The sequence below is a fragment of the Marinomonas sp. BSi20584 genome (assembly GCF_002792415.1).
Lineage (GTDB): Bacteria > Pseudomonadota > Gammaproteobacteria > Pseudomonadales > Marinomonadaceae > Marinomonas > Marinomonas polaris.
On sequence record NZ_KZ454895.1, the window covers coordinates 1 to 57671 of the forward strand.

Below are 57671 nucleotides of genomic sequence, written 5' to 3' on the forward strand. Positions count from 1 at the left end.
CAAGACGATTTTTATCGTAAGGCATAGATTGTTTATTCGGTGGGAGATAGCTCGTCAAACAATGACTCTGAAACTCCATAAAGTCGCGCAACTTCGTCGCGTCGAACTGACTTCATAATGGAAACTGGGGGGCGTAGGGCACCATGAGCGAAGCGTAATGTGCCGCTGAAAGCGAAGCTTTCATTGTGAAGTAGGTCGCGGCTTCAGCCCGACGCGGAATTGACGTTCCATTCAAACACTTTGTATTCCCAACCTTTATTCCGCCCTGCTGGGCGTGTTATTTTTGCCAATCGATGCAAAAGTAACCAAAAAATCTTTTGTCGGGCTGTCGCCCAAACTTCTGATTCACTTTGTTTATTATTAAGTTTGGCAAGACGATTTTTTATCGTAAGGCATAGATTGTTTTTACAGGCTTAAGGAAGAGTATTTTTAACTGCCCCTGCAACTCCATAGGGTCGCGCAATCAGGATTGCGTAGAACTGACTTCATCTGTGATGCAGCTCTTTCGTAGGGCATCATAAGCGCAGCGTAATGTGCCGCTGAAAGCGAAGCTTTCATTGTTTCCACTAAAAACCCCTGCGTAGATAAGTCCTTCCCGCGAAGGCGGGAATCAATCTCTTATGGGCTAGGATAAGAAACTACCTTTTTTTGACTGAATTTTAAAAAGCAATTTATGGGTGTATATGCAGTTTATTTTTACGGTTGCCAAATTTTGGCTCGGTTTGCCAGTTTTGAATAGTCGTGTTTTGCGTATTTGTACTGGCAGCAAATTAAAAAGTCTCCTAATATCAATGAATAAGCATATCGGAAGACGAAATAATATGCTGGAGATAAATGCGTAAACGCGCATGCTCATTTTTTCAGGATTTAATTTCTTCTTCAGAAGCTTTGAAATTAGCTCAATTCGCACTTGCGATAAAAATATTAGTTCATTAAATTTTTTTCATAAAAACGGAGTCAATATGGATGATTTCACACTACCACCATTGACTGATGAGGATGTCATTTTAAACTCTAGGTTAGAACATTTGTATAACCCATGATTTTGGTGGAGGTCGTTTTTTTCAAGTTATTTTTTCAGACCAAAATGAAACTCATGTAAAATTAGCAGCAAGAACTTCTTTCAAGGTTATCTATCTTAAAGATAAAGACAATATTGAAGGATTTGAAATTATTAAAGTGGTCTCTGGTAAAGAAAAAGAACGCGTGAAGTTATCTAAGTTTAACTTGGAACAACTTACTTGTTTCTTAGAGTTCATACAGGAGCTGGACTTCAAAGATATTACTAAACGCCGAATATCATTAGCCGATGACGAATTAAGCATTTTAGATTCGGAAACCAAAGCAAAAGTCGCCACTTTGCTTAGTGGTGAAGATGGGGGAGACTTGGTTTACGATCTATTAGATAAAGGTCTAATTACAAATCAAGATCTTGTTAATACCGGTTACAGAAAGCACCAATTAGAGGTGTTTGAGTCGTTATTATATAAAGATGGCTTGTCAGCATATAAAGAGCAAATAGATACACCAAACACTAAAGATGAAACAGCTTGGCAGCATTTTTTCAGTTCCAATGAATGGATATTTGGTTACGGCCTAGATTATCGATTTCAAGGAATCCTTCAAAAAGAATTTCATGCTTCAACGTCAAATGCTGCAGGTAAAGATGAAGTTATATCAGACTTTCTATTGGGTGATAGGAGATTTACTACTTTTGTGGAGTTGAAACTACCGACTACGAACTTATTCAATAAGTCAAAAAACAGGTCTAATTGTTGGAGTTTATCAAATAACCTTATCGATGCCTACTCACAAATTCTAGAGCAAAAAGCTAGTGGTCAAATTAAAATTGAAACTACCAAAGAGCTTATAGGTGATGACTATGAAGAAATTAAGCAAAAAGCTTATGACTCTAAAACCATATTGATATTGGGATCTTGGTCAGAAATAAAAGATGACTCTACCGGAATTAAGCGGATTAAAGAAAAAACGTTAGAATTGTTTCGTAGAGACTCAAGAAATGTAGAACTAGTTACTTACGATGAACTCTATGATAGAGCGAGATTTATAGTACATAATGAAAAGCATGCAAAGCAAAACCAACAATCGCAATCATAGCGTCTCGTGCGAGACGTGCATGTTGCGAACGTTCAGAAGCCCCATTCGACACAACCGCAATATTTCTTGCAGCGTTAACCTGAAATAAGCAGAGAGAACATGTTTTCAATCATAGATCTTCATCATGACTACTTACTTATCTCAAAAATGAAGATTCCAACAAAAAGAAAAGCACGATTAATTACTGAACTATTAGCCGAGTCAGATAACCCTTGGAGAGTTATAGGTATCACGGAAAAGGCATTTAAAGTGTTTTCTGAGAACGATTTTGATCGAATCCCTCGAATGAGGATTAATCGAGCTCATCTTGTTAACAGGATTGAGACTTTTACCCATCTTTTTGAAAAAATCTATACTGATCCAAATGAATGGTGGAATTATTATTATGATCGAGATAAAACAATATTATCTACTTCATCTGAAAACATGACAAATGATCTTTCTAGCATAATATATTTTGACCGCTTTGACTTTTTTAATGTGAAAGATAATTTATTCAAAACTGTTGGCTTTACATGGTCTTATAGTAAAAAGAAAGAAAAGCAATTTCTTATGTAATTGGCAAAAGAGCTAAATGCATAACAAAGCACTCAAGCCGACTGCGCTAACGCGCAGTCGCTGAGTTTAATCGTTAACCATCTGGGAGAGATATGTCCGAGTATAAGCTTATGAAAGAAATCATAGATCTTTCAGTATCCAAGGTTTGGGATGCCGCGAAGCTCGAATGGTCGTTGGCACAAATATATGAGGCAGATGAGCCTGAACGCTGTTTGTGTGGCCACTTCCCAATCATTGAAATATGTATATTACAAAACAATCATAATCATAACCAAGCTACGCTTGGAAACTGCTGCGTTAAAAAGTTCATAGGACTGCCTTCGGATAAAATATTCCAAGCTGTTAAGCGTGTGCGTAAAGATAATGAGAAATCACTCAATGCCGAAGCTATAATCCATGCATATAGAAACGGCTGGATTAATGAGTGGGAGTACAACTTTTCCATCGATACTATACGGAAGATAAAACTGTCAGTGAAACAGCTTCAAACACGCGTCAAAGTGAATGAAAAAATGCTGTTCAACATGCGTCGTGGCAATCAAAATGGTTAACAAGGTAATAAAAAATCGCCAGCAAAAGGCGCAGGCTTGACTCACTACCGCTCACCTTTATTGCGGCGTTATGTTTTTAGGAAAATTTTGTGGAAATAACAATTAAAACAATTAGGGCCAGATGAAAATTAAACATGTTAGTGACAATTAAGCTCAGATAAAAATTAAACATATTTGTCTGACCATAATGCTCAACGGCGCATCACGCTTCGCTCATGACGCCCTACGTTTTTGTTCTCCATCCAACAAAATCTGTTCACGGGTTTTATGTTAGTGAGCCGATTTCGCCAATCTATGGAATTTCAGTATCAATCTCCCCCTTTTTAGCACCATCCGAAACAATCTATGTCTTCATTTCATAGCTTCTCAAACAATATTTCTCACATCACGATAAAAATTTTCATGACTACCTAACGCCATGAGTTCGAGTGTAAGGGTGCCATCTTCGTAGCTGTAGCCAAGTAATGTAAGTTGTTTCACCATGTTAAATTTATAGACACGAAGGAAGGATAAATCGCCTTTCTTTTGTTGCCCTAGAAGCGGATCTTTAATCAATTCTCTGATCGCGTTATCTAGATCCACTTTTTGGTTTTTATGCAGTTTTTTTACCGCTTTTTTAAAGGTAGTTGTTTGAAGAACTTGAGTAATGTTAGCCAAAGCTATAAGCCTCAAGTTTTCCGGCTTCTTTTTCCGCTTTGGCAATGATGGCTTGTTTTACAAATTCATAAGGTAAATCAGGATTATCTTCCATCATTTCACCGATTTTCGCCCAGTGCTCAATTTGCTTAGGTGTTGTTCGGTTTAAGGCTTTCGCCATGATGGCCGCTTTATCAACCAGCTCTTGGTCAAGTCGAATACTTGCTGTAGACATAATAAAATCTCCTAAGTGTCATACAAGAACTGTAGCAAATCGCCACAAATGCAGCAACACGCATCAACCACATCCCCTCCCGAAAGAACAATTAAGCCCAGATAATAATTAAACATGTTTGTCTGACCATAATGCCTAACGACGCATCACGCTTCGCTCATGACGCCCTACGAAAAACCAGCATCACTGATGAACTCAGTTCGACGCAACGAAGTTGCGCGACTTTATGGAGTTTCAGAGTCATTGTTTGACAATCTATCTCCCACCAAATAAACAATCTATGCCTTACGATATAACGAGCGTAGGTAGCAATCATGCACTTATGAAGAAAATCAGGCATTAAAGATCTTAAAGCGAATTTTTGGTTACTTTTTGGGCGCTTGCAAAAAGTTACCCGCTCAGCAGAGCGGAAATAAAGGTCGGGAATACAAAGCGTTTGAATGGAACCAATAACCCCATCTTCCGTCTTCCCCTTGAAAAGGGGAAGAGACTAAGGCCTCGATGAAACCAATGCCCTCTCCACACATATAGCCGAATGCGCATCATTAGCTGCATAAAGAATCTGGTTTTCTTTCAGTGGATAAGCGCCCCAGTTGGATTTTTGGGCGCCTTTGCCAAGGCGTTTTCCGAGTACCATGGCGACGGCGGCGCGGGCGCCGATGCTGTTTTTCTCTCCGGCGAGTTGCTTTAAGGTGACAGACAAATCTTGCGTGTTGGTGATATCGATGTTGAGTTTGTTACGCAGTTCTTTGTTGTCGTCTTTTATACCAAAGCCGATTTTTTTGATCTTCGAGTTGGTTAGTATTTCCTTGGCCGCAGCGACAGCCGAAGGAAATCGAGTTGGGAATAGGAACGCTTTTGACTCTGTCGCCAGTTGGATGAGCGATGGGCCTGGGCTAACTTGACCTTTCTGGAAAATCGGTTTGCTTTCGGTATCGAATCCGATAGAAGTCTCGTTTTCTAGCTCTTTTATGGCTTGTGCGGCATCAAGTTCGTTTTCAACGATGTAGATGTCGGAAAGACCAAGGCCAATATATAAGGGTAATTCGCTGATCTGTTCCTTGGTAGGACGTTCCATTCTTTGTCTCTTTTCTCTCTTGTTTCTTTAAGCTTTTTTCAGATCAAATAGCACGTCGTGGATTTCCGCTTTTAGCTCTTTATCAATGATTTTATTGCTGTGAATTTTAGCTTGTTCAAGGTATTCAATGGCACTAGCGTTATCGCCAAGCTCTATTTTTAGTTGAGCGGCAGCGAAGCCAATGGAGGATAGATAGTCTTTTGAGTTGATTGCCGCGGCTTTTTCTAAAGCTTTATCGTAGATAACAATCGCCTGTTCTAAATCGTCGGTAAAGTCACCAAGGGTTTCCCACTGCACTGGATGATCTTTGTCTGTGCCGTCGTTGTCGTCACAGATGACTTTCAATTCTGCATAATAAGCATCAAAGCCCGCTTGGTCTTTTTTGTTAGCACAAGTCATGAGTTCTTTGGCTAAAAAAAGCACTTCTTTGTATATTTTAGTGTTCATATTTCACTCTGTTTGAAGCATTCGATTATGTAATAACGAGTATGGTAATTTTAATAGACTATTTATGACAGCTTTTCGCTGGGTTCTTAACAAATAATAGGAGTTATCTAAATGCAAGTTCATGAATGTGTCTCTTTTATATTGCTAAAAGACGATCAGGTGTTGTTAGAGAAACGCGCCAAGGACAAGGAGTATGATCCAAGTCTGATTGCTATTCCTGGCGGTCACATGGAGCTGGGGGAAACACAGGAACAGGCTTTGTTACGAGAGCTAAAAGAAGAGCTAAATATTGTCCCAAAGTCTTATGTTCACTTGTGCTCTCTTTATCATCCAACAGGCGAGCTTCAACTCATTCACTATTACGTTGCTAATCGTTGGGAAGGTGAAATATTGTCTCTAGAGGCAGACGAAGTGAGTTGGCATTCACTTAATTCCAATCCTCTAGATATTGAGGCAGATAAAGTGGCATTGGCAGAGTATCGAAGACTTAAAAATGCAGGCGTTGAATTAGGTTAACAACGCCCTTTGTTGAGCTTATGTACAGCTCAACAATTAGATCAACGACGCAATCAATAGCTCTGCGCTTGCACGGCTTTTTGTCCTCGAATCAAGCTAACTCCCGCCAATACGACGACACCCAATACTAACCAAGATCCCATGATGACGCCGGTCCAGCCATCCGCTTGCCAGAAAGGATCAAGATAAAACCCGCCAAGACTGGCGCCTAGATAATAAAACACTAGGTACAAGGAAGATGCGCTGGCTTTGGCGTGTTTGGCGTTGCGGCTCACAAAACTACTAGTCGTTGAATGACACAAAAAGAAGCCAAAGCTGTTTATCAATAAGCCCACTATGATCGCCAATAATGAATCACCAAGAGTGACTAAAGAACCAAACATGAAAATACAGGTACCTAGTACCATAATGTTTGGCTGACTCCAGCGTTTGGCAAGTTTGCCCGAAATAGCTGAACCCAATGTGCCTGACAAGTAGGTAAGGAAAAGCAAGCCAACATATTTAGCGGTTAAGTTATAAGGTGCGGCTTCCAAAACGAAGGTCACGTAGCTGTATTGGTTGATAAAAATGAAGAAGCTAAAACCACCGATGAAATAACTGGTTAATAAGCGACGATTCTGCAGATGGCTCTTCATGTTCATCAAGATATGACCAACGCGTAGCGGTTTTGCTTCGAAATGTTGTGATTTTGGTAATAGAAAGAAAAAAGCCAATAAACAAATCAGACTAATAACACTCATTACCCCAAAGGTTGCGGAACGCCCTAGCCATTCACCAACAAAACCACCAATCAGACGACCACCAATGCCGCCTAACGTGTTTCCGCTGATGTACAAGCCAACAGCAACCATCAAAGCTTCTGGTGTATATTCGTCGCCCAAATAAGCAACGGCAATAGCAGGCAACCCAGCTAGAAAAAAACCTTGCAGGGCACGCAATGCCAATAATGATTCGTAACTTTGTACTAGGGACAAACAAAAGGTGGTTAAAGTAATACCAACCATGGTCATCACCATAATCCCTTTGCGACCTAAGGCATCTGAAATTGGACCGTAGAAAAGCAAGGATATGCCCAACGTAAGAGTTGTAATAGTAAAGCTACCGCTAGCTTGCAGTGGACTAATAGAAAACTCGTTAGCGATCATGGGTAACAAAGGCTGCGTCACGTACACATTGGCAAAAATCATAAAAGAGCCAATGACTAGAGCCAAGGTTCCTCGCCAAAATACCGAACTACCTACTTCTATCACAGCAAAACTCCACAGACATCAAAAACAAATCAAACAAATATTATTGCGATACTATACGCCTCGCCATTTTATCAATAAAATATATTCATTTTATCCAATCCATAAGGGTTATTGATGGACATTAAGCCGCTACGTTATTTCATTGCCATCGCAAAAACAGAAAGCTTTACCAAAGCAGCCCAGCAGCTTGGCGTTGCTCAACCCGCTGTTAGTATGGCAATCAAAAAACTAGAAGCGGATTTGGGCCTAACCTTAATCCATCGGGCAGATCGAAATATTGGTCTAACTGACGAAGGCAAAAAGCTGCTGATACATGCAGAAAAAATCATTCAAGCTACCGATGATGCCTTATTAGAAATGAGCGAGCTAAAAGGTTTGAGCCAAGGCGAAGTACGAGTGGGAATTCCTAGTATGCTGGGCTCCTATTACTTTCCACCCATTCTGATGGCATTTCGTCATAAGTACCCCACTATTATGCTCAAAGTGATCGAAGGCGGAACCTGGCAGCTGCAAAAAATGCTCGAAAATGGCGAATTAGATCTTAGTGTTATCGTTGCTGAAACGCTCCCCGATGGTTTGGAAACTCAAGCGCTGATCCGAGAAGAAATGCTCGTCACAATAGCAACTGATCACCCTTTCAGCCAACTAGAAAAAATCTCACCAGAGGCATTTTTCGATGAAGAGCTTGTCATGTTTAAAGAAGGTTACTTTCATCGCCGTATCGTCGATAAGCTGGCTAAAGCCTGTAAAAAAACGCCCAAAATTGGTTTTGAAACCAATTTGATTCCATTGATCAAATCCATCACTCAGCAAGGCTTTGGCATCTCTACTTTACTCGCCATGGTTATTGAAGAAGACGATGACCTCATCACTCGTTCTTTTGATCCACCAATCTGGCTAGATCTTGGTATTGCTTGGCGCAAAGACAGTTACTTATCGAAAGCCAACCGAGCTTTTTTGGAATTTGTTAACGAGCATGGTCGATATAAACGCCGACAATAAAAAAATGCCCGCTCTGTTTCTACTATAGGTAAACAGAGCGGGCATTTGGAACTGTGCTTTCTACTTAGTTAAACAAACGCGTTTCAAACAAAGACGAGTTCTTAAAGCGATGTAAGCTTTTCGCCCCAGCCAATACGGCAAGATCTAGAATCGGCTCGATCAGTACAACACTAAGGTAAGCCATACCGAACGTCGCGACAGCCGCTACGTTCTCGGCACCGAAACCTTGTCCATAAAACGCCCAAAAAGCCACCCAAGCGACAATACCGCCTTGGTAAGTTAGGGACAGTTTCAATGCTTGCTTGTAGCTAATATCGACATAAGCCGTATTCTCAACAATCGTACGACGGGCAACAGCAGACATGGCAAACAGAGGTAACAATAAGGTCGTCACGTTCATGCCATATTGAGGCAGGTCAAACTGAGCAAAGAAGACTCCTTGCGTTAGCAAACCTAATATCAAGCCAACAGAAGCTGCGGCTGGGCCAAAGATTAGAAACAGCGTTGAACCTAATATGAGATGCACTTCAGACACTCCGACGGCGTGATGAGGCAAGAGTTCAAAAAAGGCAAAAACAAAAAGTGTGGTCAAAGTACTACGACCGATTAAAGACATAAAGCCGTCTTTTTTTATCATGTCGATAGAAGCTTTAGCAGAAAATCCAAAAGCGGCCAACGCTGTAGCGTAACTCAAAACGATTTTTGCGCCGTCAACGACGCCAGGTTCAATATGCACTATGTGCCTCCAAAATATGCTTCATACTCACCCGTATGATTCAAATTAACGGACTTTCGCATGACAAAGCTTGCCGACAAGAAAAGTCCTAATTAATGAAGGCCGGTCTCCGGACTGATAAGTGTTTTGCAGATCTGTATTTCTAAAACTCTCGTCCCTTCCCATTCAAAGATATTTCTATCAATGGACAGTGGGAGTAAGAAAAATACATCACTTATTTACCGTTGCGGGGGCAGTACAGGGATTGCTTAACAAAGAGCGCACCTGTTTCCCGTTTCACCCATTAGGGCACCTTCACAAGAACTGGTATTCATTATTTTAATGCAAGATTAATAACCGATTACCAGAGATTCGAAGCGTACGGTTTAACTTAAATTTAAGCAACTAAAGCGATGGAAATACTGAACGCTTAACGAACACCCTTCATACAAAGAAGAAAGGCATTCATCTAGGTTTGTTAGTCTGAAAAAGTTTTAAGAAGGTTTACGTCCAGATAAAGAACTGCGAGCATTCATACGCGACTCAATATTCTTCAGCAAAGATGTTCGATGAAAGATAGTTCCGCCAATAATTCCAATAGCACTACCAATAGAAATATCGACCAATCGATGCTCTAGTAAAACGGCAGTACTCATATTAGCGCTAGTAAACTCAGCCATAATGACCGTTAACGGAGTAATAAAAATCACCGCTGCGCCGTAGTTTTTGACGATCAATAATTCCACGACAAATTGAAAGAAGATCATGCTTAACGCTAAAACCCAATAATTCGGCTGCAAAGAAAACAAACACCAAGCGACACCCATACCAATTGCGGTACCAACAATGCGATGAACATTTCGGTGCCAGATCATTCGATAAGTGGCACCTTGTAAAATAGCCGCACATGAAATAGGTACCCAAAGTGCGTTAGGTAAAGCCAGTAACACAGCCAATAAATAAGAGAAAGATATAAAGAAAGCCACTAATGCGCCTTCTAAAATAATCGCATTCACCTGAGTGTCTGTTTCAACTTTTGTTGCTGGTAAATCATTTGCGCCTGTCATTAAGCTATAAATAAACGCCAGACCACAAGATAGCATCCCACCCAAAGCAACCATGCCGATATTCGATGACCATTTACCTAAATCAAAAGGTAAATAAATCGCCAACGCGGAAACGAGAATAAAGAAAAAGCTACCTGGAGGCGGTAAGCGATAATATCGAGTAATAACAATAGCGCCAAAGGACAGCGCCCCAAGAGCAAAAGCTGCAACGTAAGAGTTAAAACTGGACAGAGAACCAATGGTAAAACACACCATAAAGCCAAATGAGCACATGGCTAGCGTCACCATTCGATGTGCAGTACGCGTTTTAGGCAAATACAAAATGACCATTGCCCCTAAGCTAGACAATGTCGCCACTGCGAATTGGTCTGTCGCCGCGCCAATCAAGGCAGGAATACCAACACAGACTGCAGCAAGGACCGCCAGGTGCCAGGGACGCTTAACATCACTCCACGCAAAAAGATCTCTTATTTGAATTAATAAAGCGTTAAACAAGTGCATACCCCGTGAATAATGTTTAGTAGATAAACATTATATCAGCATTATCTTTGCTCAATAATGGAAAAACTAAAGTTACTAGCGACATCAATTCGATAGATCCCCAGGATAAAAAACCAAACTTTTTATCAAATCAAAGTGTTTGAAAAGATAAAAAACCACCTTTATCTAAAGATACGCTCAGACCATACCGTTAAGCCTGCCGCCACACTGCCAAAGTGGTCGCCATCCAAAACAGGAATATCACCAATACGTTGTTGAATAGCCTCACGAATCACCGGGGATTTTGCCGAACCACCTGTCATATAGATCAAATCTGGTTTCTCACCTGCCTGCTCTATCGCAGCAGTCATCAAGTTCAGCATTTTTTCTAAAGGTGAAGCAATTGACTTCGTCAGTTCCTCACGAGTAACAGTAGCAGTTAACTCCGATTCAATATAATCCAATGAAGCAAGATAACTCTGAGCATCAGATAAGGCTATTTTCGCCTCTTCTGCACTACGCACGATATGATAGTTATGTTTTTCTTCTCGCATGCGCAAGAAGCGCTCAATCAACTTTGGCTGTGCAGCATCTAAACGTAGCTGATTTATTTGATTCTTTGTTTCCATACTATTAAAGGTCGCGATGGCAGACACATCATTCGTTGTGACTGCATTCCAATACAGTTGAGTCGGCATTGGCAACCCCGTCTTAAGTAGCGAACCCATACCAAATAACGGCATAAAGTGTTTGCCTGCAATCTGTATGTCTAAATCATTACCACCAATTCGTTCACCAGTGTGAGCTAGAAAATCACTACGACGGTCTTCTTTTTTGAGGTAGTCAGGCCCCATACGAACCATCGCGCAGTCGGTGGTACCACCACCAATATCCACAACCAATACGGTTTTATTCTCAGCCAGTTTCACTTCAAAATCCAAACCAGCAGCAATCGGTTCATACAGAAACTCAATTTCTTTAAAACCTGCACGTTTACCTGCTGTCGTAAGGATCTCAAGCGCTTGACGGTTACTGACTTCTGCATCAAGACCTTGAAAATTGACAGGACGACCAATGACGGTATGAGTAATTTCTGCACCCAAGCTTTTTTCGGCGCGCTGTTTGATGTTCTGCATCATCACAGTCACAACGTCTTCAAAGAAATGAATATGCTCGGAACGCAGTCCAGCGCCACCTAGAAATGACTTAGGCGATTTTACGAAGTAGCCTTCTTCAGGCCATTGAAAGTATTCGTCAAACGCAGCGCGCCCAAAAAATAACGTTTGGTCTTCATCTGCAATATCTTCTTCATAACGCGCACGCTTAGCCCGTGTTAAAGCATTCATACGCAATTCTGCGAAGGCTTGTCTTGAATGAATATCTTGAAGGCCTCTTCCGACCGCTTCGGTAATCAAGTCTCGATCTAAAGCGTATAAAGTAGACGGTAAAAAAGCATGTTCTCCTTCTAAAGCGACCAAACGCACAGCCGAATCTTGCACAATACCTAATGCACAATTTGATGTTCCGTAATCAAATCCACAAATCATCTAATATTTACCTGTTATCGCTAATAGAAAAGGGTCGCGGACGATAACAGAAAGATTCAAAAGTATCAAAACTATCAAGTCACTATATCCCCATAGCAAGCCTATTCTAAATAATAGAGAATGCTCATTCTTTTAAATTTACTTAAATACGGCACACAAGATAGTTAGTGTACCTAATATATTTCATAGGAGAAAAAGGATGCTCTTTTCGTTACAAACTAAAATTACCCTCCAGTCCATAATTGTGGCCATTATCGTCGCTATCGGAGTTGGTGGCGTTTCTCTTTACGCCTTAAAATCAGATAGCGATGCCCGTATAAAATCAGAAGCCGGCTCTCAAGCAAATGCTATTTCGACTTATATAAATAGCTGGTTTGGGGATCGTATCGGCACCATGCAAGCCATCAAACAAAAGATAGAAACTTCTTTACAAGAAAGCCCTAACCTAAATGAAAAAGATATCCAGAATATCTTACAACAAGCCCAAGCTAGCTTAGGGTTTGGTATGACATTTTTGGGTCTAGAAAATGGAGACATGTATCGCCATGATCCATCTCTAAATAGCGCAGATTACGATCCTCGCAATCGTAGCTGGTACATGGATGCCAAAGCTAAAAACAGTGCTTATGTAACAGCACCTTACATATCAGCGGCTACCAAACAACTCTCTATGACGTTTGTCGAACCTATTACGATTAATGGCAAGTTTGTTGGCGCTATCGGTGGTCTAGTCTTTTTAGACAGCGTCTTAGATAGTATTTTAGCGATGAAAGTCGCAGGTAATGGTTATAGCGTGTTATTCGATGGAAATGGCAAAATCATCGCTCACCCAAACACAAAACACATATTAAAAGATGCTATGGATTTGTCTCCAGTATTAACCAGCGATTTTTTCAAAAAAGTTCGTAATCAAGCCATTTTTACCGAGCTTAAATTAGACGGCAAAGATATAGATATGTATGCCAGCAACATAAAAGGCAGCCCTTGGGCTTTAGGGTTGATGATGGACAAAAATGTTCTAAATGCCCCCCTTGTTAGCTTAGGTACTAATATTATTATTGCTGTGTTTATTTTGCTCTCGATTGCTGTATTGATAGCAGTTCAAGTTACCCGATTTTTACTGAAAGACTTGCGCCGGGTGTCTGACAGTATGGCGCAAATCGCCCAAGGTGAAGGCGACTTAACACAACGATTAACTGCAAGCTCTAAAGATGAAATAGCCGTTTTGGTCGACAATTTTAACAAGTTTGTCGTACTACTACACGGAACGGTCTCTCATCTTAAAAAAATTGGTCACGAATTGGCAAGCCAAGCCAGTATTGCTCACGACTCTTCACAAAATAGTTCGCTAAAACTAGAAGAGCAGCAGCATAATATTTCTATGGTTGCTACTGCTATTCATCAAATGTCGCAAGCAACACAAGAAATCGCTAACAACGCAACCAATACCGCAATAAATGCTGATGAGACAGTAGCTGCAGGTAATATAGGTCAAACTCAAGTACTTAAAAGCCAAGAAAGTATCAGAACACTAGCTACTGATATTCAAGAGGTTGCCAATGTTATTAACGATCTAAGCAAAAATGCTGATGGCATCAATACCATCTTAACGACGATTTCGGGAATCGCAGAACAAACTAATTTATTAGCATTAAACGCTGCAATCGAAGCTGCACGGGCAGGTGAACAAGGCCGAGGCTTTGCAGTGGTTGCTGACGAAGTAAGAGTACTTTCACAACGTACTTATAGTTCAATTGAAGAAATTCAAAAAATGATTGAGTCTTTGCAAAAAATCACTAAAGACGCAGTAGGCAAAATTCAATTAAGTCATACTAGAGCAAACAATAGCGTTGAAGACGTCAATCAGGCAAAAGACAGCCTAGACAAAATCCAACAATCGGTTGCAACAATCAATGATCGCGCGGCACAGATTGCGACGGCAACTGAAGAGCAAACCAGTGTGACCGAAGAGGTAAATCAAAACACGACTGATATTCAGCGAGGCTCTAAAGAGCTAGTAACGCTTGCGGTTGAAAGTGCCGCTCGTGCTGAAGAACTAAAATCACTGGCTGATGACCTGACTAAAAACATCAATCACTTTAGAACTTAATTCACTGACATCAATAAAAACGCCCTATCATTAAGTTCATTTCATGATAGGGCGTTTTTTTGTACTTTAACTTTTGTAATTTAACTTTCTGTGTTCTTTAACAAAACATTAAACCAACGGTGAAACGCCGATGATTGCCTGATGTAGGTAAAAAGCAATAGCAAACCAAGTCACCATAGCAAAAGTGAAAGCCGCTAAATCAAACTGAACACCAGCTTCTTGATCACGTATTACACCTGCCTTTCTATCACGACGGCGATAAACGGCAAAGCTAACAATAGACCAAACCAAGAAGCTTCCGAAGAGTATTACATCAGCCAAGCTTCCGTTGCTGATTAAATGAGCAAATGCCCAGATTTTAATAGCGATAATCATTGGGTAACCCACTTTCTTTTTCATCGTCGTGTTCGGCACTAAAGCAGAACCGACAAAGAAAAGAGCAACCAATACTAATAGGCCTGCCAAGTGCCGCGTCCATACTGGAGGAAACCATAACCAAACAGGTTCAAGGCGCGCTTGAGAATACCCCATAACAATCAGGCCAACGGCAATCAAGGTGATCATACCAAAGCGCATCTTCCAACGCATTTCACCATGAATTGCCATACTTTTTTCACGCCAATTCGGTGCGACTAAACGAACCGAATGCACAAAAAAGAAAATTACCAACCCCATCACTAAAATCAACATACTAAGATGTTCCTTCTACACTTTAAAAATCTTTCAACTGTCTATACGCGATTACTGCAATACAATACTCGCAATCCTAAAAGATCCGATCCTCTGGACTATAATTTATAGCGCAGGATTATAGAGGGAAATACTCAAGAGGCCTATTATTCATTACGGTCATCCCATGAATGATTAAATGTCTTAAAAATCCAACTAGTTTATCTCCAATACTAAGGAAAAATCACCGATCGGTTCATCTTCTATAGTGAAATATGAGCAACAGAAAGATGGGCATAGGACAAATCCTAGTAAAAGTCGTCAAAATGTCATAAAAAGCCCTGTAAAATACCTTTATTGAGCTAGAAAAAGCCCCCTCCTTTGCACTAGAATACACCGTTTTGACTAACGGGCAGGTTGCCATGATCAAGACACCTTATTACCTTATTGATAAAGCAGCACTTCTGAAGAACTTAGAGAAGATCGCTTATGTGCGCCAGCAGTCTGGAGCCAAGTCTCTGTTAGCTCTAAAATGCTTTGCAACTTGGTCTGTATTTGACCTAATGCAAGACTACATGGATGGCACCACATCTTCTTCTCTATACGAAGTCAAATTAGGGAAAACCAAGTTTCAAGGCGAAACGCATGCTTATAGCGTGGCCTATTCCGACGATGAAATCGCAGAAGTACTAGATCACTCTGACAAAATCATTTTCAACTCCATTGGTCAATTCAATCGTTTTAAAGAAGCTAGTAAAGACAAGACCCGTGGTTTGCGTGTTAACCCTCAAGTAAGCACCTCTGAATTTTTGATTGCCGATCCAGCACGACCTTTTAGCCGTCTTGGAGAGTGGGATCCAGAAAAAATCGCAACTGTAATTAACTATATATCTGGCTTTATGTTCCACAATAACTGTGAGAACAACAGTTTTGAACGCTTTGATGAGATGCTAAATCTTATCGAAGAACGTTTTGGCCATTTGATCCAACAAGTAAAATGGGTCAGCCTTGGTGGCGGCATTCACTTTACTGGAGAAGGTTACCCAATTGATAAGTTCTGCCAACGCCTAAAAGATTTTGCCCAAAAATACGACATTCAGGTCTACCTAGAACCTGGTGAGGCCAGCATTACAAAAAGCACCACTCTAGAAGTCACAGTATTAGACACACTATTTAATGGCAAAAACTTAGCCGTTGTTGATAGCTCTATTGAAGCTCACATGCTGGACCTACTAATCTACCGTGAAAACGCTAAGATGGCTCCTTGTGATGGCGAACATGAATACATGATTTGCGGAAAATCCTGTTTAGCAGGCGATATTTTCGGCGAATTTAAATTTGATAAAGCACTACAAGTGGGTGATCGCCTGTCTTTCCAAGACGCAGCTGGTTACACCATGGTTAAAAAGAACTGGTTTAACGGTGTCAAAATGCCGTCTATTGCCATACGCCAATTGGATGGCAGCATCGAGCTTGTAAGGGAATTCGGTTACAACGATTTTGAGCAGAATCTGTCTTAATTCTGCTTCGGTTAATATTTTGGAGTAAGCACTACCATGAAAAAAAATGTACTCATTATTGGCGGCGGAGGCGTGGCACGTGTTGTGGCACATAAATGCGCCCAACACAATGACACACTGGGCAATATCGCAATTGCTTCGCGCAGCGTTACGAAATGCGACGATATTGTATCCAGTGTCCTCGACAAAGGCAGCATGAAGGTAGAGGGCCGCATTCAAGCATTCGCCCTAGACGCTCTTGACGTGCCAGCAACGATTAAATTGATTCAAGAAACCGAATCACAAATCGTCATTAACGTAGGTTCAGCTTTCGTTAATATGTCTGTACTTGAAGCTTGCATGGAAACAGGTGCGGCTTATTTAGATACAGCCATCCACGAAGATCCAAGCAAAATTTGTGAAACACCACCTTGGTACGCCAACTACGAGTGGAAACGTCGCGATGCCTGTAAAGAAAAAGGCATCACCGCCATTCTAGGTGTGGGCTTTGATCCAGGTGTCGTAAACGCGTATGCAGCGCTTGCTTATAACGACTATTTAGACTCCGTTGACTCCATCGACATCATCGACGTGAACGCTGGTAGCCATGGCAAATACTTCGCCACTAACTTTGATCCTGAGATCAACTTCCGTGAATTCACCGGACGTGTTTACTCTTGGCAAGACAGCGCATGGCAAGAAAACAAAATGTTTGAAGTTAGCCGTACAGATGACCTTCCAGTGGTTGGCTCACAAACGACTTACATGACAGGCCATGATGAAGTGCATTCACTTTCTCAAAACCTAAACGTTCCAAACGTACGTTTTTGGATGGGATTTGGCGAGCATTACATCAACGTTTTCACCGTTCTTAAAAATCTAGGCTTGCTATCTGAGCAGCCAGTTAAGACAGCCGAAGGCTTAGAAGTTATTCCACTTAAAGTTGTAAAAGCAGTACTTCCTGATCCATCTTCTCTTGCACCTGCTTATACAGGTAAGACTTGCATTGGTGATGTGGTAAAAGGCAAAAAAGACGGCAAAGACAAAGAAGTATTCATCTATAACGTAGCTGACCATAAAGAAGCTTATAACGAAGTAGGTAGCCAAGGAATTTCTTATACTGCTGGTGTACCTCCTGTTGCTGCTGCAATTTTAGTTGCCAATGGTACTTGGGATGCAAAGGAAATGCGCAACGTAGAGCAACTTGATCCTAAACCTTTCTTGGGTTTGCTAAATGAGATGGGGCTTCCAACTCGTATTAAAGACGAAAACGGCGACCGCCCTTTTACACTTTAATAGCTAATTAAGATTAGCGATCCATCACTCGAAATAACCTCGCATTTGCGGGGTTATTTTTTATCTAAGAAAGCCCATTCAATAAAAGCACCCTGATTAGAATAAATACCAGCCCTCAAGACTTACACAATTAAAATAAAATCCTTACAATATCTTAACGCTCTCGATCCCCCTCTTTAGAATCTAGCCAAGGAACATCGTAATGAAAAAGGAACTAAAATTTGCAGCAATAACCGCTGTAATTACACTAACTCTTGCTGGTTGTGCGTCCAATCCAGACTCTGCCTCAAACCTAGCTGCCGATGCAAAACAATCAGAGACAATTACTCAAATAAACAACCTCAAGCAAACTATTGATGCTGCCAATAAGAAAATGGCGCAAGGCATAGAAGAAGAACTAGATTGGTTTGCTACAGAAGAAGTAACAGATGCAAACAAAGCATTAGCTGAAGCGAAAGTGTACTACGCAAAATTTGAATTTAATCCTTCAGAAGCAAATAGCAGCACAGGCTTTTTTAGTTCGACAACCAACATTGCTGCTGCAGAAGAAGGTATCAGCAAATTCAATGAACACATGACAAAAGCAGTTAACATTAAAGCTGCAGCGCTATCGGTGTTAGCAGAAGCATTTGAATATCGTACACAACTTAAAAAAATTGATGCTCAAAAATACTTCCCAAGCACAGTTAAAGAGCTAGAAAATGATCTTAAAAAACTGGTAGACCAAGTCTCAAACGATAAAGTTGAAGCTGCAATTAGCGCCCAACCGACGTTAGTAGCCAAACAACAAGCACTAGAAATAAAAACAGTCACAGCTATCTATCTTACCGACGCTAAAAAAGAACTAGACAGACTCGTCAAAGCGGGAACAGCTCAACATGCCCCAAAATCTTTATCTCAAGCTTCTGCATCACTAACGGCAGCAACCGCATTTATTGCAGCAGAACCAAGATCCATCGATAAAATCAAATTGCAAGCTGAAGCAGCAATGTTTTCAATTAACAGAGCTGAACAAATAGCACTAACCGTTAAACAGCTTAAAGCACTGCAACAAAAAGATTATGAAGACTATGCCATCATCTACGAAAACATACTGCTTGAAATCAGCAATGCTCTTAATGCTGAAGATCGTCGGGATTTAGCTTTCGAAGACCAAGGAAAAGTATTAGTAGCATTCATCGAGTCCAATCTAAAAGATCAAGAAGCGTCTATTCAAGCACAGCAGCAACTACGCAAAGAACTGAAAGATCAAAAATCCTACGTCGAACTTCTAAAAGAAAAAATTAACACCCTAAACGCTAACTTAGCTGATGCAAAAAAATCATTAGCGGACCTATCATCAGAAAAAATAGCAGCAGAGAAAGCGGCGTTAGAAAAGGTAGCTAAAGCGAAACAAGCAACAGCAGAACAAGAAAACCTAAAAGCAGAAGAAGCGAAAGTAGAGACAAAAGCTCCAGCAGAGGTTAAGACAGAAACAGTACAAACAGAAAGTGCAACGGCTCAGTAACCCGTTTTATAAAACATAAAAAAACCAGAGCATGCACTCTGGTTTTTTTTGGCTAGAAAATATTATCTACCTATGAGCAAATGCCATTTTCGTGCAGTCACCTTCGATTTTATCTTTCTCTTCTGCCAGAATTTCGTCGGTAAACTGACTCATAAAGCAGCAGCAGATCCCCTCGCCAATCATGGTACGTGGACCCATTGGATGACCAATGTGTTTGTACACGCCATGTGAGTGTCCATGAGAATGGCTATGACCATGTGAATGATCGTGCGAATGGCTGTGTCCATGAGAGTGATCGTGTGAATGACCATTCCCTTGAGAATGGGAGTGATCCTGATGCTTAAGAACAACAGAGTGACGCTTTTCTGAATGATCTAAAGCTTGGACCAAATTGGTAAAGTGTTTTGTATCGAATTCCGATAAGCCTTGTGTATCGTCTTGCGGATCAACAAATTCTGCGTGGTGATGGTGAACATCCACTTCGCCTGCTGCAAGACGTCGTTTGAAGGAGTTCATTAGGGTTTCTTCACCCGTTTGTAATTCGCCCTGCATAATTTCTTTCACACGGTTTTGGAAGGCATCAATTACACGAGGATGATCATTCAAATAAGGTGTTTGAACGAAAGTTACTTCTGGATTTTCTTGAGCCACCTTGTCCACATAACCTTGAATACGCTTGATCAAACGACCAGTGAACAAGAAATATGGTGCGACAACAATACGCTTAAAGCCAAGTTTCATTAGCTTTTCAAGGCCCACACCAACAGAAGGGTAAGTCACACCAGAATAGACAGTATCCGCCCATCCAAAGCCCATGTTTTCGTTAACGATACGCGTCAACTTAGCCGCTTCGGCATTGGCAGAAGTATCAGATGTACCACGACCAACTACCACCAAAAGGGTGTCATAAAGAGTTTCTGGTGGATTTTCTGGATCAAGACCAAGGGATTCATAAATACGCGCTTGGAACGCTTCGATCATGTCATCTTGTAGGCCTAATTCACGCCCATAAGTGATTTTTAAACCTGGGTGTTTTTCTTCATACGTCGTCAACACAGAAGGAATGTCGTTTTTCGCATGGGTAGCAGCGAACAGCATACCTGGCACAGCGTAGATTTCTTCTACACCTTGACTCACTAAGCTGTCTAATCCCATATGAATATTCGGTGCAGAAAACTCTAAAAAGCCGTATTCCACAGGAAGGTCTGGATAACGCGCTTTAAGTCCTTTCGCCACTAGGCCAAATTCACGCTCAGCGTCTTTATCACGACTGCCGTGACCACAAATCATAATGCCCTTTTTGGCCTGTTCTTTATTACTCATCATTTCTCTCTACTTTAATCATCTCAGCTGGTAGTGAGTGTAGACTCGACCAGCAAGGTTACAATAGATCTTCTGCCCAAGATCACTGACGTTGTTCTTGTTGCTGATCTAAATCAAGCAACAAGGATTGAATTTTTTCACGGTGCTCATCGGCATTTTGCCACATGCCACGCTGTATGGCTTCTAATAAGCGCTCACCCATTTCTTCTAGCGCATGGGGATTATTATCACGCATAAAGGCTTGGTTTTCTGGATCAAGCAACAATCGATCGGTAACTTGCTCGTATTGATAATCGGCCACCAGATCGGTGGTCGCATCGTAAGCAAATAAATAATCCACGGTAGCGGTCATTTCAAACGCGCCTTTGTAGCCATGGGTTTGCATAGCTTCGATCCATTTAGGATTCAGCACTCGTGAGCGCACCACACGATTCAACTCTTCTTTTAAGGTCCTAATTTTTGGCGAGCTCGGGTTAGAGTGATCACTATGATAAACGCTCGGCGCTTGACCACTAAACTCGGTGACAGCGTTGGTCATGCCTCCTTGGAATTGATAATAATCGTCTGAATCGAGAATATCGTGCTCGCGGTTATCTTGGTTTTGCACCACCGCATCCAGTTGAGACAAGCGCTCAACAAAGGCGTCTTTCGCTTCGACACCTTCGCCTTGGCTCTTAACGCCATCGTTATCAGTGTCATCGCTATAAGAACCATAAGCATAACCGCCCCAGTTTACATACGCTTCGGCAAGATCCGCTTTGGTGTCCCAACAACGCTCATCAATAAGACCTTGCAACCCCGCACCATAAGCCCCAGGTTTACTTCCGAATACACGATAAGTCGCTTGACGATTCGCCTCAACTTCACTCATGCCTTGAGCAAGTAGTTTGCTTTTTCGCGCTTCCACATTGGCACGAATCACATTGCCTGTACCGGGTTCTTGGTAGCTTGCGATGGCTTGCACGGCCGCATCATAGAGTCGCATTACGTTGGCAAAAGCATCACGAAAGAAGCCGGAGACTCGCAAAGTCACATCCACTCGTGGACGGCCTAATTGCATACAAGACAAGATTTCAAAGTCCGTCACACGGTTTGATCCTGGCGCCCAAATCGGACGAATACCCATCAGCGCAAAAGCTTGAGCAATATCATCGCCGCCCGTTCGCATGGTAGCGGTTCCCCAAACGGACAAGCCTAGATCTGTCGGGTAATCACCATGTTCTTGTAAGTGTCGTTGAATCAGCGCTTCGGCCGACATCTGACCAATCGCCCAGGCCGCAGGCGACGGAATCGCCCGGTTATCGACAGAGAAAAAATTACGCCCTGTTGGTAAGGTATCGAGTCTGCCTCGTGTCGGCGCGCCACTTGGGCCGGGGGGAATAAAGCCACCCGCCAAACCAGTTATTAACGCTTGAATTTCATCATGCGCGCTTTGCTGTAAAGCGACTAACAAACGCTTTTTACTGTGAGCCAGTATCGCGGCTGTTTGAGGTAACTTTGTTGCTAACTCATCTGTTGAATCGTCACCAATCAAATGACTTTTCACCAGCGATTTAGCCAATAGCTCTAAACGCTCTTTGGTATCCGCATGGGTGCGCCAAACTAGTTCACTAATGGATTGTAGAAGCTCGGGCTTATTGCCAAGCCAAAGCGTACGCTCACTTTTCATCGGATCAAAATCGTCTTGTTCCAATGAAAAATCATTGACTAACCCATGAAGTATCCCTTGGCTGGTTATCTCACTACCGCGCGGTAAACGTAACAAAGCCACCAGTGTATCAGCGAGCTTATCGTCTTCGGGCAATTCTCCTAGACGATGCAAACCATGACGAATTTGTGCTTCTTTTATCTCACATAAATACGTATCTAGCTCTTCCAGCACAGCATCGTCATTACCAGATTCAACGCCGGTAAGCTCTTCTAACAAATGGGACTCTTGAACTTTTTTGAGAATTTGCTCGCGCAGCCAGGCTTCTCGGCGCACGTCCATGCCCATGGCTTGGTAATATTCGTCTACTAAGTTTTCGAGCTCGGCCATGTCGCCATAGGTTTCGGCACGGGTCATGGGCGGCATAAGGTGATCGATAATCACTGCTTGAGTCCTGCGCTTGGCTTGCGCGCCCTCGCCCGGATCATTGACGATAAAAGGGTAAAAATGCGGCATCGGACCTAGAGCAATATCTGGCCAACAAGAAGCCGACAAGGCAGTTCCTTTGCCCGGCAACCATTCGAGGTTACCGTGCTTACCCACATGTACAAAAGCATCCACTTGATAGACATGACGCAACCAAAAGTAAAAAGCCAAATAGCTATGAGGCGGAATCAAATCAGGGTCATGATAGTTCGCCGCAAGATCTAGATTAAAACCACGGGCAGGCTGAATACCGATAAAGGTTTCACCTAAGCGAATCCCAGCCAACATGATACGACGCTGACCATTTTGCTCGCGGCATTTGTGATCGTCTTCTGGGGGTCCCCAACGATCCCAAACTGCGTTTTGGCATTCCAACGGGAGCAGATAAAAGTACTTTAAGTAGTCTTCTAAGGCGAGGCTTTGCCAGCAACCACGTTCATGCAAGGTGTTAGGATTGTTGGTAACCGCACCAAGTAATTCTTCGATCAAGGCATTACCATGATCGGGAATATTCTCAATCGGATAACCTGCACTCTCTAGCGCTTTTAATAAATTCACCGTCGAGGCGGGCGTATCCAAACCCACACCATTGCCAATACGACCGTCTTTGGTTGGGTAATTGGCTAAAACAAAAGCGATGCGCTTTTCGTGGTTTGGTTTGCTGGCTAAATTCGCAAAACGCTTGGCAAGTTGAGCGACAAAACGCGCACGCTCTTCATGCAATTCGTAACGCACTAAATCTACTTGGGCGATATCGTTGTAATGACTTAAAGCTTTAAAACTGACAGCACGAGTAATAATGCGTCCATCCATTTCCGGCAAAACGATTTGCATGGCTACATCACGGCTGCGTAAGCCTTGGGTTTGCGCTTGCCAATCGTCTTCGGTACTACCAGAAAGAATCAACTGCAAAACCGGAATGGGCGAAGCAAAGGCAGATTGAAAATCCGTCGGTTCAGAGGCTAAATCAGGGCTCCCGACACGATTCGCCGCGAAGCCTGTGGTATTTAAAATGACCTTAGCTTGGGTACGCTCCACTAATGATTCGATCAGACCCACCGACACATCATCTTTGAGTGAACTCACCGCCACGGCCAAGGGCACCAGCCCTTCTTGCTCTAAAATCTCAATCAGACCATCAAACATAGCGGTGTTACCGCTCTGTAAATGAGAACGATAAAACGCCAGAATAGCGACAGGACGAGCGTCTGCTAATGGCTCTGAATAGTGGCTCTGCCACTGAGCAAACCCCGTCGAATAACCTGCATGATAGATTAGCGTACTGGGTAAAGGGGCTGGCTCTTGCCAAGAAAAAGGCTTCCCAAAGTAACGCTCTGCGAGAAAATAGAACAACTGCTGAGCATTTATTTGTCCACTTTCACGCAAGTAGCGCCACACTCGATGGCAGTCTTCTGGTTTCGCGGTGGAGACGTTCATTAGTGATGGATCTTGCGAGTCATCCCCCGGCACCACAATCAGTATTCGGCCAGCTTTCGCTTTCGCCCAGTCTTGTAAGCGCTGAAAACCATACGCCCAATAGTGCTCGCCACCGAGTAGTGAAACGACGACCACTTTAGCGTGATCGATCACCTTGTGTTCGTATAAATCGTAAGCGGCAGGTTTGACCAACTGCATCCAATTGGCAAGGCGAACACTCGGTAATCGTGTGTTGTCCCATCCATCATTGGCACGATGAAGAGAAAGGATCTGATCAAGAGCGCTACCAAGCGCACCGAGCACACTATCAGCCGCGGCCAAAATCACTAAGTCCGCAGGTGTTTGCCTAAGATCGACAATCCCTTCATCGTCAACAAAGCCACCCGGTTTGGCTGCTAATAAGTGCACTATTTCTCCAGTTTGTTTACTAAATCAATCTTGTCATCAGATTATTCGACTCTTATCCACAGCGTCACGAGCGCAGCCGCTTCGTTCAAATATCAAGCACTCAAAGCATCATGAAGAATATTCTCAATCTGCTCTTTACTGATGCCTTTACCGATAAACACTAACTGCGTTTTGCGCACTTCTTCAGGTTGCCATAGGCGATCAAAGTAGCGATCTAGACGAGTTCCTACCACTTGAAACACTTGGCGCATTGGTTTGCCATGTACTGCCGCAAAGCCTTTGACACGGAAGATGTTGTGTTCTTCCACAAGTTGAGTCAGGGTTTCTTGCAAAAGATCAGACTGAACCTCACCCAATGTCACGACAAAAGAATCAAAATGATCATGAGCATGATCGTGATGCGCGCCATGGGCATGATGATGATCGTGGTGGTTATGTACTTCGTCAATTCGGCTTTCTGTTGCAGCGTCAATACCTAGCAAGACATCCAACGCGGCTTCGCCGTTTTCGATATAAACAGTTTTGACTGTACTTGGCACTTCATGAGCAATAATCGCTTGCACACGAGCACGCTCTTCATCGTTCAACAAGTCATTTTTACTGACCACAACTAAGTCAGCCGCGCTTAACTGATCATCCAGCAATTCTTGCAAGCTAGGATCATGATCCAGACTTTCGTCAGCTTGACGTTGTGCTTGTACTTTGTCTTCGTCATGAGCAAAGCGGCCTGCCGCTACTGCTGCACCATCCACCACGGTAATCACTGCATCGACTGTGCAATGCTCTTTAATTCCCGGCCAGTTGAAGGCTTGCACCAAAGGCTTTGGTAACGCCAAGCCACTGGTTTCAATCAAGATATGATCAATATCACCACGACGAGCAACCAGCTGCTGCATCACTGGCAAAAACTCTTCTTCTACGGTGCAGCAAATACAACCATTCGCCAGTTCGTAAAAACCGTCGTCACTACGCTGGCTTCCCTCTTCTACACCTTCTGGGCAATCAAGAGGACAAGAGCGCAATAGATCAGAATCGATATCTAGTTCGCCAAACTCATTGACGATCACGGCAATACGCTTTCCAGCCGCTTGCTTTAGCACATTAGATAATAACGTTGTTTTACCACTGCCCAAAAAGCCAGTCACAATTGTTGTTGGAATTTTATTCAACTGCATGATTCATCCTTCTTACTTTCAGGGATAGTATTTTAAAATTATGTTTTCTTAGACTTGTGTATCTTACGAAAGATATGCGCTTGTCCTTTATCATATAAATAGGAATCCGCGAAATCTTCCGTGTCTAATACCTTTCCGACCAATATCAAACTGGTACGAGTGAATTTTTTCTCTCTTACTTTGGCAACAATATCCGCTAAAGTTCCCACAACATAATCTTGATCTGGCCAACTAGTGCGATAACACACAGCAACAGGGCAATCTTCGCCATAATGAGGAATGAGTTCTTCGACGATTTTATGGATACGAGTGATACCAAGATGAATCGCTAACGTCGCGCCACTTTGCGCCAAAGCTGGCAAACGCTCTCGTTCTGGGAAGGGAGTTTTACCTTCATAACGAGTCATAATTACGGTTTGTGAAACACCAGATAACGTCAGTTCTTTACGCAATAACGCAGCCGATGCCGCAACCGCACTGACACCCGGAATCACTTCGTAATCAATATCTAAGGCTTCCAAACGACGAATTTGCTCGCCAATCGCGCCATAAAGAGCCGGATCACCAGACTGCAAACGGGCAACGTCTTTGCCTTCTTGCGCGGCTTTTTCGATGACTGCTGTTGTTTCATCCAAATTCATTTCCGCTGTATCGTAAATTGCCTCTGCTGAACCACGAACACTATCAATCACCTGCGGTGGAATCAAAGAACCCGCATAAAGAACAATCGGACAACGTTCCATGGTTTTGACGGCTTTTACCGTCATCAAGTCTGGATCGCCTGGGCCTGCGCCAATAAAGTAAACCTTCATTTATTTCCCTTATATTTTATAAAGAGCTAAAACGTTTATAAGAGCTCTTAAAGCTTCTTAGAATAGCCGCGCGGCGTGTAAATCCAATTCTTCTCACCATTGACTATGTGTTTGGTGTCGGAGTTCCCGACACTAACCATGGTAAACATATCCACGTCTTTGGCATCTAATTCGCCAAGCGTCGTAAAGGTAATATCTTCTTCAGGACGAGTTAATTGACGGCCAATCATGACTGGTGTGGTAGCAGGACGATATTGCAACAAAACATCACGAGCGTGGTTCAATTGCCAATCGCGTTTTTTCGAAACGGGGTTGTAAAAAGACACAACAAAATCGCCAGCGCCACAAGCATGCAAGCGCTTATCGATGGTTTCCCAAGGAGTTAATAAATCAGACAATGAAATAGTGCAGAAGTCGTGGCCAAGCATGGCGCCAACTCGGCTAGCGCCCGCTTGCATAGCAGAAATACCTGGGATAACTTCAATATCCACATCCAGCCATTCAGGATGATTTTCTTTGCCTTGTAACTGCATATCCAGCAATTCAAATACCAAAGTCGCCATTGCATAAATGCCAATGTCACCGCTGGAAATCAAAGCAGTATTTTTTCCTTGCGCAGCCAAGTCAAGAGCCAAGCGTGCGCGGCCTATTTCTTCACCTAATGGCAGATTATGAAAGGTTTTTCCTTCGCTTAGCTCACCCAGTAAATCTAAATAGTAGCCGTAAGCAACCCAATCACTGCAAACTGCCAATGCTTTGGTGGCATTCGGTGCCACCAAGCCTAAATCACCGGGCCCCATACCCATTACAAATAACTTGCTCATGCATTCTCTACAATATAATCAAGCGCCACAGGACGCGAATGAGGCCATTGTACACGGATTGCAAATTTGACGGGATGAAAACACCACTATTTAGAATGAGTGATGTTCAGGTTTAGGATTCAACACGAACAAGGCGGCAATGATTTCTTTCTACGCCATTAAACTCTAATTCAGCTTCATCACCATGAATCCAAAAAGATAGGCCTTCACCCAAATAAAATGCACCAGAGGCGCTTATTGCATGAGTAAGTACATAGGTTTTTTCTTTCCAAGATAACTGGGCTTGTTCGGCATGAAAAAATATATTTAAAGGCATGTTATTGCAGAGATAATCAGCCTCATTGGTTTGAGCAACGTCTTCTATCTCATATGTATCTTCATCTGGAGCAACGTTTTTATTAACTGAGCTGCAAGCAGCTAGTCCAAATAAAGAAGAACCAAGCAGGACGCTTTGTAGAAGCAACTTTTTAATGTGCACTATATGAGACTCCATTCTAGAACCACTTTTCCGATACACCATTCTTGACTAAAAGGTCATTATAGTGAGCAATCTGAATTTTAACAGCTCATATTATATAGCGCTAGATAATAAGCTCTACCAAGCACTATCAGTTATTAGTTACTTTTTGTTATTTAAACCATTAATTAACGGCAAAATTGTCACAAAATCGCCACAATTGACAAGAGCAGACTCTTTGACAGTCAAGGATGAAAACGAGTATATTTCACCAGTCGGATTTATCCGACTTCGTTCTCGGGGCGGGGTGAAATTCCCCACCGGCGGTAAAGACTTTGTTTAAACTAAAATCTAAGCCCGCGAGCGCCTTTAAGAAGCCTTTCTTTTAGGGTCAGCAGATCTGGTGTGATTCCAGAGCCGACGGTTATAGTCCGGATGATAGAGAGCGCGTCAGACAAGACCTATATTGGCTTAGCAACTTTTGCTACGCCCGATTTAAGGTATGCCATTTAAAAGTGGTGTATTTGCCTGCCCGTTCGCCCTGATTCACCTTAGATATTTAGGATTAAAAAATGAATCAGAGCTCAACGAATAACATTGATTTCACTCCTGCTACAAAACGCATCGCTATTCTTCATGCTACTTGGCACGAAGATATTGTATTAAATTGCGTTGAAGGCTTTAAAAACGAACTAGTCTCTCGCGGTTACGATGCTTCTTTAATTGAGGTTATCTCCGTACCTGGTGGCTACGAAATTCCATTACAAGCAAAACTGCTAGCAAAAAGTGGGCAATATTCCGCTATTGCAGGTACGGCATTGGTTGTAGATGGTGGTATTTACCGTCACGATTTTGTTGCTCAGGCAATTTGTAACGCCTTAATGCAAGTTCAATTGGAAACGGAAGTACCTGTTCTAACGGCGGTACTAACACCTCATAACTTCCATGAGCACGACGAGCATAAAGAATACTTCAGCCGTCATTTTGTTAAGAAAGGTATTGAGCTGGCAAATGCTTGCGATCAAACCATTCGCTTAACAGAAAAAGCCAAACAAATGCTCTAAGCATTTGGCTTAGAAAACACTAAGTTTGGTTAAGAGAGTACTAAGTTCGTAAAAGTGCCCCGCATTTCATGAGCATGAGATGCGGGGCACTTTTTACCTAACAAATAAGGTTTAAAACAACTTTATAATCTAGGAAAATGCGTGAGAGCGTAGCAATTTATAAAGGTCGCTATTTCGATCTTCTTCAACACACAAGCTCAACATATCATCGATAAAGAAGCCTAAAGCTCGTCGCTCTATTCGCTCAATCCCTTTCTGCTGCTGAGGCGATAAATTAGCATATTTTGATGCCGCACCAAAATCACCAAACAATACATGACCTTCTTCATTGATTAAGATGTTATGGGCATAAAGATCGCCATGGCTGACTTCTTTCTCACAAAAATGCGCGACTAACTGATCTACTTGCTCAACAATTCGAATTATTTTATCTATCGAGAATTGCTGATCCACCGCAAAAGTATCGCGTGTGCAAGACACAAGACTTGGTGGTTGACCTAGATTCGTATAATGTGCAGGAATCAGCTCCATCACCAGTGCAGAACAATCAGCCTCCGTCACTTTTGCCAAAGGTTGAACCAAATTACTGTGGTTACCGACAGCAAGACATGCATCAAGTTCGTCCTCAGGATAACCATCACTGGTTACCTCACCTTTGAATACCTTGATGGCTACAGATTCTGAAAAATCAAAGGTATTTTCACGCCAAGTCGCTAAGGAAATAACACCTGATGCTCCCTGTCCCAATACTTGATGCAATTCCAAATCACGAAATTGCACCGTTTTAAATTCATTATGCGGATCACGCTCGGCACAAAATGGATTGCCAGAGAATGCCAACCAAGCCAAACGAGGCAACTCCAATAAGGCATCAGGGAAAGCCACCAGCTGATTAGCCGAAAGGCGAACCAATTCTAGGTTGCGACAATTAACGATAGAATCAGGCAGTGATGTTAAACGATTTCCCGCCAAAGCCAGCTTCTGTAGACGTATTAGCTTTCCAAAATCCTCTGGAAGAGAGTCAATTTTGTTATCGGTAAGAATTAACCAACGGGTCAATGTCGGCAACGAATCAGAAGACACGCTAGTAATTTGATTGCTTTTAAAACCAATCATCTCCAAGTTCTCGCATTGCCCTAGAACCTCTGGCAATTGCGTGAAGCGATTATTCGAGCAAAAAAGTATACGAAGTTTTTTAAAACGTGATAAATCTGCTGGTAGCTCACTTAAACTGTTATTCGATAAATCTAAAATTTCTAGGCTTTCAGCTAGATCAAAGATAGCCTCAGGAAAAACTGTTAAATTCTCAGATAGCTGCAGGCGAACAATGCCTTTCAACTCTCCACGGTTAAGTTGGTCAAGTGTGTGCACAATAGAACTCTTTTTAAATAAGATTTATGCGCATTATAACAATTACATGCGTGGAATGGTGATTATCAAGTCAGTAATACCAACGTCAATTCCCATTTGTGAAAGCAAGGTAGTTATCTGCCCTCTATGATGGGTCTGATGGTTAAAAAAATGCTGCAGCGTAAAACCAAACCGTTGAGAATGATCAATCCCCTTCATATTTTTATATACCAATGCCGATGCTAGCATCTCGTCGGTTACTTCATCCATCATGGTAATAATCTGCTTATCTAGCTCGAAACGTTTACGTTGCAATAAGAGTAAATCATCAAACAACTGAGTATTAAGCTCAGCCGGACGCTCTAACGCACGAACAAGATCTAGACTAGAAAGCTCAATGAAATGGTCTGCAAAGCGTTTCAGCCAAATAATATCAGCCGCTAAATTGTGATTAAGCGTGCCTAGCACAGAGCCAAAGAATGCACCTTTATCTTCAACTAGATCGGCATAACTTAACTCACCAACGGCTTTATAAACAGCCTGATTCATCCATTGATTATAAGACGCCATCAGCTGCATATTTTCTTTTACCGACATAACCCTCCCCCTCTTAATGTATTCGCTAAGCTGCTGATAAAACCGCAATTAAAGCAATCACCCCAGGCAATCCCTGTACAAACAATATTTTCTTGCTTGAGGTAATCGCACCGTAAACACCAGCAACAACCACACAAAGCAAAAAAAAAACTGTCACCTGTGAGCCTGCCACACCAAGCCACAACCCCCACAATAACCCCGCAGCAAGAAAACCGTTATAAAGCCCTTGGTTCGCAGCCATTACCTTGCTCGCTTTGGCAAATTCCGGTTTCAAGCCAAATATTTTCATGCCTTTAGGTTTATCCCAAAGAAACATCTCGATGTACATAATGTATAGATGTAAAAGAGCGACAAGTGCTGTGGCAACAAGTGCAATTAATTGCATAGATAGAACCTCTTATTTTTTTATTCTATTGGTAAAACAATTTTAATTTAACTCGTCGAGTTCGAATGAAGCCTCTGAGAAACTATTTTGTTTCTTCTTGGTCTATTCACTCAAGCTCCACTTACTTTTTTATCTGTATTTTCGAGCTTCGCTTGCTCTTTATCTATTCTTTCAAGCTTCGCTTGCTCTTTATCTATTCTTTCAAGCTTCGCTTGAAAGTCTCTCAAAGCAATGGTCAAAGCACCAACAGCGACACTTGGATCAATATCGTGACTTTCAAGCAACTCAATAAGATCAACAGCCAGCTTGATATGATCTGGCGCGTGGTCTAAAGACATAAAAACTCCATATGGAAGACTGCAACAATCTATGTGTAAAATGCGAAAAATAGGCAGCTAAAAAACTTTTTTGCCGTCTATAATGGATTTTTTGCATTACGAATTGTTCGACGTAAAATAAGACAAATACAATACACATAGAACATAAACAAGCCTAATTTAACGAGGTTATCGTGATTACAAATGAATTTTGGTTGGATCGATGGAAAACAGGGCGTATTGGCTTTCATCAAGAAGGCGTCAACCCAAAGCTAATAGAGTTCTGGCCTGTCTTGCCAAAAGGAAGTCGAATTCTTGTGCCTTTATGTGGAAAGTCCAATGACATGATCTGGTTAGCTGAGCAAGGTTATCAGGTTACAGGCGTTGAGCTATCTTCTCTAGCGGTGATTCAGTTTTTAGGTGATAACGATTTGGCCTTTGAAACACATCAAGAAGGCGATTTAAAAGTTCATAGTGTTGACGGATTGCCTCTACGCATTGTCGAGGGTGACTATTTTCAATTCAACGAAACCGATTTTGATGCCTGTTATGATCGCGCAGCAATGATAGCCATGCCAGATTCAAAACGTAAAGAGTATGTTACCCATACACTTGATCGTTTGTCTTCATCTGCTTGTGTGCTATTGGTTTCATTACAGTATGATGGCGACAAACAAGGTCCGCCGTTTTCTGTCAATGAAGATAGTGTTGTATCACTGTGGGGGAGTCAAATTCAGAAAATCGCCTCGGAAAACCTAGCACTGACCAATCCTCAGTATAAAGAGGAAGAACACAACATATTTGAAGAAAGTGTATGGCGTATTCAACCTTAGAGAATATAAGCCTGAATAGACCTAGATTAGGCTGTCTACCCTAGGTTTTTTCTGGGATAATGCAGCACAATTTTTCACCGATAAGCCATGTATCCTCGTAATGACAAAGAATATCGCTAGCCATTACGCCCGATACCAAGAGTAAACAATGATCAAACGACATAAAACCGCCAAAGAACTCTTTTCTTACCCATTATATTGGGCTGAGTGTTATGGCGTTTCGCCCTTCCTACCAACTACAAGAGAAGAAATGGACGCTCTTGGCTGGGACAGCTGTGATGTAATCATAGTTTCAGGTGATGCTTATGTGGATCACCCTAGTTTTGGTATGGCGGTTTTAGGTCGCTTATTAGAAGCGCAAGGTTATCGCGTCGGCATCATCGATCAACCAGATTGGCGTAACACTGAAGATTTCATGCGTCTTGGTCGTCCTAACCTGTACTTTGGCGTTACTGCAGGCAATATGGACTCCTTGATCAACCGCTACACTGCCGACTTGAAAGTACGTAATGATGATGCTTATACACCTTATGGCATTGGCGGAAAACGTCCTGATCGCGCGGTTATTGTTTATTCTCAGCGTTGTAAAGAAGCCTTCCATGATGTACCAGTGATGATTGGCGGTATTGAAGCCAGCCTTCGCCGTATTGCCCAATATGATTATTGGAGTGATGAAGTGCGCCGTTCAGTGCTAATCGATTCGACTGCCGATATTTTACTTTACGGCAATGCTGAACGCGCCATGATTGAAGTAACCCATCAGATGGCTATGGGTAAAACACTTGATGAGTTAACCGATATTCGCGGCACGACTATTGTTCGAAATACCCCACCTGGCGGCTATACAGAAATCGATTCGACTCGTGTGGATTGGCCCGGCAAAGTAGAACAAATTTACAGCCCTTATGAATATATTCCAGAAGGTAAGTGTCAGACAAAGGACGAAGAAGAGTCCGACGTAATGCCTATTCGCGTAATTCCTGCTCCACTTCGTCGTGGCGAAAAGCTCGATCCTGAAAAAACCTATATTCGTTTACCTTCTTTTGAAAAAGTTTCTAAAGACCCTGTTTTATACGCGCACACATCACGTATTTTGCACCTTGAATCAAACCCGCATAACGCACGCGCACTGATTCAAAAACATGGCAAGAAAGAAATCTGGGTAAATCCGCCACCGATTCCATTGGAAACACCTGAAATGGACGGCGTGTTTGATTTACCTTATGCACGTGTGCCGCACCCGAAATACAAAAAAGCCCGTATTCCTGCTTATGACATGATCAAAACATCGATCAACATTATGCGTGGTTGTTTTGGTGGCTGTACTTTTTGTTCGATTACCGAGCATGAAGGACGAGTGATTCAATCTCGCTCACACGAATCAATTTTGAAGGAAATTGAAGATATCAAGGACAAGGTGCCAGGTTTCACAGGGCATATTTCTGACCTTGGCGGACCTACTTCCAACATGTACACCCTGAACTGTAACGACGATGAAGTACAAGCGTCGTGCCGTAAACTGTCTTGTGTTTATCCGACCATTTGCTCCAACTTGAATACAGATCATAGCCCAACAACACAACTATATCGTAAGACTCGTGCGGTTGAAGGTATTCATACCGTATCTATCGCCTCCGGTTTACGTTATGACCTTGCTGTAGAAGATCCTGAGTACGTTCGTGAGCTCGTCACCCATCACGTTGGTGGCTTACTGAAAATTGCTCCAGAACACTCAGAGCAAGGCACTTTATCAAAAATGATGAAGCCAGGTATGGGTACATATGACCGCTTCAAACGCATGTTTGATAAATATTCCAAAGAAGCAGGCAAGAAGCAGCATTTAATCCCTTACTTTATCGCCGCCCATCCGGGCAGTTCAGACGAGGATATGCTTAACCTTGCTGTGTGGTTGAAAACCAACGACTTCAAACCGGACCAAGTACAAACCTTTTATCCTTCGCCCATGTCATTAGCGACAGCTATGTATCATTCTGGTAAAAACCCACTAAAACCAGTTACCTATAAAAGCGAAGACGTTTATACACCCAAAGATGCCAAGCAACGTACGGTACAAAAAGGTTTCTTGCGTTATCACGATCCAAGCAACTGGCAAGACCTACGCAACACTTTAATCAAAATGGGACGCCCTGACCTTATAGGTCATGGTGATAACAAATTGGTGCCAGCTGAAGAGAAAGATAAGCAGATCCATCGTCGCCCTCAAAAAGCCAAACCAGGCCAAGCTACTGGCGCTTCCCATACGTCAAACAGACCAACTATGGAGAAGAATGCCGCTGCAGAAAAAGCTCGCCGCAAAACGAGCAACGATGCCAAACCTGCAAGTAGCCGTATTAATGGTGGGCCAACTGCTCCAGCAAAACGCCGCAAGACAAAAGTAAAGTCTCGCCAACAGTAAGCTTATCTCCAAATTAAGTTCACAAAGAGACAGACATAAAAAAACGCGTCATGCTTATTCAACATGGCGCGTTTTTTTCATTACATTAGAAATTAGTTATGCTCTATCTTTGCTAGCTTACTGCGTCTACGACAAGCAATAATCAACTCAATAGCAGAGATTAAGATTAAGGTATAACCTAATGTCTCAATCCCCTCTTCTACAATATTCTTAACAAGACGCATATAGGAATCGCCCATTACAGCCTGCCAAAATGAACTACGACCCATCAACCTAGAAAACGCCAGTATAGTGACAAATCCAGCGAGAAAAGTACCAAAGCTAGATTGTAGAGAATATTCTTTTAAAGAAGCGTAAATTGAAGAAAACCGCCCCCATAGAAAAATTAAAACACATATAAATATAATACTTACAATGCTTTGCCACGCCCCATCAAACACATACTGATCCAATAAAGAATCAGATTCACGCACAAACATCATCGCCAGCAAAGCTCCGAGCAATGTCGCGGCTATATTTAATTTTGCGTCTAAACGCGCAGCATAAAGAAATAACATGCAGCTAAAGAAAGACATGAAGTCTTGCAGATGCTCAGTAAGAGTTTGCTCACTGTATTCAGCAGCAGTTAGCGACTGATACCCTTCCAAAGAGATAAGCTGAGCTACGCCAGCAACAGCAAAAAGATAAACCAAACCACGAAGAATAAACATGAAAAGACCTCAACTTTTGAAGTTGAGATTTTAGTGAAAAAAAAGTGAAAAAACGATATGGCACGTGAAGATGACACTATCATTACTTGTTTCATGCTTATGTCATGACATTTATAATAAAAATGACATTAGTCATCGAGTCAAGAAGACTTATAGTCGATCAAATTCAAAGACGCTTCACTGTCCATCAACTCATCCTGCATACTTTCCACATGTCCTGCCACTTCATCTGGGGATGAAAAGTGAGCAATATGGTACATAGCGTCACCTTCTTGAACTAATGGTATATTTTGCTTACCAATAATAATCCCACCATTTTTGCACAAAACCTTATCTAAAATATCACCATAAGGATCTTTAATCTCAGCAAGCACATCACCGGTCTCAACAAGATCACCTAGCTCTTTGATATGTGTTGTAAAACCACTATCAGTGGCTCTTATCCAACTACTGCTGCGTGCAATTCTCGGCTCAGACAGAGACTTTTTACTGCGCGACTTAGGCAACATTCCCAAATGCCTCATGACTCCAACAATACCTTTCACACCAGCTCGTATAGATAGCTCATCAAAGCGCAACGCTTCACCCGCTTCATACAAAATAACCTTAGCACCAACATCATTGGCACATTCACGTAATGAGCCATCGCGAAGGTTAGAGTTCATCAAAACAGGAACACCAAAGGCTCTTGCAATAGCCAGCGTCTCAGGATCATCAAGATTCGCTCGCACTTGCGGCAAGTTGGTACGGTGCAAACTTCCCGTATGAAGGTCGATACCGTAATTTGCCTTAGAAACAATCTCACTCAAAAAACGATCTGCAACGCGTCCCGCTAAGGAGCCACGCTGAGAGCCTGGAAAAGAACGATTTAAATCTCGCCTATCAGGTAAATAACGACTTTGACTCAACACGCCATAACCGTTAACAATTGGCACTGCGATCAAGGTACCTTTTAAACTCTCAAGATATTTGCTTTGAATGATTCGACTAATAATCTCGATACCATTCAACTCATCACCATGAATCGCAGCGCTAATAAACAAGGTCGGACCAGAACGCTTGCCGCGCTTTACAAACACCGGCATAGACATGTTCGTGTCCGTATACAACTTTACCATTGGCAGTTTTATACGAGCAGTACCACCTAGCGGAATCTCTACACCGCCAATTGTTAAAGTTGCTTTCCCCATTAACCTTTTCCTTTTGTTTTTGTGCTACTCAAAAATGCCGTTTTTTCAATGTGCTTAATAATCATAGAAGCGACGTCTTTGCCGGTTGCAGATTCAATACCTTCTAAACCAGGTGAGGAGTTAACTTCCATAATAAGAGGGCCATTATTGGATCTTAGTATATCCACACCACACATATTCAAGCCCATTACTTTTGCAGCTTCTACCGCGGTACGCCTTTCTTCAGGTGACAATCGAATTAAAGACGCTGTGCCACCGCGGTGAAGGTTTGAGCGAAACTCGCCTTCTGCACCTTGTCTTTTCATTGCAGCAATAACTTTACCACCAACTACCAAACAGCGAATATCAGCACCACCTGCTTCTTTGATATACTCTTGCACCAAGATATTAGCTTTTAAGCCCATAAAGGCTTCGATAATAGACTCAGCAGTCTTATTCGACTCCGCCAAAACGACACCAATACCTTGAGTACCTTCCAAAAGCTTAATCACTACAGGCGCGCCACCGACATTTTTAAGCAAGTCGCCTATCTTATCAGGATGGTGCGCAAAACCTGTTTTAGGCAAACCCAAGCCTTTACGGGACATAAGCTGCAAAGATCTTAACTTATCACGTGAACGACTGATCGCCACAGACTCGTTAATACTGTAAGTGCCCATCATCTCAAACTGTCTAACCACAGCCGTACCATAAAAAGTAACTGATGCTCCAATTCTTGGAATAACCGCATCATACTTAGGCAGAGGCTTACCGTCGTAACGAACGGAAGGGTTGCTACTTGTAATGTCCATATAACAATGCATCGTATCAATTACATCTACCTCATGCCCAAGCTGTTCACCTGCCTCAACCAATCGACGAGTAGAATAAAGTCGAGGATTACGAGAAAGAATTGCGATTTTCATAGATGTCCTTTGAACAAAATAAGAAAGCAAACGTACAAACGATGCTTATAAAAAAAGTGCTTATAAAAAAGTTAATGCCATTGGCGCGAGAATAGTGAATAACCTTATATTTAGAAAGAGATTTCATACATTTTACATAAAAAAATCTCCAAGCCCCCCTGCATAACAAAGGCACTCAGAGATTCTTGAGTTATCTTTTAAAAATAACGATTATTTCTTAGGAGCAAACGGGTTTTCAGCCGATTTAAATTCAAAAATAATCGGTGTACCAGTAATGTTCAGCACAGTTCTAAATTTATTTTCAAGATAACGCTTATAGCTTCCTGGCAAAGAATCAGTCTGATTACCATGAACTACAATACGTGGTGGATTTGACCCACCTTGGTGAGCGTATCGAAGCTTGATTCGACGACTATTCACCATTGGAGGCTGGTGTTCTGCAATGGAATCTTCAAGAATTCTTGTCAAACGGTTTGTGGTCCATTTGGCATAACAAGACTCGTAAGTACTTTCAATCGTATCGTACAAATCACCGACACCAGTACCATGCAAGGCCGAGATGTAATGCACTTTAGCGTAAGGGACAAAACCCAAACGACGCTCAACTTCACTCTTGATATGCTCACGATCGTCTTTTTTAAGACCATCCCATTTATTGATGGCAATGATAACACCACGCCCCGCATCCAACACATAACCGATCATGTGTAGATCTTGCTCAACCAAATCTTCATGGGAGTCAATGACTACAATAACTACGTTAGCATCTTGAATGGCTTGCAAAGCCTTAACAATAGAAAACTTCTCAACCGCTTCTTTAACATGTTTACGGCGACGAATACCTGCGGTATCGATAAGAGTATATTCTTTATCGTTACGCACATAAGGAATATAAACACTGTCACGGGTGGTGCCTGGCATGTCATAAACCACAACACGATCTTCGCCTAGCATGCGGTTTACCAATGTAGATTTACCCACGTTTGGACGACCCACCACACCAATACGAATGCCACGTGACTCTATGCTAATTTGATTCTTGGCTTCTTCAACACGCTCTGCAAATGGCAACATGACCTTATCAATTAGGACATGTACGCCCTTACCATGAGAAGCAGCAATTGGGTGTAACTCACCAAAACCTAATGAATAAAAATCAGCCAAAGCGATATCTTCATTGATACCGTCGGTCTTATTCACCACAAGAGAAACCTGCTTATTAGAACGACGTAAATGACTAGCGATCATCTCGTCAGCAGGGTTCAGGCCATGACGGCCATCAACAAGAAACAAGACAACATCTGCTTCTTCTATCGCCAACAAAGACTGGCGTGCCATTTTTTCATCAATACCTTGCTCATCACCACTGATACCACCGGTATCAATGACGATAAATTCATGTTCACCAAGTTTACCGTCACCGTATTTTCGGTCACGGGTTAAGCCTGGATAATCGGCAACCAAAGCATCACGAGATCTCGTCAATTGATTGAAGAGAGTTGACTTGCCAACATTGGGTCTACCTACCAATGCAATAACTGGAATCATTTTTTTACCTATAAAAATACAAAGCGGCCACCACCCCTATAAAAGGGATGGCAGCCTCTTTAAAAATCGCTAAAAGAAATCGAAACTGATTTCAATAGCTCAATGCCGTCACATTAGAGTTCGGCGTAAGAATAAACAATTGCTTGTCATTTGCCACCATGCGACTACCTGGTGGGACGCCATTATCAGCTACTTTATGAGCTGCAACTTCGCCCGTTGTTAGATCAAGTAAATGAACATAACCACCGCGATCCATCACAGCAACATAGTCACGGAAAAATTCTGGCGTAATTAAATCTCGGTCTACAAGATCTTTATTTTCCCAAACCTCGGTGCCGTTTTTAGCGTTCAACGCAATGACTTTACTTGTCATATCAACCGCAACTAACAGCTCTCCTCGTACGGCAACACCTACAGAACTAGGAATACTACGCTGCCATAATGGGCGACCATTTTCAATCGAAAGAGCGGCAAGCGTACCATTGTAGGCAACAGCATAAACAACACCGTTTTCTACTACTAAACGACCATCGATATCGCTTAATCGCTCTATTTCATAACGCCCTTCAGGCTTACCGACCTCATACGACCAAAGTAAATTACCGTCTTGTAGCGAATAAGCTTTCAACTTACCGCTGGCAAAACCAGCAATAACCTTGCCGTCAGCAATAACTGGTGCGCTTGTACCACGTACTGTCAAAGATGGCAAATCTTCTTTCGCACGCCACTGAGTATCACCCGTTTCAGCATCAAGTACGCTTAACCAGCCATCAGCAGTTTGAATAGCCAATTTACCGGCAGCATAAGAGCCTTCCGACAACACTTCAGAACTTAACGTCTTTTCCCACAATATCGATTTACTTGTTAAAGAAACGGCAATCAGTTGAGCATCATACGTACCAAAATATACGACGTCACCATGGCGCGCCACACCTGCACTAGGTCTATATTCAGTTGAGAAAGTATCTTTTTTCTTTCCATTCTCTTGTGCAAGTTCGTAAACCGTTCCCTTAGCAGTGACAAAGAACAACGAACCGTTTTCTGCAACAAGATTAAAACGTTCACTAGACTCACCAAAATTACCATCCACACCAGTCCGCCACGATGTTTTTAAATTAACCTTACTTTCAATAGAAGGAAGGTCTGGCAAAGCTGGACGAGAGTTAGAGCAACCCTGAATGATCAAAGCAGTAAACAATACGACGAGAAAAAGAGACTTGCTCATAGTTAACCTTTCACCAAATCCTTAAGTTTAATATCAAGCAATGGATGATTTACACCAACGCCCAATGCCTCACCAGCCTTCTGATAAGCAATACGCGCATCATCACGCTTACCTTGTGAGATTAAAATATCACCAATCAATTCTTGCTGCTGTGCAGCAAACTCTTCTTCAGATACTTTTTCAACACGAGCCATAGCGCCAGCATAATCCTCTTTTTGAAGCATTAATCGCGCTACTCGTAGATTCGCAATCGCCACAAAAGAAATATCTTTTGTTTTGGCAATAGCATCATCCAATGCCTTAATTGCCTCATCGTATTTACCATTTTCAGCATCTACACGAGCCAAGAATAATTGACCGAACATTGCATAACCTGTGTCACCATAATCATCGGCAAGTTGCTTAGCGATAAAGACGACAGTTTTTTGATTATTTTCATCACTTAAATCAGCAGAGGCTTGGACCAAGTTTTGATAAAGCGCAGATGCTTCGCTAGTATAGTTAGCTTGGCTCGTTTTCCACCCCTGCCAACCAAAATAACCACCAACAGCAACAGCGATAACAACGACCAACATTATGCCGTTCTTTTTCCACCATGATTTAAACGCTTCGATTTGTTCTTCTTCAGTCTTTAATTCAGACACTTTTTCTTCCTCATGCAAGGTGCCGCCAAATATATGAGTAGCGACACTCCATTAAATCAAATTACAACTTGGCATTAATATAGTCAGCAACATCGTCAATTGAATGAGGCAGTTGCTCACCCGTTGACATATCTTTTACCTGACAAATACCGCTATCGATCTCGTCCTGTCCTAAAACAATCGTAAAACGAGCCTCTGAACGATCGGCTTTCTTCATTTGATTCTTAAAATTACCACCGCCACAGTGGCGCAAAACGACAAGGTTTGAATTCTTTTCACGCAATCGCTCAGCTAAAACAAAAGAAGCAAGCTCTGCATCATCCCCCATACTAATAACAAACACATCAGTAGAAAATTTCGCTTCATCTGGAGTCAAGTTTAACGTTTCAAGCAGAAGCACTAAACGCTCTATCCCCATAGCAAAACCAACAGCTGGCGTTGACTTTCCACCTAGCTGCTCGACCAAACCGTCATAACGGCCGCCCGCACAAACGGTTGCTTGAGAACCTAAATGTGTCGTAACCCATTCGAAAACAGTTTTACCGTAATAATCCAAACCACGCACTAAACGGCGGTTAATAACATACGATATACCATTAGCTTTCAAGATAGCTTGTAAAAGATCAAAATGAGCTTGTGACTCTTCGCCAATAAAATCCTCTAGATTTGGCGCGTCTTTAAGTACTGTCTGGGTCGACTCATCTTTAGAATCTAATATTCTTAATGGATTCGTACCTAGACGGCGCTGACTATCTTCATCCAGTTGATCTTTAAACTCAGTCAAATAATCAACTAAAGCTGCTTTATAAGTTTCACGCTCAGACGCCAAGCCGATGGTATTCAATTGCAGCTCAACATGCTCCAACAAACCGAGTTTTTTCCACAATCGAGCGGACAAAATAATTAACTCAGCGTCGATATCAGCAGACCCCATACCAAAAGATTCCACACCAATTTGATGAAATTGGCGATAGCGACCTTTTTGAGGACGTTCGTAACGGAACATCGGTCCTGTGTACCACAGACGCTGAGTTTGATTAAACAACAAACCTGCCTGATCCGCAGCACGAACACAACTTGCAGTACCTTCAGGACGTAAAGTCAAAGACTCACCATTACGATCATCAAAGGTATACATTTCTTTTTCTACAATATCCGTTGTTTCACCGACACCGCGTTTAAATAAATCCGTATTTTCAACGATAGGAAAACGAATTTGCTGATACCCATAAGACTTAACAACATCAGCCACTGTTTTTTCTAGATATAACCAAACAGAGGATTGATCAGGCAAAATGTCGTTCATTCCCCTGATCGCTTGAATTTTACGAGCCACAATGGATCCTTAATTTTTTACAATGATATTGGCTAATTCCCGCTCTTTAAGGAGAGCCTTTTTACGAATCATTCTTTCTAAATCATCAACAAGCGTTTCATTTTTCGTTTTGCTGTTCGGCTTACCATCTTGATAGATCAAGTTATTCGGCGAACCACCAGCAAGACCTATGTCCGCTTCTTTTGCTTCACCCGGACCATTCACTACACAACCAATAACAGCAACGTCCATTGGGACAGTAATGTCATCAAGACGCTCTTCTAATTCATTCATTGTCTTAATAACATCGAAATTCTGACGAGAGCAGCTTGGGCAAGCAATAAAATTAATGCCACGATTACGCAACTTCAAACTACGCAACATATCCCAACCGACTTTGATCTCCTGGACAGGATCGGCCGCTAGAGAAACTCGTAGCGTATCGCCGATTCCATCCATTAAAAGCAAACCAAGACCAATCGAAGATTTGACTGTACCAGAACGCAACCCACCAGCTTCAGTAATCCCTAAATGCAGCGGATTATCTATTTGGCTGGCAATTTTACGATATGCTTCAACTGTCATGAAAATATCAGATGCTTTCAAACTCAGCTTATACTCATGAAAATCCAACTCATCAAAATATTGGATTTGACGAAAAGCAGATTCAACTAAAGCATCAGGAGTCGGTTCACCGTATTTCTTTTGTAGATCTTTTTCCAAAGACCCCGCATTAACCCCAATACGAATGGGAATATTTTTGTCTCGAGCGCAATCAACAACCGCACGAATACGGTCTTTATTGCCGATATTACCTGGATTAATCCGAAGGCAATCGACTCCATATTCAGCCACTTTCAAAGCGATTTTATAATCGAAATGAATATCTGCGACCAATGGAATCGAAACGGCTTCACGTATTTTTTTGAACGCTTCAGCAGCATCCATAGATGGAATAGAAACACGAACAATATCGGCACCGGCATCGGCAATAGCACGAATCTGAGCCACGGTAGCATCAACATCACAAGTTTCTGTGTTCGTCATACTCTGAACACTAATTGGCGCACCACCGCCAACCGGTACATTCCCAACCATGATCTGACGAGAATGACGGCGTTTTATAGGTGATTCAAAATGCATAAGAGTCTCTACTTGAGCTCAAATCGAGCCAAATCTTTATTTGTAAAAGAAGAAAAATCGAATACTTCACCTTTGTATTTCAAAGATGAAACGCCTTTCGCGTAACCCAATACGACGCGATAAGGAGCTTTACCAGTTAGTGATAACTGACTACCAGCAGATTTCACGCCAGAAAACAGGATTTTACCCGAAGCATCACGCACTTCAGTCCAACAATCTGCATCAAAAGCAATTTCAACCTCATCAGTATAAGAAGGTACTTTCGGCGTTGCTACAAGTTCAGCAGGAACTTCTGCCGTTGCTCTAACAACATCTTCAGGCCTAACGCCAGCTTCTTCCAGAATTGCCATTGTTTCAGCAGAAAGACCAGTTACAACACCACCATTGTCAGCGGGCTTATCAACCTGAACACTAGCAGCTTGCTCATCATTTCCTGAAGCAACATCCGTACCCGTACTAGAGTTTGAACTAGAAACATTAGCAATAGCTAAAGGCTCATTTGAGTCATCCATAAGAGATTCATTAGAAGCAGGTTCAGGTGCAGTAGTGGGCTCACTTACTTCACTCTTAATTTCATTTGGCACGACAGGCTTGCTTGGCTGAGAAGGCCACCAAAAAACTAAAAATACTAGAACAGCAATAATAACTACAGAAATGAATATAACGATTGGATCGCCAAAGTTCGTCTGCTTATTTACCTTATCTACAGGCTTAATTGTTGGCTCTGCATCTTCTCGCTCGCTATCAAATGCGCGTAACATTTCAGAGGGCTCTATCCCTAAAAGACGGCAATAGCTTTTCAAGAATCCTCTAGCAAAAGTTATGGATCGGAAGTATTTAAAATTATTCGCTTCAAGTGCTCTAACTTGATCGATAGGAATTTTTAGTGCGGTAGCAACATGCCTTTCATCAAACTCTAGCTCTAATCTTTTTGCCTTTAATCTATTACCAATATTTATGGTGTCCATATTTGTTTTACTTACAGAAGCATCCGTTTGAAATTCAGTTGTCATGTCAATACCTTGAGCCATTCAGGCATGTAAAATTACTCGCAGATGAATACAGTGTAGGGTCAGTTTCGCGTGCAATTAAATGCCGCGACAGACAGTTATACTCATCAAAATGCACCGATCCTCGGGCAGTTTCTTTATCAGCCTGGATATTATTAAAAATTAAGCGAGCTTTGTCATTACTACCCTGTATTAAAACAAGATTGAGCTCCGTCATCAAACCAATCAGAGGCAAATCCGCAATTTCTTTTGCTTGTTTTAGATAGATTCCGGCTAAATTTACTTGATTCTGACGTATAGCACACCTAGAAAGATTAATTTGCACTGATTGACGCTTTGACAAGCCTTTTTCACCTGCTTTTTCGAAAGCCTCACAAGCCTCATCCCAATGTTTCTTCAGCCCCAAAAGCACTCCATAGTTATTCCATATAAAATCATCATAGGGAAACTTCTGTAGAGCTTTTTCATGCACCAAAAGTGCCTTGTTATAATCTTCAATACTCAGCCAATACAAACTAAGCAATCGCCAATAATCACGACGCCGATAAGCAACATCAATCTGGTCCAGTTTCTTTTTCGCCAACCCCAACTGCCCTAATAAAAGATGCGCCTGAACAATCGACAGCTTTTTAGATTCCGAAATAGGAGGCGGGTCTGGAGAAACAACTTGATAGGCACAAGACGTACAAAGCAAACAATACAATAAAAATAGCAATAAACGCATACCGACATCCTTGTCATATACAGAATCAATGATTCAAATAGATTAACTCTTCACTTCGCGCAACTCTATGTATTTTTGACTACGACGAGTTTTGTCCTGAAAGTCTCCAACCAATTGACCACAAGCCGCATCTATATCATCGCCACGAGTCGTTCGAACTGTAACGGTATAACCGGCATCAGCCAGAATCTTCTGGAAACGACGAGTGCGATTATTAGACGGTTTTTCATACCCAGAATGAGGGAATGGGTTAAATGGAATCAAGTTGATTTTACATTCCAATACTTTAAGAAGCTCAGCCAATTCATGTGCCTGCTCTTCATTGTCATTCACACCTGACATCAAGGTATATTCGATCGTGATGTGTCGTTTATCTGGCAAGTTTGCCAAATAAAACTGACAAGCCTCAAGCAGCTCAGCAATCGGGTATTTTTTATTAATTGGCACTAACTCATTACGCAGCGCATCGTTTGGTGCATGCAATGAAATCGCCAATGACACATCAGTACGTTTTACCAATTCATAGATTTTAGGTACAACACCAGAAGTGCTCAAGGTTACACGACGCTTTGACAACCCATAAGCGTGATCATGCATCATCAGGATCATCGCATCAACAACAGGCTCAAAGTTCATCAATGGTTCGCCCATACCCATCATCACCACATTTGTAACACGACGAGGACCATTAGGGTCCATAGGGCCAAACGATTTAATCGCGATCCAAACCTGACCAATAATTTCTGCGGGTGTTAAATTACGATTAAAACCTTGCTTGCCCGTTGAGCAAAAACTGCAATCCAAAGAGCAGCCTACTTGCGAAGACACACACAAAGTAGCTCTATCACCATCAGGAATCAAAACCGTTTCAACACAATCGTTTTTACCCCCTTCAGTACGAATAATCCACTTACGCGTGCCATCAGTAGAGATATTCTGCGAAACCACTTCTGGACCACGAATCTCACAAATCTGCTCTAATTTTGCACGTAACGCCTTGCTGACATCGGTCATTTCTTCGAAGCTTTCCGCTCCCTTTTGATGGATCCATTTGATCACTTGAGTAGCGCGAAATTTCTTCTCGCCAATGGATTCAAAGAATTCAATCAGTTTGTCGGGGGATAAACCCAAAAGGTTTACTTTTTTGATGTCAGTCATAATTCAATGTCGCTTGCTGTAGGTAGCATTAAGTGTAAACGAAAAAAGCCTCTGAAAAGAAAAGTCTTTTCAGAAGCCTCTGTAAAAAAGCGGGCTAGCGCCCGCTTTTACAAAACAGATCGGACATAAAGGTCCTAGCTGTCAATTACTTACCGAAGAAGTAAGCAATTTCACGAGTTGCAGATTCAACAGAATCAGAACCATGAACAGCGTTTGCATCGATAGAAGTTGCGTAATCTGCGCGCAAAGTACCAGCAGAAGCTTCTTTAGGGTTAGTTGCACCCATAAGCTCACGGTGACGAAGAACAGCGCCTTCACCTTCAAGAACAGAAACAACAACAGGACCAGAAGTCATGAAAGCAACCAAATCTTTGTAGAAAGGACGCTCTTTGTGCTCAGCGTAGAAACCACCAGCCAGTGCGTCGTCTAGTTGAATCATTTTAGCTTCAACGATTTTGAAACCAGCGCGTTCAAAACGAGTGTAGATTTCGCCAATTACGTTTTTCGCAACAGCATCAGGCTTGATGATAGATAGAGTGCGTTCTAACGCCATGATATAACTCCAAATTAAATTTAAAGGGGCGATGCCTTTTGCATGGCCCAGGACTTAAAAGTTCAGCGCGCGTATTATACGCACCAATTCATTAAAATTGTATGATCAAACGAACATTATTTATTCAAACAGATATAAAAATACTAATTCTTACGCTCAAGCCACAGATCTAAGACGGCTCACTGCGTTTTTAATAGTTTCGGCTGCAAAATTCACCTCTTCCTCGGTAGTAAAGCGCCCAACAGAAAGGCGCAAGGAGCTATGCGCCAGATCATCAGCCAAACCAATCGTACGTAAAACATAAGACGGCTCTAGACTAGCGGAAGTACAAGCTGAACCAGAAGACACTGCGATATCGCTCAAAGACATCAACAACACTTCCCCATCAACACCAGAGAACCCCACATTCAACACACCGGCAACGCGGTTATCTGAGTCACCATTAAGGTGCACGCCAGATAACTCAGTCAAAGACGACCACAAACGTTCGCGCAAAGCTTTGATACGAGCACAATCCTGCTCCATTTCTTCACCCGCCAAACGAAACGCTTCACCCATACCAACGATTTGATGCGTTGCCAATGTGCCAGAGCGCATACCACGCTCATGACCACCACCGTGAATCTGCGCCTCTAACTTGATCTTCGGAGAACGACGTACAAACAAGGCACCAATGCCCTTTGGTCCATAGGTTTTATGAGCCGTCAGTGACATTAAATCCACCTTCATGGCATTTACATCAATTTCAACTTTACCTGTGGTTTGCGCCGCATCTACATGAAGAAAAACACCACGAGCGCGAGTTAACTCACCAATTGCAGCAATATCCGTCAGCACACCAAGCTCATTATTGCCATGCATCAAAGACACTAAAATTGTATCTTCACGAAGCGCTTCTGCAACCTGATTAGGTGAAATCACACCATGAACATCAGGCTGCAAATAAGTCACTTCAAAGCCTTCTTTTTCAAGCTGCTTGCAAGGGTCTAAAACCGCCTTGTGCTCAATCATCGAAGTAATAATATGGCGGCCTTTTTGGCGATAAGCATGAGCAACACCTTTCAGCGCCAAGTTGTTTGCTTCTGTCGCACCGGATGTCCAAACAATCTCACGAGAATCCGCTTTAATTAAACTAGCCACCTGCAATCTAGCCTCTTCTACCGCCTCTTCCGCACGCCAACCAAAAAGATGCGAACGCGAAGCCGGGTTTCCAAAGTTGCCGTCCTGCGTTAAACACGCCATCATTTTTTCAGCCACTCTTGGGTCAACTGGCGTGGTAGCAGAATTATCTAGGTAAACCGGGGTGTTCATTTAAAGCTCTCCAATAAAAATTAAACGGCTGCTTTTTTACAATTAAAAAAGTTAAGCGGCAGCCTGTGCGATGCCTTTTATGCGACCCACAATAGAACGCAGACCATTGCCACGAGTTGGACTCAAGTGCCTTTCAAGATCCAGCTCTTCGAAATACGCTGTAATATCGAAATCTAAAATTTCTTGCGGTGTTTTATGATCCAATGCTGCCAACACCAAACCAAGTAAACCACGAACAATAATGGCATCACTGTCTACCGAAAAAGTCAGCACTTCGCCCTTTATGGCATCTTGCTCACTGCCTGGCTGAATCCAAACACTGCTCTGGCAGCCTTTTACCAAACGTTCAGGCGTGCGCCACGCATCATCAAATGCTGGCAAAGATTTACCCAAATCAATAATGTACTTGTACTTATCTTCCCAATCGTCAAAAAACGACAGATCGTCTACGATGTCTTCTGTACTAGGTAAAGCCATGACTACCCTCTTTTTGCACTAAGCCTATTAAAACAAAAACGGCATTGGCTAAAAGCCAAGGCCGTTTCATATTGTATTCGATTTTAATGAATGACCGAAGCTATCAAAAGAAAGCCATTAAAAGAAAAGACCCGCTTCCAATTGAGCTTCTTCACTCATCATTTCTCGCGCCCAAGGTGGATCAAATACCAAATCAACTTTCACTGAGTCGACATTTGGCACTTTCGCCACTCGATACTTAACATCACCAACCAACACAGGCCCCATTCCGCAACCTGGCGCCGTTAATGTCATATCGATCAAAACAGTTTTTGAATCTTGATCTAACCTCACTTTATACACCAAGCCTAACGATACTAGGCTGATCGGAATCTCTGGATCATAAATTGTGTCTAGCGCTTGCCAGACTTGCTCTTCACTAATGTCACCCGTACCGAGATCTTCAAAATCTAAAACCTCGGGTTGCTGACCAATTGCTTCAGCATCAGTTCCATCTATACGCAGCATATTACCTTGCCACGTAACAGTGTAATTACCGCCCAAACTCTGATTAATCGTAATAAACTGACCTTCAGGAATACTAACTGGTTCACCGCTTGGCACTCGTCGAGCTGGACAAGGGCGCTGTGTTACTACCATTTTTTGCATGAAGTTAACTCACACTAAAGCTTTCGCCACAGCCACATTCGGCTACAACGTTAGGGTTTTTAAACTTCACAACTTCGTTAACGCCTTCGCGTACCAAGTCAATCTCAGTGCCTTTCAGCATGGAAGTGGATTGCGAATCAACCGCAAGGGTGACATTGCCAAAATCCAAAACAGTGTCATTCTCTAAAGCAGCATCAACAATATCAAGTACATAGGAAAAGCCCGTACATCCGCTTTCTTTGGTACTTAATCGAATCAGCTTGCCTGGTTGCTTTGTCAACTTAGAGGCAAAATATTTCTGTGCAGAAGCGGTTAAAGACACGCTAGAGACAGGATCAAACGTTGTTACTGTCATTGAAACCTCCTAAGCCAGCATTGTTCGCACTTTTTTCAGTGCCGCAAACAAAGCGTCAACTTCTTCTAATGTATTATAAATCGCGAACGAAGCTCGCGCAGTACCAGGAACATTAAAACGCGCCATCAAAGGCTGCGCGCAATGATCACCAGTACGAACAGCAATCCCCTGACGGTCTAACAAAAAACCGATGTCAGCAGGATGCCCTTGATCCATTACAAAGCTCAGCACACCAATTTTTTCTTTGGCAGTACCAATAATGGTTAAGCCTTCGAATTGCTCAGCAAGCTCTGTGGCATGATCCAGCAAGGCTTTTTCGTGTGCCGCAACAGCGTCTTGATCCAAGGCGCTAAACCAACGAATCGCCTCACCCATAGCAATGGCATCACCCACATTTGGCGTGCCCGCTTCAAAGCGATAAGGCAAGACATTCCATGTAGCGTCTTGCAAAGTCACGGTGGAAATCATCTCGCCACCGGTGCGCCAAACAGGCCAAGTCGATAAAACAGACTCTTTACCCCAAAGCACACCAACACCCATCGGCCCATAAATTTTATGACCTGAAAAGGCATAAAAATCACAACCTATATCCTGCACATCTACATGACCATGAGCGGCACCTTGAGCGCCATCCACTAAAACCCAAGCACCAACTTTTTTTGCTTTCTCCGTCATTTCTTTAATCGGGTTCACTGTACCCAATGCATTAGAAACATGTGGAAAAGCGACAAACTTAGTATACTCATTTAGCATGGCATCATAAGCAGCTTGATCTAATTCACCAGCATCCGTCACTGGAATGGTTCTTAGAGTCGCACCAGACACTTTACATGCTTGCTGCCAAGTCACAAGATTGGCATGGTGATCCATTCCTGTAGCAATAACTTCATCACCCGGTAACAACAAAGAACCCAAACCATTTGCGACAATATTAATCGCTTCAGTTGTGCCAGTAGTCCAAATGACTTCTTCGCGTTTCGGCGCATTAATAAAGTCTTTTACGATGTCGCGTGCGTCTTCAAAACGACGCGTGGCTTCATCCGCAAGACGATGGGCACCACGGTGCACATTGGAATTGCATGTCGTGTAGTAATCCACCAAAGCATCAATCACGCACTGTGGTTTTTGCGTTGTCGCTGCATTATCGAGATAAATAAGCGGATTACCGTCAATGACGCGCTTTAAAATCGGAAATTGCTCGCGGATAGCCGCTACATCAAAACTCATTCGATTCTCGCTTATTTCACTTCCATCTGCGCAAAACGTTCACGGATAATCGGACGAATCCACTCCGCTAACGCTGCATTTGGCATTAAATCAATCAGCTCGTTAATAAAACCAAAGTTAAGCATAACTTGCGCCTTCGAACGGCTAACACCGCGAGTCTGCAAGTAATACAGAGCTTGCTTATCAATCTGAGCAACCGTTGCACCATGAGCACATTTCACATCGTCAGCGTAAATCTCTAACTCAGGCTTGGTATTAATCTCGGCTTTATCGGATAACAACAAGTTGCGGTTGTTTAACTCTGCCAAGGTTTTCTGTGCATCGCGGTGAATATGAATACGGCCATTAAATACCGCACGCGCACGATCCGCGACGATACAGCGAACGTTTTCTTCAGTTTTGCCATTTGGCTTAGCGTGTTCAACGGTCGCATGAAGATCAAACAGCTCTTTACCATCCAGCAAATACATGGCATTTAACTTGGCATCAGCAAACTCACCAGCATGAATAATATCTGTATCCAAACGAGACAAGTCACTACCAAAACCAACAATTGTACTGTTCATTTTCGCATGGTCATGCAAGTTAAAATGACTGCCACCAATAGCAACGTTGCTACCCGTTTGCAGTGCAAAACGGTAATGTTCTAGACGTGCATTGGCCGCCACATTGTATTCAACAAATGCCGTATTTAAACTATCGCCTTGTGCTTGCACATCTTCAATAACGACTAATCGCGAACCCGCCGCCAGAGCAACTTGAACACGTGTATGAGATTCTGCACCTTGACTTAGCAAAGAACTAATACGAATCGGTTGAGTAATCTCAACACCTTCCGCAACAGTCACAACGACAACATCTTGTGCCAGCGCATCGTTTACTAGACCAAAGATATGGCGCTCAGGTTTAATCATTGAAAAAACACTTAGCGCATCAGTTTGTTCAGCCAAACCTAAATCGCTACCTAAGGAGATAGACAAACCTTCAGGCAACGTTTTCGTTAATTGAGCTTGATCAAACTGACCGTTTACAAATACCAATTCAATAGCCGATAAATCCGCAATGGCAACTGGCGACAAATCAACTTTATCGCTTATTACTTTAGCTTGCGTACGCTCTACCGGGCGAAGTGGCGTGTAACGCCACGCTTCGGTTTTACGTGTTGGCCATTTGGTATTTGCTAAAAGTTCAAGTGCGTGTGCTCGCTTTGGAGCAAGCCAATCATTGATACCTTGCGCTCGAGCAATGGCGCTTTCTAACCATTCACTCATGAATTACCCCTCAAGTTCGTCTTCAGCCGGCTCTTTCTGCAACCAAGCGTAACCTTGAGCTTCTAACTCAAGTGCAAGGGAAGCATCACCACTCTTAACGATTTTACCGTCAGACAATACATGCACGAAGTCAGGCTTAATGTAATCCAAAAGACGCTGATAATGCGTTACAACAACAAAGCTACGATCAGCAGAACGTTGGCTATTCACGCCTTCAGCAACCACTTGCAAGGCATCGATATCCAAACCAGAATCGGTTTCATCTAGGATGCAAAGCTTTGGCTTAAGCAATAACATTTGCATTAGCTCATTACGCTTTTTCTCACCACCAGAGAAGCCTTCATTAACACCACGCTTCAAGAAAGCCACTGGCAAGTTAACTTGCTTACAAGCCGCTTTGGCTTCTTTCAAAAAATCAGCAGAAGTAATGGCGTCTTCGCCACGTGCTTTACGCTGCGCATCAACTGATGCTTTTAAGAATTCTAAGTTGCTTACACCAGGAATTTCGACAGGGTATTGGAACGCTAAGAATAAACCAGCACGAGCACGGTCTTCTGTCTCCATTTCCAACAAGTCTTCACCATCAAGCGTCACACTACCGCTGTCTACAGTATAACCATCACGACCTGATAGAACATAACCAAGCGTACTTTTACCGGCGCCATTTGGCCCCATGATCGCGTGTACTTCACCTGGTTTGATGTCTAAATCCAACCCTTTGATGATCTGTTTTTCTTCAACGCTGGCGTGCAAATCTTTTATCGTCAACAAACTTTTCGTGTTCGACATCTTTAATAATTCCTTAACCTACTGAGCCTTCAAGGCTTATTTCTAGTAACTTGCCCGCTTCGACGGCAAATTCCATTGGTAATTCTTTAAATACTTCCTTACAGAAGCCATTCACAATCATGGATACGGCTTTTTCGGGATCAAGACCACGCTGACGACACAAAAACATCTGCTCGTCACTGACCTTCGACGTCGTTGCTTCATGCTCAATAATTGCAGAAGGGTTACGGCTTTCCACATAAGGGAAAGTGTGCGCTCCGCACTGATCGCCAATCAACAAAGAATCACACTGTGTGAAATTACGTGCGCCTTCGGCACCTGGATTCATACGAACAAGACCACGGTAACTGTTGTTACTTCGGCCTGCCGAGATACCTTTAGAAATGATGGTGGACTTGGTGTTCTTACCAATGTGAATCATTTTAGTGCCCGTATCTGCTTGCTGACGACCACGCGTCAAAGCAACCGAGTAAAACTCACCAACACTGTTATCGCCTTTCAAAATACAGCTTGGGTACTTCCAAGTAACAGAAGAACCTGTCTCTACTTGCGTCCAAGAAATTTTGGCATTGGTATGACAAATGCCGCGCTTGGTTACAAAATTGTAAATACCGCCTTTACCGTTTTCATCACCTGGATACCAGTTTTGAACCGTTGAGTATTTTATCTCAGCGTTATCCATAGCAACCAATTCTACAACGGCAGCATGCAGCTGATTTTCATCACGCTGAGGTGCAGTACAGCCTTCAAGATAACTGACATGGCTCCCTTCATCCGCAATGATCAAAGTACGCTCAAATTGACCGGTATTTTGTTCGTTAATACGGAAGTAAGTAGACAATTCCATCGGGCAGCGAGTGCCTTTAGGAATATAAACAAAAGAACCATCAGTAAAGACAGCACAGTTCAACGCCGCATAGTAGTTGTCTTTCTTCGGAACAACGCTACCAATGTACTTTTTAACAAGATCTGGGTATTTATGCAGTGCTTCAGAAATCGGGCAAAAAATAACACCGGCTTCTTCAAGCTTTTCACGGAATGTGGTCACAACAGAGACAGAGTCAAATACCGCATCAACTGCGATGCCGGCCAACATTTGTTGCTCTATCAGAGGAATGCCAAGTTTTTCATAAGTACGCAGTAATTCAGGGTCAACCTCGTCCAAAGACTTAGGTTTATCTTTCATACTTTTTGGAGCTGAATAGTAAGAAATAGACTGAAAATCTATTTTCGGATAGTCAACCAATGCCCATTCAGGCTCTTCCATTTCTAACCATTCACGAAATGCACTTAGGCGCCATTCGAGCATCCATTCAGGCTCGCCTTTCATTTCAGAAATACGTCGGATTACATTTTCATCCAAACCGGGCTCAAATGTTTCTGATTCTACATCAGACACAAAACCCGCTTCGTATTCCCGTGCCAGCGCCTTATCTATCTGCTCAGTCATATAAAAACTCACTCAATTATAGTCACTAACGCACTGTGAATCAGCGCATTAAGCTCTACTAATTTATTCTCTATTTAATCAACAATGGCCGCGCTAATTTTGTCATTTTCAAGACAACGTTGTCGGCTTTCGAATTCTTGCCGTTCAGCAACTTGGCGCACATCATTTCGACGTACGAGTTGATCGAGGCTAATTTGATTTAAAAAATCGTGTATTTGATCACTTAAATCACACCACAAATGGTGGGTAAGACAAGTATTACCACTTTGGCAGTCACTTCGTCCTCTGCAACCTGTTGCGTCGACGGACTCGTTAACAGCATCGACTATCTGCGCAACAAAAATATCATGATTCGAACGGCTAAGACGGTATCCACCACCGGGACCTCTTACACTATTAACCAATGACTTTTTACGAAGCTTGGAGAACAGTTGTTCAAGATAAGATAACGATATCCCTTGTCGACTCGAAATATCAGATAAAGACACTGGCCCTTGATCCGAATGCAATGCCAGATCAAGCATGGCGGTTACCGCATAACGACCTTTTGTTGTCAGGCGCATAAGCTATCCAATTAAAATTATTCAGTGAGGGTAAATAGTACACAAAACCTACTGTTTTGATCAAGTATTTACCTGACTATTTTAGTAGGTTATTACTCACGTGTAATAATCCGTGTGTATTTTACGTGTACTAGGGAAAAAACTAAACTATTGAATACGTATAAAAAGGGGCACCATCACTATTCGGTAAATCATAGATAATAAAAGCCTTGTCCTTTACAGCCAAACAAGCACACTATTAATTTCGACACATGAACAGAATAAAAAGGAAATACCATGCCATCAAAACCTAATGATGATAAAAAGCCTCAGGAAGAGGCTCCCAAAAAAAAGCAGATTATGCTTATTATCGCTTTTTTTCTATGCTTTGTTTTTAGCGTCGCAGCTTCTTCTGGCGTCACTTACTTTCTTGTCCAATCTTCAAAAGAAGACGTCCTAGCCAACGAAAAGATCACAGAGCAAAGTGCTGCACTCTCAAATTTTGAGCAATCACTTTCTAAGCAAGACGCCAAAATAAAAGCGATCGAAGAACAAACCGATGTGCTTAAGCTTTATCTAAGACACAGTAGCGCAACAGCATTAAAAAATATCTTAGTCGATCAAGAACAAAATATTCAGGCTTATCTGAAGGTTATGAAATCGGCCATGCGAGACCTGTCTGAGCTCAGCCCAAGAACGACAGACTGGAATGACGAATATCAGTACCAACTAGACTTAGCACTAAAAGGCAGCATAGAAAGAGAAGACTTGCTAAAACTACTAAAAACTGGCGAGCCAAACGAAAAGAGTCAGTAGCCGCCAATTTTCAACAACACACAAGGACGTATCCTTTTGCAATTATCGATAATAAAAAACACCAAGATACTAAAAATATACGATGCGGTTAAAACCAGCTTCTGGTTTACCCCATGTCTGATTTTATCACTCACTATTTCAAGCTGCACATTACTACTGTTTATTGATCTATACGCGGGTCTAAACTCGTTAAATTGGCTAAATTTTCTATACCATGCCGATGCTGCTATCACTCGAGATCTCCTCACCACAGTGGCTAGCAGCATGATGACGGTAGTAAGTATCACTTTTTCGATTACCATAGTTGCTCTTACCAACGCTTCGTCACAATTTGGGCCAAGGTTAATTCGTAACTTTATGGAAGACTCAAGCACCCAAGTCGTACTTGGTGTTTTTATCTCCTTATTTATTTACTGCCTAATTTTGGCTCGAACAACCGATGATTTTGCTGGTGGAGCTTTCCTTCCGGGTCTTACTATTGCTGGCGCTATCGTCATGACGCTATGCGGTATTCTTTTGCTCATTTATTTTATTCATCACATTGCACTCAATCTGCAATCTGACAGCGTCATAGACAACGTTTATACCGAACTAAAAGACAGCATCGATCAGATTTTTAATTTGCAAAAAGAGGAAGAAGAAACAAGATCCTCAACAAATCAAAACAAAATTTTGGCAGCAAACCAAACAAAAGATAGAAACAAAGAAAACCAATTCAGAAGCCATTCATGTGGCTATATTCAAACCATCAACTATGCTGACCTCACCGATATAATGAGCAAACTAGATGGCCACATGAATATCTTAATCAATCCAGGGGACTTTGTGGTAAACCGGATGGTTGTTATGACAAGTGACATCAAACAATTCCCAGCAAAAGACGAACAAATACTGCACGAATGTTTTACCTTAGGTCCAAAACGCACACCATTACAAGACCCTGAATTTGCCGTTCACCAACTTGTTGAAATAGCCTTAAGAGCCCTTTCACCTGGGATAAATGATCCATACACGGCTATCGCCTGCATAGATAAACTCACCGCAGCGATTTGTGATTTGACTCAAAAAAACTTCCCTGAAGGCATCACCTATGATGAGAAAGGAGTAGAACGAGTAACCTACAAAACGACATCATTTGAAACCCTAGCCAATATCGCCTTTGACCAAATTCGCCAATATTCACAATCGTGCCTAGCAGTGCGTTTGCGTCAATTAGAAGGTTTGATTTGTATTGCTGAACAAGCAAGTCATGCAACTCATTGGTCTTTTGTCCGTCATCAAAAGCTCATGATCGAACATGGATTAGAGCAACAGCAACTAATAGACTTGGACAGAAAGGAAGTATCCATCCGCCTACAAGCCTTGAGTAAACTATTAGATAATGCGTAAAAAACCAACAATGATTAGCCTGTATAAAAAGCTAATCACCTGCGAAACGAAGTGACAAACTGATTGGGTAATGATCAGAAGAATGAATATCTGTGTGAACATGCACGTCTACAACGCCTAATCCACGGCAATAAATGTGATCAAGATGACGAAATAAATGACTTAACCTTGGCTGGCGAGTGATATCCACTTCTTTTAACGAGCATGAAATAGCTAGCTCATCAAAATACTGCATTCTTTTTTTGTTCCAAGTATTAAAGTCACCGGCCAATAATATCGGACCACTATGATGCTCTAGAGCCTGAAAAGCTTGGTCAAGATGCGCTCTGAATTTTTCGAAAGAAACAAAGTTAATCATGTGAGTATTGATAACGAGCAACGACTGCTCAAGGGAAGATTCTGTTGTATTTGCTAACGGATACTCGGTCGCCAACACCATTTTTTTAGTTTTAGTAATA

55 protein-coding genes and 2 riboswitches (1 of these 57 running past the window's edge) are annotated in these 57671 nt (G+C 42.3%); of the genes, 14 read left to right on the forward strand and 41 right to left on the reverse strand.

The genetic code is table 11. The annotated features are described in order from the left end of the window. The first annotated feature begins 1206 nt into the window (after window positions 1–1206). The 3 genes from TY87_RS19615 to TY87_RS19625 all read left to right on the forward strand — a co-directional run bounded on the left by TY87_RS19615 (window position 1207) and on the right by TY87_RS19625 (window position 3227). A complete protein-coding gene (locus TY87_RS19615; protein ID WP_198432145.1) occupies window positions 1207–2118 on the forward strand; it encodes a Shedu immune nuclease family protein in 912 nt (303 codons plus the stop codon). A 99-nt stretch (window positions 2119–2217) separates the two neighbouring features. Continuing rightward, on the forward strand, window positions 2218–2676 hold the full coding sequence (locus TY87_RS19620) for a hypothetical protein (RefSeq protein WP_100188358.1): 459 nt from the start codon (window positions 2218–2220) through the stop codon (window positions 2674–2676). Between the two features lie 92 nt (window positions 2677–2768). Then, window positions 2769–3227, forward strand: a complete 459-nt coding sequence (locus tag TY87_RS19625; RefSeq protein ID WP_100188359.1) for a hypothetical protein — start codon at window positions 2769–2771, stop codon at window positions 3225–3227. A gap of 366 nt (window positions 3228–3593) precedes the next feature. Here TY87_RS19625 and TY87_RS19630 read toward each other — a convergent pair whose 3' ends face one another. The 4 genes from TY87_RS19630 to TY87_RS19645 all read right to left on the reverse strand — a co-directional run bounded on the left by TY87_RS19630 (window position 3594) and on the right by TY87_RS19645 (window position 5623). Continuing rightward, window positions 3594–3884, reverse strand: coding sequence for a type II toxin-antitoxin system RelE/ParE family toxin (locus tag TY87_RS19630; RefSeq protein WP_100188360.1), 291 nt, complete (start codon window positions 3882–3884; stop codon window positions 3594–3596). Further along, a complete protein-coding gene (locus TY87_RS19635) occupies window positions 3877–4098 on the reverse strand; it encodes a TA system antitoxin ParD family protein (protein ID WP_100188361.1) in 222 nt (73 codons plus the stop codon). Before TY87_RS19635 ends, TY87_RS19630 begins: the two co-directional genes overlap by 8 nt. A 490-nt stretch (window positions 4099–4588) precedes the next feature. Further along, window positions 4589–5176 carry a 3'-5' exonuclease gene (locus tag TY87_RS19640; protein ID WP_100188362.1) on the reverse strand — a complete coding sequence of 196 codons (588 nt, stop codon included), beginning with the start codon at window positions 5174–5176 and terminating at the stop codon, window positions 4589–4591. 27 nt (window positions 5177–5203) lie between these two features. Then, entirely contained in the window at window positions 5204–5623 is a 420-nt protein-coding gene (locus TY87_RS19645) for an Rpn family recombination-promoting nuclease/putative transposase (RefSeq protein ID WP_072837741.1), read from the reverse strand. A gap of 111 nt (window positions 5624–5734) precedes the next feature. Here TY87_RS19645 and TY87_RS19650 point away from each other — a divergent pair, with 111 nt between their 5' ends. Beyond that, window positions 5735–6139, forward strand: coding sequence for an NUDIX hydrolase (locus TY87_RS19650; RefSeq protein WP_072837740.1), 405 nt, complete (start codon window positions 5735–5737; stop codon window positions 6137–6139). Window positions 6140–6192: 53 nt separating this feature from the next. On the opposite strand, the gene TY87_RS19655 is transcribed toward TY87_RS19650, so the two are convergent. Continuing rightward, complete coding sequence (locus TY87_RS19655; protein WP_072837739.1) at window positions 6193–7389, reverse strand: MFS transporter; 1197 nt, start codon at window positions 7387–7389, stop codon at window positions 6193–6195. Between the two features lie 114 nt (window positions 7390–7503). Here TY87_RS19655 and TY87_RS19660 point away from each other — a divergent pair, with 114 nt between their 5' ends. Then, window positions 7504–8391 (forward strand): LysR family transcriptional regulator, encoded by an 888-nt coding sequence (locus TY87_RS19660; RefSeq protein ID WP_100188363.1) that lies wholly within the window; start codon window positions 7504–7506, stop codon window positions 8389–8391. A gap of 64 nt (window positions 8392–8455) precedes the next feature. Here TY87_RS19660 and TY87_RS19665 read toward each other — a convergent pair whose 3' ends face one another. From TY87_RS19665 to yegD, 3 genes are all read right to left on the reverse strand, one after another. Continuing rightward, window positions 8456–9127 carry an energy-coupling factor ABC transporter permease gene (locus TY87_RS19665; RefSeq protein ID WP_100188364.1) on the reverse strand — a complete coding sequence of 224 codons (672 nt, stop codon included), beginning with the start codon at window positions 9125–9127 and terminating at the stop codon, window positions 8456–8458. Window positions 9128–9210: 83 nt separating this feature from the next. Continuing rightward, a riboswitch (cobalamin riboswitch) is annotated at window positions 9211–9438 on the reverse strand. Between the two features lie 162 nt (window positions 9439–9600). Continuing rightward, a complete protein-coding gene (locus tag TY87_RS19670; protein ID WP_425435097.1) occupies window positions 9601–10668 on the reverse strand; it encodes an FUSC family protein in 1068 nt (355 codons plus the stop codon). 167 nt (window positions 10669–10835) lie between these two features. Next, a complete protein-coding gene (gene yegD / locus TY87_RS19675) occupies window positions 10836–12200 on the reverse strand; it encodes a molecular chaperone (protein WP_100188365.1) in 1365 nt (454 codons plus the stop codon). 199 nt (window positions 12201–12399) lie between these two features. On the opposite strand from yegD, the gene TY87_RS19680 reads away from it, so the two are divergent. Continuing rightward, window positions 12400–14310 (forward strand): methyl-accepting chemotaxis protein, encoded by a 1911-nt coding sequence (locus tag TY87_RS19680; RefSeq protein WP_100188366.1) that lies wholly within the window; start codon window positions 12400–12402, stop codon window positions 14308–14310. Between the two features lie 108 nt (window positions 14311–14418). Here TY87_RS19680 and TY87_RS19685 read toward each other — a convergent pair whose 3' ends face one another. Then, entirely contained in the window at window positions 14419–15000 is a 582-nt protein-coding gene (locus tag TY87_RS19685) for an NnrU family protein (protein WP_072837734.1), read from the reverse strand. 401 nt (window positions 15001–15401) lie between these two features. Here TY87_RS19685 and nspC point away from each other — a divergent pair, with 401 nt between their 5' ends. From nspC to TY87_RS19700, 3 genes are all read left to right on the forward strand, one after another. Next, a complete protein-coding gene (nspC, locus tag TY87_RS19690) occupies window positions 15402–16499 on the forward strand; it encodes a carboxynorspermidine decarboxylase (RefSeq protein ID WP_072837733.1) in 1098 nt (365 codons plus the stop codon). 36 nt (window positions 16500–16535) lie between these two features. Continuing rightward, on the forward strand, window positions 16536–17774 hold the full coding sequence (locus TY87_RS19695) for a saccharopine dehydrogenase family protein (RefSeq protein ID WP_072837732.1): 1239 nt from the start codon (window positions 16536–16538) through the stop codon (window positions 17772–17774). A gap of 202 nt (window positions 17775–17976) precedes the next feature. Beyond that, window positions 17977–19281: a hypothetical protein gene (locus TY87_RS19700; protein WP_100188367.1), complete on the forward strand. Its 1305-nt coding sequence runs from the start codon at window positions 17977–17979 to the stop codon at window positions 19279–19281. Between the two features lie 66 nt (window positions 19282–19347). Here TY87_RS19700 and TY87_RS19705 read toward each other — a convergent pair whose 3' ends face one another. The 6 genes from TY87_RS19705 to TY87_RS19730 form a co-directional block, all read right to left on the reverse strand. Continuing rightward, entirely contained in the window at window positions 19348–20604 is a 1257-nt protein-coding gene (locus TY87_RS19705; protein WP_100188399.1) for a sirohydrochlorin chelatase, read from the reverse strand. A gap of 82 nt (window positions 20605–20686) precedes the next feature. After that, a complete protein-coding gene (gene cobN, locus TY87_RS19710) occupies window positions 20687–24583 on the reverse strand; it encodes a cobaltochelatase subunit CobN (RefSeq protein ID WP_100188368.1) in 3897 nt (1298 codons plus the stop codon). Between the two features lie 92 nt (window positions 24584–24675). Further along, window positions 24676–25758, reverse strand: coding sequence for a cobalamin biosynthesis protein CobW (cobW, locus tag TY87_RS19715; protein WP_100188369.1), 1083 nt, complete (start codon window positions 25756–25758; stop codon window positions 24676–24678). Window positions 25759–25796: 38 nt separating this feature from the next. Continuing rightward, window positions 25797–26570: a precorrin-4 C(11)-methyltransferase gene (cobM, locus tag TY87_RS19720; protein ID WP_072837727.1), complete on the reverse strand. Its 774-nt coding sequence runs from the start codon at window positions 26568–26570 to the stop codon at window positions 25797–25799. A 47-nt stretch (window positions 26571–26617) separates the two neighbouring features. Continuing rightward, window positions 26618–27394, reverse strand: a complete 777-nt coding sequence (gene cobJ / locus TY87_RS19725; protein WP_072837726.1) for a precorrin-3B C(17)-methyltransferase — start codon at window positions 27392–27394, stop codon at window positions 26618–26620. A gap of 112 nt (window positions 27395–27506) precedes the next feature. Beyond that, a complete protein-coding gene (locus TY87_RS19730; RefSeq protein ID WP_157789926.1) occupies window positions 27507–27872 on the reverse strand; it encodes an MliC family protein in 366 nt (121 codons plus the stop codon). Window positions 27873–28140: 268 nt separating this feature from the next. Further along, window positions 28141–28302: riboswitch (FMN riboswitch) on the forward strand. A gap of 121 nt (window positions 28303–28423) precedes the next feature. Here TY87_RS19730 and TY87_RS19735 point away from each other — a divergent pair. Beyond that, window positions 28424–28915 carry a 6,7-dimethyl-8-ribityllumazine synthase gene (locus TY87_RS19735; RefSeq protein WP_072837724.1) on the forward strand — a complete coding sequence of 164 codons (492 nt, stop codon included), beginning with the start codon at window positions 28424–28426 and terminating at the stop codon, window positions 28913–28915. Window positions 28916–29044: 129 nt separating this feature from the next. Here TY87_RS19735 and TY87_RS19740 read toward each other — a convergent pair whose 3' ends face one another. The 4 genes from TY87_RS19740 to TY87_RS19755 form a co-directional block, all read right to left on the reverse strand. Then, entirely contained in the window at window positions 29045–30286 is a 1242-nt protein-coding gene (locus TY87_RS19740; protein WP_100188370.1) for a leucine-rich repeat-containing protein kinase family protein, read from the reverse strand. A 42-nt stretch (window positions 30287–30328) separates the two neighbouring features. Further along, the gene (locus TY87_RS19745) at window positions 30329–30862 is read right to left on the reverse strand and encodes a DinB family protein (RefSeq protein ID WP_072837722.1); all 534 of its coding nucleotides are present in this window, start codon (window positions 30860–30862) and stop codon (window positions 30329–30331) included. A 25-nt stretch (window positions 30863–30887) separates the two neighbouring features. Beyond that, window positions 30888–31247: a DUF1304 domain-containing protein gene (locus tag TY87_RS19750; protein ID WP_072837721.1), complete on the reverse strand. Its 360-nt coding sequence runs from the start codon at window positions 31245–31247 to the stop codon at window positions 30888–30890. Between the two features lie 110 nt (window positions 31248–31357). Continuing rightward, window positions 31358–31585 (reverse strand): DUF2496 domain-containing protein, encoded by a 228-nt coding sequence (locus tag TY87_RS19755; protein ID WP_100188371.1) that lies wholly within the window; start codon window positions 31583–31585, stop codon window positions 31358–31360. Between the two features lie 173 nt (window positions 31586–31758). Between TY87_RS19755 and tmpT the strand changes: the two genes are divergently transcribed. Then, window positions 31759–32397 carry a thiopurine S-methyltransferase gene (tmpT, locus tag TY87_RS19760; protein ID WP_100188372.1) on the forward strand — a complete coding sequence of 213 codons (639 nt, stop codon included), beginning with the start codon at window positions 31759–31761 and terminating at the stop codon, window positions 32395–32397. Window positions 32398–32545: 148 nt separating this feature from the next. After that, window positions 32546–34813: a YgiQ family radical SAM protein gene (locus TY87_RS19765; protein ID WP_100188373.1), complete on the forward strand. Its 2268-nt coding sequence runs from the start codon at window positions 32546–32548 to the stop codon at window positions 34811–34813. Window positions 34814–34905: 92 nt separating this feature from the next. Here the strand turns inward: TY87_RS19765 and TY87_RS19770 are convergent, their stop codons facing one another. The 21 genes from TY87_RS19770 to iscR form a co-directional block, all read right to left on the reverse strand. Continuing rightward, a complete protein-coding gene (locus tag TY87_RS19770; RefSeq protein WP_100188374.1) occupies window positions 34906–35523 on the reverse strand; it encodes a hypothetical protein in 618 nt (205 codons plus the stop codon). A 140-nt stretch (window positions 35524–35663) separates the two neighbouring features. Next, window positions 35664–36713 carry a succinylglutamate desuccinylase/aspartoacylase family protein gene (locus TY87_RS19775; protein ID WP_072837716.1) on the reverse strand — a complete coding sequence of 350 codons (1050 nt, stop codon included), beginning with the start codon at window positions 36711–36713 and terminating at the stop codon, window positions 35664–35666. Next, entirely contained in the window at window positions 36713–37618 is a 906-nt protein-coding gene (gene rimK / locus TY87_RS19780; protein WP_012069075.1) for a 30S ribosomal protein S6--L-glutamate ligase, read from the reverse strand. Before rimK ends, TY87_RS19775 begins: the two co-directional genes overlap by 1 nt. 210 nt (window positions 37619–37828) lie before the next feature. After that, entirely contained in the window at window positions 37829–39166 is a 1338-nt protein-coding gene (gene der / locus TY87_RS19785; RefSeq protein ID WP_072837715.1) for a ribosome biogenesis GTPase Der, read from the reverse strand. 91 nt (window positions 39167–39257) lie between these two features. Then, window positions 39258–40391, reverse strand: coding sequence for an outer membrane protein assembly factor BamB (gene bamB, locus TY87_RS19790; RefSeq protein ID WP_100188375.1), 1134 nt, complete (start codon window positions 40389–40391; stop codon window positions 39258–39260). 2 nt (window positions 40392–40393) lie between these two features. Continuing rightward, a complete protein-coding gene (locus tag TY87_RS19795; protein ID WP_100188400.1) occupies window positions 40394–41035 on the reverse strand; it encodes a YfgM family protein in 642 nt (213 codons plus the stop codon). 61 nt (window positions 41036–41096) lie between these two features. Next, window positions 41097–42371, reverse strand: coding sequence for a histidine--tRNA ligase (gene hisS, locus TY87_RS19800; protein ID WP_100188376.1), 1275 nt, complete (start codon window positions 42369–42371; stop codon window positions 41097–41099). 9 nt (window positions 42372–42380) lie between these two features. After that, window positions 42381–43493, reverse strand: a complete 1113-nt coding sequence (ispG, locus tag TY87_RS19805) for a flavodoxin-dependent (E)-4-hydroxy-3-methylbut-2-enyl-diphosphate synthase (protein WP_100188377.1) — start codon at window positions 43491–43493, stop codon at window positions 42381–42383. Window positions 43494–43501: 8 nt separating this feature from the next. After that, window positions 43502–44506 carry a RodZ domain-containing protein gene (locus tag TY87_RS19810; protein ID WP_232617188.1) on the reverse strand — a complete coding sequence of 335 codons (1005 nt, stop codon included), beginning with the start codon at window positions 44504–44506 and terminating at the stop codon, window positions 43502–43504. Window position 44507: 1 nt separating this feature from the next. Then, window positions 44508–45227, reverse strand: coding sequence for a tetratricopeptide repeat protein (locus tag TY87_RS19815; RefSeq protein ID WP_100188379.1), 720 nt, complete (start codon window positions 45225–45227; stop codon window positions 44508–44510). Window positions 45228–45269: 42 nt separating this feature from the next. Further along, window positions 45270–46385 (reverse strand): dual-specificity RNA methyltransferase RlmN, encoded by a 1116-nt coding sequence (gene rlmN, locus TY87_RS19820; protein WP_100188380.1) that lies wholly within the window; start codon window positions 46383–46385, stop codon window positions 45270–45272. Window positions 46386–46530: 145 nt separating this feature from the next. Then, the gene (gene ndk, locus TY87_RS19825) at window positions 46531–46938 is read right to left on the reverse strand and encodes a nucleoside-diphosphate kinase (protein WP_100188381.1); all 408 of its coding nucleotides are present in this window, start codon (window positions 46936–46938) and stop codon (window positions 46531–46533) included. A gap of 156 nt (window positions 46939–47094) precedes the next feature. Further along, window positions 47095–48249 carry an IscS subfamily cysteine desulfurase gene (locus TY87_RS19830; protein WP_100188382.1) on the reverse strand — a complete coding sequence of 385 codons (1155 nt, stop codon included), beginning with the start codon at window positions 48247–48249 and terminating at the stop codon, window positions 47095–47097. Between the two features lie 51 nt (window positions 48250–48300). Next, a complete protein-coding gene (locus TY87_RS19835; protein ID WP_012069064.1) occupies window positions 48301–48726 on the reverse strand; it encodes a SufE family protein in 426 nt (141 codons plus the stop codon). Between the two features lie 117 nt (window positions 48727–48843). Beyond that, complete coding sequence (gene sufT / locus TY87_RS19840) at window positions 48844–49374, reverse strand: putative Fe-S cluster assembly protein SufT (protein WP_100188383.1); 531 nt, start codon at window positions 49372–49374, stop codon at window positions 48844–48846. A 4-nt stretch (window positions 49375–49378) separates the two neighbouring features. Beyond that, on the reverse strand, window positions 49379–49729 hold the full coding sequence (locus TY87_RS19845; RefSeq protein WP_100188384.1) for a HesB/IscA family protein: 351 nt from the start codon (window positions 49727–49729) through the stop codon (window positions 49379–49381). A gap of 9 nt (window positions 49730–49738) precedes the next feature. After that, window positions 49739–50956, reverse strand: a complete 1218-nt coding sequence (locus TY87_RS19850) for an aminotransferase class V-fold PLP-dependent enzyme (RefSeq protein ID WP_100188385.1) — start codon at window positions 50954–50956, stop codon at window positions 49739–49741. Window positions 50957–50967: 11 nt separating this feature from the next. Then, window positions 50968–52227, reverse strand: coding sequence for a Fe-S cluster assembly protein SufD (gene sufD, locus TY87_RS19855; protein WP_100188386.1), 1260 nt, complete (start codon window positions 52225–52227; stop codon window positions 50968–50970). A 3-nt stretch (window positions 52228–52230) separates the two neighbouring features. Next, the gene (sufC, locus tag TY87_RS19860) at window positions 52231–53016 is read right to left on the reverse strand and encodes a Fe-S cluster assembly ATPase SufC (protein WP_100188387.1); all 786 of its coding nucleotides are present in this window, start codon (window positions 53014–53016) and stop codon (window positions 52231–52233) included. A 13-nt stretch (window positions 53017–53029) separates the two neighbouring features. After that, entirely contained in the window at window positions 53030–54466 is a 1437-nt protein-coding gene (gene sufB / locus TY87_RS19865; protein WP_072837701.1) for a Fe-S cluster assembly protein SufB, read from the reverse strand. A gap of 74 nt (window positions 54467–54540) precedes the next feature. Further along, window positions 54541–55029, reverse strand: a complete 489-nt coding sequence (gene iscR, locus TY87_RS19870) for a Fe-S cluster assembly transcriptional regulator IscR (RefSeq protein ID WP_100188388.1) — start codon at window positions 55027–55029, stop codon at window positions 54541–54543. Between the two features lie 276 nt (window positions 55030–55305). Between iscR and TY87_RS19875 the strand changes: the two genes are divergently transcribed. Next, on the forward strand, window positions 55306–55824 hold the full coding sequence (locus TY87_RS19875; protein WP_100188389.1) for a hypothetical protein: 519 nt from the start codon (window positions 55306–55308) through the stop codon (window positions 55822–55824). 36 nt (window positions 55825–55860) lie between these two features. Next, complete coding sequence (locus TY87_RS19880) at window positions 55861–57213, forward strand: DUF2254 domain-containing protein (protein ID WP_157789927.1); 1353 nt, start codon at window positions 55861–55863, stop codon at window positions 57211–57213. Between the two features lie 31 nt (window positions 57214–57244). Here the strand turns inward: TY87_RS19880 and TY87_RS19885 are convergent, their stop codons facing one another. Continuing rightward, window positions 57245–57671: the 3' portion of an endonuclease/exonuclease/phosphatase family protein gene (locus tag TY87_RS19885; protein WP_100188391.1), read on the reverse strand. It continues 350 nt past the right edge of the window; only the last 427 of its 777 coding nucleotides appear in the window; its start codon lies off the right edge, out of view; the stop codon is at window positions 57245–57247.

What these genes read in the sequence shown, in the direction of transcription:
- TY87_RS19620 (WP_100188358.1), top strand. Translation starts at nt 2,218, where the DNA reads ATGTTTTCAATCATAGATCTTCATCATGACTACTTACTTATCTCAAAA.
- TY87_RS19625 (WP_100188359.1), top strand. Translation starts at nt 2,769, where the DNA reads ATGTCCGAGTATAAGCTTATGAAAGAAATCATAGATCTTTCAGTATCC.
- TY87_RS19635 (WP_100188361.1), bottom strand. Translation starts at nt 4,098, where the DNA reads ATGTCTACAGCAAGTATTCGACTTGACCAAGAGCTGGTTGATAAAGCG.
- TY87_RS19640 (WP_100188362.1), bottom strand. Translation starts at nt 5,176, where the DNA reads ATGGAACGTCCTACCAAGGAACAGATCAGCGAATTACCCTTATATATT.
- TY87_RS19645 (WP_072837741.1), bottom strand. Translation starts at nt 5,623, where the DNA reads ATGAACACTAAAATATACAAAGAAGTGCTTTTTTTAGCCAAAGAACTC.
- TY87_RS19650 (WP_072837740.1), top strand. Translation starts at nt 5,735, where the DNA reads ATGCAAGTTCATGAATGTGTCTCTTTTATATTGCTAAAAGACGATCAG.
- TY87_RS19660 (WP_100188363.1), top strand. Translation starts at nt 7,504, where the DNA reads ATGGACATTAAGCCGCTACGTTATTTCATTGCCATCGCAAAAACAGAA.
- yegD (WP_100188365.1), bottom strand. Translation starts at nt 12,200, where the DNA reads ATGATTTGTGGATTTGATTACGGAACATCAAATTGTGCATTAGGTATT.
- TY87_RS19680 (WP_100188366.1), top strand. Translation starts at nt 12,400, where the DNA reads ATGCTCTTTTCGTTACAAACTAAAATTACCCTCCAGTCCATAATTGTG.
- TY87_RS19685 (WP_072837734.1), bottom strand. Translation starts at nt 15,000, where the DNA reads ATGTTGATTTTAGTGATGGGGTTGGTAATTTTCTTTTTTGTGCATTCG.
- nspC (WP_072837733.1), top strand. Translation starts at nt 15,402, where the DNA reads ATGATCAAGACACCTTATTACCTTATTGATAAAGCAGCACTTCTGAAG.
- TY87_RS19695 (WP_072837732.1), top strand. Translation starts at nt 16,536, where the DNA reads ATGAAAAAAAATGTACTCATTATTGGCGGCGGAGGCGTGGCACGTGTT.
- TY87_RS19700 (WP_100188367.1), top strand. Translation starts at nt 17,977, where the DNA reads ATGAAAAAGGAACTAAAATTTGCAGCAATAACCGCTGTAATTACACTA.
- TY87_RS19705 (WP_100188399.1), bottom strand. Translation starts at nt 20,604, where the DNA reads ATGAGTAATAAAGAACAGGCCAAAAAGGGCATTATGATTTGTGGTCAC.
- cobW (WP_100188369.1), bottom strand. Translation starts at nt 25,758, where the DNA reads ATGCAGTTGAATAAAATTCCAACAACAATTGTGACTGGCTTTTTGGGC.
- cobM (WP_072837727.1), bottom strand. Translation starts at nt 26,570, where the DNA reads ATGAAGGTTTACTTTATTGGCGCAGGCCCAGGCGATCCAGACTTGATG.
- cobJ (WP_072837726.1), bottom strand. Translation starts at nt 27,394, where the DNA reads ATGAGCAAGTTATTTGTAATGGGTATGGGGCCCGGTGATTTAGGCTTG.
- TY87_RS19735 (WP_072837724.1), top strand. Translation starts at nt 28,424, where the DNA reads ATGAATCAGAGCTCAACGAATAACATTGATTTCACTCCTGCTACAAAA.
- TY87_RS19745 (WP_072837722.1), bottom strand. Translation starts at nt 30,862, where the DNA reads ATGTCGGTAAAAGAAAATATGCAGCTGATGGCGTCTTATAATCAATGG.
- TY87_RS19750 (WP_072837721.1), bottom strand. Translation starts at nt 31,247, where the DNA reads ATGCAATTAATTGCACTTGTTGCCACAGCACTTGTCGCTCTTTTACAT.
- TY87_RS19755 (WP_100188371.1), bottom strand. Translation starts at nt 31,585, where the DNA reads ATGTCTTTAGACCACGCGCCAGATCATATCAAGCTGGCTGTTGATCTT.
- TY87_RS19765 (WP_100188373.1), top strand. Translation starts at nt 32,546, where the DNA reads ATGATCAAACGACATAAAACCGCCAAAGAACTCTTTTCTTACCCATTA.
- TY87_RS19770 (WP_100188374.1), bottom strand. Translation starts at nt 35,523, where the DNA reads ATGTTTATTCTTCGTGGTTTGGTTTATCTTTTTGCTGTTGCTGGCGTA.
- TY87_RS19775 (WP_072837716.1), bottom strand. Translation starts at nt 36,713, where the DNA reads ATGGGGAAAGCAACTTTAACAATTGGCGGTGTAGAGATTCCGCTAGGT.
- rimK (WP_012069075.1), bottom strand. Translation starts at nt 37,618, where the DNA reads ATGAAAATCGCAATTCTTTCTCGTAATCCTCGACTTTATTCTACTCGT.
- der (WP_072837715.1), bottom strand. Translation starts at nt 39,166, where the DNA reads ATGATTCCAGTTATTGCATTGGTAGGTAGACCCAATGTTGGCAAGTCA.
- bamB (WP_100188375.1), bottom strand. Translation starts at nt 40,391, where the DNA reads ATGAGCAAGTCTCTTTTTCTCGTCGTATTGTTTACTGCTTTGATCATT.
- ispG (WP_100188377.1), bottom strand. Translation starts at nt 43,493, where the DNA reads ATGCATTTTGAATCACCTATAAAACGCCGTCATTCTCGTCAGATCATG.
- TY87_RS19810 (WP_232617188.1), bottom strand. Translation starts at nt 44,506, where the DNA reads ATGACAACTGAATTTCAAACGGATGCTTCTGTAAGTAAAACAAATATG.
- TY87_RS19815 (WP_100188379.1), bottom strand. Translation starts at nt 45,227, where the DNA reads ATGCGTTTATTGCTATTTTTATTGTATTGTTTGCTTTGTACGTCTTGT.
- rlmN (WP_100188380.1), bottom strand. Translation starts at nt 46,385, where the DNA reads ATGACTGACATCAAAAAAGTAAACCTTTTGGGTTTATCCCCCGACAAA.
- ndk (WP_100188381.1), bottom strand. Translation starts at nt 46,938, where the DNA reads ATGGCGTTAGAACGCACTCTATCTATCATCAAGCCTGATGCTGTTGCG.
- TY87_RS19830 (WP_100188382.1), bottom strand. Translation starts at nt 48,249, where the DNA reads ATGAACACCCCGGTTTACCTAGATAATTCTGCTACCACGCCAGTTGAC.
- TY87_RS19835 (WP_012069064.1), bottom strand. Translation starts at nt 48,726, where the DNA reads ATGGCTTTACCTAGTACAGAAGACATCGTAGACGATCTGTCGTTTTTT.
- sufT (WP_100188383.1), bottom strand. Translation starts at nt 49,374, where the DNA reads ATGCAAAAAATGGTAGTAACACAGCGCCCTTGTCCAGCTCGACGAGTG.
- TY87_RS19845 (WP_100188384.1), bottom strand. Translation starts at nt 49,729, where the DNA reads ATGACAGTAACAACGTTTGATCCTGTCTCTAGCGTGTCTTTAACCGCT.
- TY87_RS19850 (WP_100188385.1), bottom strand. Translation starts at nt 50,956, where the DNA reads ATGAGTTTTGATGTAGCGGCTATCCGCGAGCAATTTCCGATTTTAAAG.
- sufD (WP_100188386.1), bottom strand. Translation starts at nt 52,227, where the DNA reads ATGAGTGAATGGTTAGAAAGCGCCATTGCTCGAGCGCAAGGTATCAAT.
- sufC (WP_100188387.1), bottom strand. Translation starts at nt 53,016, where the DNA reads ATGTCGAACACGAAAAGTTTGTTGACGATAAAAGATTTGCACGCCAGC.
- sufB (WP_072837701.1), bottom strand. Translation starts at nt 54,466, where the DNA reads ATGACTGAGCAGATAGATAAGGCGCTGGCACGGGAATACGAAGCGGGT.
- iscR (WP_100188388.1), bottom strand. Translation starts at nt 55,029, where the DNA reads ATGCGCCTGACAACAAAAGGTCGTTATGCGGTAACCGCCATGCTTGAT.
- TY87_RS19875 (WP_100188389.1), top strand. Translation starts at nt 55,306, where the DNA reads ATGCCATCAAAACCTAATGATGATAAAAAGCCTCAGGAAGAGGCTCCC.